We start from the raw sequence: 57,671 nt of genomic DNA, 5'->3' as shown, positions 1-57,671 counted from the left end.
CTGAACGAACAGAATACCGACTCCAGCTATGATGTCATTAATATCGGAACAGGGCGGGGCGAAACGGTATTGAATATTATCAAAACATTTGAGCAGGAAACCGGCGTTAACCTGAATTATACAATCGGACCTCGTCGGCCGGGCGATGTTGAACAGGTCTATGCCGATGTCACGAAAGCCAATCGAGATCTTAACTGGACAGCTCGCCGTTCGCTGGCCGAATCGTTGCGGGACGCGTGGCGGTGGCAACAGAAAATCAGTTTAAAATAGTTTTCAGTTTCCCGTTTTCTGTAGGCGAAACCCGCAATCGTGCACAAGCCCGCTGAAAACTAAAAACTGAAAACTGAAAACTCTATTAAAATGAAACTTCTTATTACGGGCGGTGCCGGATTTATCGGATCGCATGTTGTTCGGCTATTCGTCACAAAATATCCAGAGTATCAAATTTACAATCTCGATAAACTGACCTATGCCGGAAACCTGGCTAACCTGTCGGATATCGAACATGCGCCGAACTATACATTCATTAAGGGTGATATTACCGATGCGAAATTTCTGGAGGATATGTTCGCCGAGATTCCGTTCGACGGTGTCATTCACCTCGCGGCCGAATCGCACGTAGATCGCTCCATCACTGACCCAATGGCGTTTGTCATGACCAACGTCGTTGGAACGGTCAATTTGCTGAACACCGCTAAAAACAGCTGGAAAGCTACATCTGAAAGTTTTGAGGGAAAACGGTTCTACCATGTCTCTACGGATGAGGTTTATGGCTCGCTTCACAACCCCGAAGACTTTTTCACCGAAGAAACGGCCTATGACCCACAATCGCCCTATTCAGCATCAAAAGCTGCATCGGACCATTTCGTGCGGGCCTACGGCAACACCTATAAACTGCCCGTTGTTTTATCGAACTGTTCGAACAACTACGGCCCGAATCATTTTCCGGAAAAACTGATTCCGCTGATGATTCATAACATCCAGACCAACAAGCCCTTACCCGTTTATGGTAAAGGAGAGAATGTTCGTGACTGGTTGTTTGTCGTAGACCACGCCCGCGCTATCGACGCTGTTTTTCATACAGGCAAACTAGGTGAAACCTACAACATTGGTGGCTTCAACGAGTGGAAAAATATTGACCTCGTCCACTTGTTGTGTTCGATTATGGACCGTAAACTTGGCCGCCAAGAAGGCACATCCGCTAAGCTGATCACGTACGTGACCGACCGCGCCGGACACGATCTGCGTTACGCCATCGACGCCCACAAAATTATGAATGAACTGGGCTGGCAACCTTCTCTTCAGTTTGAAGAAGGTCTCGAAAAAACCGTCGACTGGTTCCTGGCCAATCAGGATTGGTTAGATAACGTCACCTCAGGAGCTTACCAGTCTTATTATCAGGGAATGTACGCAAATCGATAAAAGGGCGGAGCAGGGAGCGCGGAGCAGGGCCTATTTTAACCCTATATTCCCGGCTCTCTGCCCCGTGCCCCATGCTCTATTATGAAAGGAATTATTCTTGCCGGAGGATCTGGCACCCGTCTTCATCCGCTTACCCTGGCTGTCAGTAAACAGCTTATGCCAGTTTATGATAAGCCGATGATATATTATCCGCTTTCAATTCTGATGCTGGCGGGTATTCGTGATATTCTAATTATTTCAACGCCACACGACCTGCCCCATTTCGAGAAACTTCTCGGTGATGGAGCCCGTATTGGCTGCCGGTTTAGCTATGCTGTGCAACCCAGCCCCGACGGATTAGCCCAGGCGTTTATTATCGGAGAAGAGTTTATTGGCGACGACAAAGTTGCGCTGGTTTTGGGCGATAATATTTTCTATGGCTCTGGTTTGTCCAAACTACTCCAGGCCAATAATGATCCCGATGGAGGTGTGGTTTATGCCTATCAGGTACAGGACCCCGACCGTTATGGCGTTGTTGAATTCGACGATTCGTTCAATGTTCTCTCGATCGAGGAAAAGCCCGAGCAGCCAAAATCGAATTACGCCGTTCCGGGTTTGTATTTTTATGATAATGAGGTGGTAGACATTGCCCGGAATATTAAACCCTCACCGAGGGGAGAGCTGGAAATCACGGATGTGAACCGGGTTTATCTTGAACGGGGCAAACTAAAAGTTGGCGTGCTGGACCGGGGAACGGCCTGGCTCGACACAGGTACATTTGCGTCGTTGATGCAGGCTGGCCAGTTTGTGCAGGTTATTGAAGAACGGCAGGGTTTGAAAATAGGCTGTATTGAAGAAATTGCCTATCGCATGAAGTTTATTGACGCTAGTCAGTTAGCAGAAATTGCCAGGCCGTTAGTTAAAAGCGGATATGGGCAGTATCTACTAAACTTGCTAAAATAAATACAACGTTATTGTTACATCGAGATTATAAAAAACGCCGGAATACCGCTCTGGCGTTTTTTATTGCCGTAATCCAAACAAAAACTAACCGCTTAATCAACAAAAGTCAGAAAAGGCTGTTCGTATAATGACAAATTGTAGTTTTCAGCAAAATCAATACTTAAATTATTTACCTGATTATCAACTACTTTACCTAGCAACTAGCTAGTCTGCCTGAGGGTCAACTGTTACCATATAAATCAACTTTTACATAGTGATTACTTTGATACTAATTTCATTAAATCTCGTCACAAGCAGGAAGCTTAGGTTATTAAAGTGAGGTACACTGCCTAATCCATAATCTACCAGTAACTTTTAATGAACTTATAAGACAATGAAATCGCAAACTGACCAGCTCATTAATGAGCTTGAAACATTCCGATCAAAAGTAAACGCCCTCATTTCACAGTTATACCGCGATACGGTTAAGGACCACACAGGAGCGGTACTCTCTGAAGTCTTTCTGGCAGATGAATGGGAATACGAAGGGCAGGTTTTTAACGCCCTTACCGAGCATGGTATGGCGTATATAGTTGATCAGGAGATTGTTGAATTATTCAACTGGAACGATTTAGATACCGAATCCTTAATTGAGGTTGTGCAGATTTTAGAAGATAAAGATTTTGATTAACGAAAAACCGTACGCCCGTAACTTGTAAAATAAATGGATAAGTGTTGAGCGCGGTGCCAGCAAACGCTGGCACCGCGCTCGCGTTTACGCGAATTGAGACTCCTACATCAGTAGATTCAGCCAGGCGGAGTAATTATAGAGTGTTGCTTACTGAACTGGTTGCCACTTGAGCAGTATATCGACAGCCGAATGAACGGCGTAGGACAACTATAAACGCTACTTTGAACTGCTATGAATCGCCGGACATTTGCCAGAAAAACGATACAGGCCGCTTCGCTCGTTGGATTAACGTCTTCCTTACCGGGCTTCCCGTTCGAAAAACCTTCTATCCGATTGGGTGGACCCCTGTTTGACAAGTATGATCAACCCGATGAGTGGATTGCTGCGCTAAAGAAGCAAGGCTACCGGGCCGCTTATTGCCCGCTAAAGACGGATGCTCCCGCCGATCAAATCAAAGCCTATGAAGAAGCGGCTAAAAAAGCCAATATTCTCATTGCCGAAGTAGGCGCCTGGAGCAATCCACTTAGCACTGACTCAGCTACTGCCCAAACGGCATTAAAAAAATGTGTGGATTCGCTGGCTTTAGCCGAAGCTATTGGTGCCAATTGCTGCGTGAACATCAGTGGCTCCAGGAACCCGGCACAGTGGGCTGGCCCTCATAAAGACAACCTAACAGAAGCCACCTTTGAACAAATTGTAGCTATCACCCGGAAAATTATTCAGGAAGTAAAACCTACCCGAACCTATTTTGCGCTGGAGCTAATGCCCTGGAGTTACCCGGATTCCGTCGATTCTTACCTGCGCCTGATCAAAGCAATCAACCAAAAGCAATTTGGTGTTCACCTCGATCCGATGAACATCATCGACAGCCCTCGGGTCTTTTTTAATAATGGGGCCCTGATCAAAGAGTGTTTCAAAAAGCTTGGGCCACACATCCGGAGCTGTCATGGGAAAGACATTATTCTCAAAGAAGATGTTTATACGCCACAACTGGTCGAATGCAGGCCGGGCCTGGGCAATATGGACTACACTGTTTATCTGACTGAGCTTAGTAAGCTTAAAGAGATTCCTCTCATGATGGAACACCTGGCAACTTCAGAAGCTTACCAGGAAGCTGCGAAGTATATTCGGTCGGTGGGCGCTAAAGAAGGAATCGATGTTTAATAAGCAACTTTGTGAATACGTGTCAAACTGAACCGGTATTCACCTAATTCACTGACAATAAATTTGTTGCCTACCTTCGAAACGCGAGTCCAAAGGTTAATCAACGAAAGCAGATGCTGTTTTCTTGAATTTCCGGAAAAGATGACCGTACATCGTTCGCTCATCCGTAATAATGTCGGCCTTTCCCTGCATACCGATCCGCAGTAAGTTATGAAGGTTCTGCTCGTTCGTGATGCGCAGCCGAACGTTAAATAACCCTTTTTCATCGGGGGTAAGCGAAACCGTATTTACCTCACCTGAAACGGAACCCCATTCATAGACTGGGTACGCATCCACTTTTAGTATAACCGACTGGCCAGCCCGAATTTTGCCAATCTGTGACGAGTTGACCTGCGTATGGGCATAAAGCGGAGCTTCATCATACATCATTTTGAGCAACGTCGTTCCGGCTACGACTTCTTTTTCTCCTTCAAATACAAACGAAACGGTACTGCTACGAGTCGCTTTCAAGAGCAGGTGCGCATTTGATGTTATCGAGAAAGCCCCATACGTACCTTCAATACGTTTGCGAGTGGCTGTCAGAGTCGTATGCAGATGGTCGCCTTCCAGAAGCAAATCACTGGCATTTTTGGCAATTTGCTTTTCCAGTATGCTTATTTCCAATTTTTTAGAGGCAATCTGCCGATTGAGCGACGTGCGATTTTCGAGGTGATTCTGATACGCCAGATCATAGGCACTTTGCGCCTGAAACTGTTTAAGTTCCAGCGCATTCAGGTTGTTTTTACTGATGTCGCCAGCCTGGTAAAGTGTCCGATTCGTAGCCAGAAGCCGTTTTGATTCGGTAACATGATAGAGCAGACTACCCGACTCCGATTCCCATTTTCGATCGGCAATAGCGACCTGAGTTTCTTTCAGCCCGATCTCCTCCTGGGTTTTATGGATTGTTAATTTTGTGATGGCCTGTTCGTCCGTTGCAGAAGCCGTTCGGAAATTCCGAAAACTGGATAGATTAGACTCCGCCGACGAAAGTTCGCGAGCTAAAGCAGCAATGTCGGGGGCGCTGATTTCCAGAATCGTATCGCCGGGTTTTACGTGTTGTCCGTTCCGAACATACATCCGTTCGATATACACCGTTGACGGAAATCGATAGATCTCCTCTGCCCGTTCAGACTTAAAGACAAACGGGGTTGGAATCGTATCGGGCAATACAATTACGAAGCCAAGAACCAACCCTATCAGAACCAGAACAACCGCCCACCAGCCCAATCGGCGCATGGCTGCTGATTGTTGAGGATCACGGCGATTTAAGGGCATTCATCCGGAACCAGATGCAACGATATTATCGGGTTCTGGAAAGTGAGAATGGCCTTCAGGGATTGAAAGCCGCTCAGGAGAATCTGCCCGATCTGATTATCAGCGACTGGATGATGCCCGATATGGATGGTATTGAGTTTTGCCGCCAGACAAAACTCGACGAACGCACCAGCCATATTCCATTTATTCTTCTGACGGCGCTGTCAGCTCAGGATAATAAGCTCACTGGCCTCGAAACCGGTGCCGATGAGTATTTGACCAAGCCATTTGATTCACGCGAATTGATTATCCGATCGCAGAATCTGATTGAAAGTCGACAAAAGTTACGCGAGCGGTTTGCCCGCGAAATCCGGGTTCAGCCAAAAGACATTACGGTTACGTCAACTGACGAAAAATTCCTGATGCGCGTTCTGAAGATCGCAGAGGATAATTTAGGCAATGCCGATTTCACACCAGAACAGTTTGGGCGAGAGATTGGCTTAAGTCGGATGCAGTTGCACCGCAAGCTCATTGCCCTTACTAGCCAGGCTACTGGCGACTTCCTCCGTGTGATGCGCCTGAAACGGGCGGCTCAACTCCTCGAAGGGCGCACAGGCAGTGTGTCTGAAATCGCGTATGGCGTTGGCTTTAATTCGCTTTCGTACTTTGCCAAATGCTTCCGGGAACAATTCGGTGTGCTACCGAATGAATATGCGGCCAGTTTAAGTGCACAAGTCTAACTAAAACGAGCCAGTTTTCGTCGCTGTAACAGGAAATCCGTGCCAGAATCTATGCGTTCAGGCACGGATTCCTGGCTATATGGATAGCTACTTTCCGTCTCCTGCCTGTCTGAGGTGGATCGGCATGGCATTACAACTCAGTAAGCAATTCAAACTGTTAGAGACCAACAATATACGCTTCGTGCGTAAAACCCTTTTCTAATCAGGCCCACTCCGGCAACTTTGCCGTATCAATGTCAACACATGACAGCAGAACAACCCACATACGGCCAACTTAGTGAGCGTCCGTTTTCTCAAGTAATTATTTTTCTATAGGGGGAACCAGCATCTCAGTAGTCATAGCCGTACTGGAGTCCAGTAAACAACATCATGAAGGCTAGTAAACTACGCTCAATATCGGATGACAATCCCTGCCAAACCACACACGTTCAGCGCAGATCAATCCATTTTCTCTTTCTGGTCCGTCAGATTCTGTTTTGTATAATCTTGTTTGGTGGGCTATCTGCCTTTGGGCAAACACCTACTAATCAGGAGCTTATTTCCGGAATAATTACAGACCTGAGTTCGGGCCAAGGGATTGCCTTTGCTTCAATAGCCGTAAAAGGAAAACCCATCGGTACGCAGGCCGATGCCGATGGCCGTTATAAACTTCAATTACGTCAACCCGTCGATTCACTCCTGGTCACGGCACTCGGCTACCAGACCGTACACGTTGCTGTTACTGCGTCAACCGTTAATGTGGCGTTAAAACCAGCCGCATCATTGCTCAATGAAGTAGTAGTTCATGCCGGTGAAAACCCCGCCTTTCGTATCCTGAGAGAAATAAATGCTCACCGAAAACAGAACGATTTCCGGCAGTTGAGTGGCTACGACTATGAAGCCTATAGCCAGCTCGCCATTACGATCAACCAGCTATCCGAACGTTTCCGGCAACGGAAGGCGGTGCGGGCAATTCTGAGAGCGCTGGAAGAGAAACAGGGCGGAAAACCCGCCGTCCTATTACCCGTCTTTTTTTCTGAAACCGTTTCGCACATCTATGCCCGGCGTAATCCGCAGCATATGAAAGAGAAGATTCTAAAAACGAACATCAGCAGCGTTGGCATTACCGACGATAGTTTCGTAGCGATGTTTACCGGCGCAGGCTTCAATACGCTTAATTTCTACCAAAATCAGGTTAGTCTGTTCAAGAAAGAGTTCATTTCACCACTGGCCGAAGGAGGACGTTCAGCGTATACGTACTTTCTGGCCGACACAACACAAATTGGTCAGCATACTTGCTATGGCATTGATTTTGACCCTAAGAACGAACGTGATCTGGTTTTTAAAGGGCGAATGTGGATTGATAAACTCATTTATGCCCTGGTTCGGATCGAAGCCCAGGTTGGAGCCGCAGCCAACATTAATTTCATCCGTCAAATTGACATCGATCAAACCTACGAGCCAGCCAACGACTCAGGAAATGCCTGGTTACCCGAAACGACACACCTAACAGTTAGTGTCGGTGAAGTGGTTAAGAATACGTTTGGCGCTACGGTCGATTACACGACTTCGGTGCGGCAACCACTGGTTGGCCAACCTAAATCGGTTGATTTTTTTAATGTAGACATTGATTTGGCCGAAGACCGAGAGCAATCCACACCCGATTACTGGCAGGCTCAACGCCTGCAATCAAGTCAATCGCACACCTACGACCAGACTCGCGCTATGCTGGATACCGTCCGTAGCCTGCCTGTTGTGAAATCATATACAAGAGCCGCCCAGTTTGTGCTCAATGGTGGTTATCTGCCCCTCGTACGAGGGGTCGATGTTGGTTCGGCATTTTCAATGTGGGCCTATAACCGTGTTGAAGGGCATCGATTCCGGATGGGATTACAAACCAATAATACCTTTAGCCGCACGTGGCAGCTTTCGGCTTACGGGGCCTATGGCACGCGTGATCGGGTCTGGAAAACCGGCGCTGAAGTCAATTTTATTCCTAAACGGCAGCCATTAACGCTCATTACGCTACGCCATAGCTATGATCTGGAACAGCTGGGTTTTCGGATGGAAGATGTAGCCGATAACTCGTTTTTCCGGATAAACAGCCGGTTCGGTCGTTATCCACAAGCCTATTATCAACGCGAAATCTCTCTGACGGCCCAGCGTGATTTAGGAACAACTTTTACGCAAACGGTCGGTGTTCGATCCCGCTCTATGAATCTGTTATTCCCCTTCGCGATTAATCAGACCAGTGAATCAGCGTCTTCAGCAACGGCTATGACAGACCTTCGGAGCTCGGAATTGTTTCTGGAAACACGCTATGCGCCAGGTCGATTACCTGCCCGGCGCGTTACAAACCGCCGAATTCGTCGTCGTCCAACCGAAACGGCGCCCATTGTGACATTGCGCTACACCCTGGGTACTGCTTCATTTCAGGGCCGTACCTTTAGCGGTTACCACAAGCTGCAAATGCAGTTTGACCACACCCTTCGCTGGGGCCTTTTCGGACGCACGCAATATACGGTCAAAGCTGGATATAGCCCCTCAACCATTCCCTATCCGTTGCTTCAGGTACATTTAGGGAACCAAACGCCGTTTTATAATAAGAACGCCTTTAACCTGATGAACTACGCAGAGTTTGTCAGTGACCGCTATGTATCGGTTGCCGTTGAGCACAAGTTTGAAGGATTACTGACTAACCGTCTACCTATAATACGGCGTTGGGGCTGGCGCACATTTATGACAGGCAACGTGCTGTGGGGCCAATTGAGTGAGGCTAATTACAAGCTGATAGCCACGCAGGATAGTAAGGGTAAGCAGCTTCCGCCGGTTCACTCATTGCAGCAAACGCCTTATGTGGAAGTGGGGTATGGCTTCGAAAATGTCCTGAAAGCCTTACGTATCGAAGCGTTGCACCGGCTGACCTATCGGCAAAACCCGAATGTAACGCCATTTGCAATCAAAGTATCGTTTCAACTTGGTCTGTAAGCGATTTCAGGAAATGATACCCCTCTTCGTGCTGTACTGCGATGATCACGTTAACACTATACACCATGAAAAAAGTACATTCCTGGATACTCGTGACTACCCTGTTTCTGGCTGGGTACTTACCTGCAAAGGCTTTAAGCGATTCATTTCCACAACCTCATCGTTCAGCTAACCAGCTGTTTTATATTCAGCGAAGTAAAGACATTAACACCATTGTCTACGAGGCCAATCTGTCTGCCAACAAAAAGCTCGACCCGAACAAACCACTACAAGTCTACTGGATTCGCTACGCCGAAAAAGGGCAGCGGGAAGACTTGTCTCCGATTCAATGGCAGATGGCCTACGGCTATACGCATAAACCGTCAACCGCTGGACCAGATGCTTACGATATCAATCTGAATGCATTTCGGAAACACCCGCTCCAGGTTGTTCGCTACCAGGGCAAGCCCATTGCGATGACGCTAATTAACGGGGAGCGGGCGCGTTTACAAAAAGTATTTGTACAACTTGACCCGAAGTCGCGCCTGGTTCCGCATGTTCAATACATTGAGATGTATGGCGTTGATCTGGATAAGGGGAAACCGGTTTATGAACGCATCATACCCTGACAGTTTTATACAGGACGCTTCTATAAAAGCAATGGCCAGCCTCTGAGGAGAGACTGGCCATTGCTTTTATAGGCAATAATGGTTTGAAGCTTAATTGATTGCGACAAGGCGGCTGGGGGCACTAGGCTGCTGGGTCGACAATGTGACGATCTGCGTAGAGGTTTCTACTCCATTTGTCACTTCTACCCGGTAAGCGCCATCCTGCAATTCGTTCAGATTTAAGCGGATACGAGACGTTTTTTCATTCTTACCAACGCGTTGGTAGAACAAGACTTTTCCATCGGCATTCTTTAGCCGAATATCGACTGCACCGCCTGTTTCTTTATCAAGAGCAATCTGAAGTTTTCCTTCCATTGTCGAGTAAATACCCGTTTTGTAGGCTGCAACGGCCGCTGGGCGGCTACCAGGGTTTACTTCGGCCAATGAAGCAGAAAAAGTAACTAAGCTTAATGTGAAAGCAACGAGCAGAGGTTTGAAGAGCGTTTTCATGATTTATGTGTTTTTTGTTTCAGTTTAAAATCTAGTCGGGTTATTCCCGATTGGTGAAACAAAGATATAGGCAGTAGCTGGTACTATGCATTACAAACTACCAGAACGGTTTAACGGCTTGATGAATGGTGGGAAAGTAAGGATGACTGAGCGAACGGCCGTTTTTGGCACTATACAAAGGATTATCCGGAAAGCGAGGAAAGAAATCGTGCTTTCCGTCGAGCGCCAATCCTATGATACAGAAACCTGTCAGAGCAAGAAGTATACATATCTACAGGGAATTATAAAATTGCGTTTGCTAATTACTATTGCTGATCAAGCCCTGACTTGAATCAACAACGCAAACTGCACTTGCAATACTGCTAATTGGAAGAAGCTATTGGATCAACTGAAAAAATAGAGGCTACCTGCTCATTGCCATATAGAATTTCCTGTCGCTGATCAAAAGAGCTCAACGCCAGAATTAGAATAAAGCCTGGTAGCAGGATTAGCATAGTAACCAGTACCAAAGCACCAAATAAAATGGCAAGAGCAATGCGCATGCCCTGAATAAAGAGAGAAACAGAATAGGCTGCTTTCATCTGATGAAATGAAAGTTTAGTGTAAACTATTTAGTAGGGTTACATAAAAAAAGCAAAAATTAACCAGCAATAAAAAATATCAACCTTTTTCAGCAATCTCTATACAAATCTTGGACAGACCCTCAAAACACAAACTATTTCAACATTATCAGGATATATACTGGCCAGAAAATTCAATTGATAAGAAGGCTTGGTCACTAATCATTTACAATAAGCCCAATTTACAAATATCATATCTGATTTTCACAGAAAGTGGAGTATTCTGCCAATCTACTTTCCACAAAAAAAATAATTTCATGCATTTATCAACCTTTATGATCAGAACCAGTAGGGCGCACCATTGCATCCACAAAATCAGCCATGATAGCTTGTTAATCAGACAAATAACGACCCTGAACCGGGACAGAATAACCGACATATTACTGACAAAGGACGGTTCCCGCTGACATGCCATTTTTGTCGGCACCAGCTGGGGTTGAACAGTCAAAGACTGCCTGAGCTATTGACCCTCGTCCGTTCGTCGGTAAGAAACCGGTGTCTATCCGATTGATTCCCCCCTTCATCCACTTTTGTTTTCGGGCATCAAGACTGCGTTACACCTTTGTAGTGTCCAAGAACATTTCTATGAAAACGCACACTTTACTACTTCTCACAACTTTACTTGCTGCCAGTTTACTAACACCTGCCTGGGCTCAGTTTCCGACGATGGGTGCCTCCTCTCAAACGAAGGCATTGCCTGGTACTGCGGGTGACCAAAGTCCCAAAGGAAGTGCTAAACTTACTGGCTCCGTCATGGATTCAACGCAAGCGAAAGCGGTTGAATTCGCCAGTATTGCCCTCTATAATAAAACCACAGGCAAAGCCATAGATGGTACGGTAGCCGATGAAAAAGGCAAATTCACCCTCGCAAAGCTGGTAGCGGGTGACTACAGAGTGCTGGTCAGCTTTGTCGGCTTCCGCAATAAAACAATAGAGAACGTCACGTTAGCCAACGGTCAAACCCTGGATTTAGGAACGATTCAACTTAGCTCCAGCGTAAAAACGCTTGCCGAAGTAACGGTAACTGGTCAAGCCGCGATCATTGAAGAAAAAGTAGATCGACTGGTTTACAATGCCGATAAAGACATTACAGCCAAGGGTGGAGACGCTACCGATATCCTGCGAAAAGTGCCTCTGCTCACGGTAGATCTGGACGGTAACGTTTCGCTACGTGGTAGTTCTAACATTCGGGTGTTGATCAACAATAAGCCCAGCACGATCGTTGCCAGCAGTGTAGCTGATGCACTCAAGCAAATTCCGGCCGACCAGATCAAAACGGTTGAAGTCATTACCAGTCCGTCGGCCAAATATGATGCTGAAGGTTCGGGCGGTATTATCAACATCATTACGAAAAAGAATAGCCTGCAGGGTCTGAACCTTAACATTGATTCGGGCGTGGGTAACCGTGGATCTATGCTGTCGCTGAACGGCAGCTACCGCAAGGGCAAGGCAGGTTTTACGTTGGGCGGCTTTGGCCGAGCCATGTATAACACCATTACCAAAACCAACCTCGACCAGACCAGCCAGGTTAACAACGTTTCGACGCTAACCCGACAGACTGGCGATGGAACAAGTCAGGGATTGTTTGGACAATATAATCTGGGCTTCGACTACGATCTGGCTAAAAACCAAAGTCTGACGGCAGGAGTACGCTATGGTGTACGTAACATGATCAGTCAGCAGGATTTGGTGACCCAGCTTTTTACGAACGGCACACTCGGCTCGACTTCTAATCGGAACGTAGATTCAAAAAATCTCTCGGGAACAGTGGATGCCAATGTCGATTACCTGCATACATTTAAGCCTCAGCAGGAGTGGAGCATTTCGACCCTTTACAGCCGTAATGATCTAACCAATAACTTCGACGCTGATTTGCTCAATGGCTCGGGTGCTCTGACCGGGCGTCAACAGAACCTGAATAAGAATGTCAATCAGGAATTTACCTTACAAACCGATTACCAGACACCGATCAAGAAAAATCAGCTGATTGAGTTTGGGGCAAAAGGTATAATCCGGCAGGTCAACAGCGACTACCGCTACCTGTTAGCCGGTCCAACGGGTAATTTCACTACCGAAAACAATGGTACGCTGGGCGAACTGCTTTACCATCAGAACATTGCAGCCGGTTATACATCGTATACCTATACCACCAAGCAACGCTATACGTTCAAAGGAGGACTTCGTTATGAGCACACCTTTATCGACGCCAGCACCAAAGAAGGAGGAACGCTCGGCATTGGCAATTATGGTGTATTAGTACCCAGCATCAATGCGTCAAAAACCATTAAAGGTACTACGGTAAAACTAGGGTATAACCGTCGGATTCAGCGACCTGGCCTTCAGCAGTTAAACCCTAATTTTAATGCCGCCAACCCGCAGAATATTACGGTTGGTAATCCAACCTTACGGCCCGAACTGACTAACAATTTTGAGTTGGGATTGAGTAAAACGATCAAGAAAACGTTCATCAATGCTACTTTCTTCGGGCGCGTAACGAACAATGCCATCACACAGGTAAGACAGCCTTCCGACACGCTGGCAGGAGCCATTGTCACTAGTTATCAGAACATTGGCCGTCAGTATACGTATGGCACCAACACGTTTGCCAATGTAGCCGTGACATCAAAAATCAACGTTGGGGTATTTTTAAATATATTCTATAGCAGCCTGAGCGGCCAGACACTGGGTAGCGACGGAGCGTCGACGGAGTTTACCAACACTGGTTTTAACGTTGGCGGTGGTACGTTTGCTTCGGCACAGTTCAAAAATGGATGGGGAGCGCAGGCATTCGGATTTATGCAGGGATCGCAGGTGCAGTTGCAGGGACGGCAGGGCGGCTTTGGTTTCTATACCATCGGCGTCAAGAAAGATTTCAGCAATAAGAAAGGAAGCGTCGGTATTGCGGCCGAAAATTTCCTCTCGAACCGGTTCAACATTCACACTGTACTTAATTCACCCCAATTCAATCAGGTAAACGACGTGTACCTCTACAACCGAGGCATTCGCCTGACGTTTACCTACAAAATTGGTAAGATGACGATGGATGCGCCACGCAAAAAAGCCAAGTCAGTAAATAATGATGATGTAAAAAGCGATGGAAGCGGGCAGGCTCCAGCGGGTGGAACGCCCACTGGCGGTGGAACGCCCCGCCAATAGATCATCACCAGCCAGGGTAGGCACATGACTATCCTAGCTGGTCAGCATCAACCACTTACTCATCTATCTTTGGTTAATGTCCATTATCAACATACCTTACCTCATCAATTAAATAAAATTACGTTTGCCTAATGAAAACTAACAAACTTCTGGCCGTTGCCATGGCCGCCTTCGTCTCAGTCAGTGCGTATGCCCAAACGGTGGACGAAATCGTAGACAAACATATTGCTGCGCTGGGTGGCATCGATAAATTGAAAGGCGTTACTACCCTTGTTACAGAACGGTCGATTTCGGTTCAGGGAATGGAAATTCCCAGCAAAACGACGGTATCTGTAGGAAAAGCAATGCGAACAGAATCGTCGGTGATGGGCAATTCCATGATCCAGGTTGTAGAAGGCACCACGGGCTGGATGATCCGGCCGGCCATGATGCAGGGCACGGGTGAGCCCGAAGATATGCCCGCAGAGCAGGTTAAGCAACAACTAAGTCAGCTCGATCCCTTTGGCCCACTGGTCAATTATAAAGATAAAGGCAACAAAATTGAGCTGGTTGGCAAAGAAAAAGTAGACGGCAAAGATGCCTACCACCTGAAAGTAACTACTAAAGAAGGTCAGGCAATCGATGAGTTTATCGATGCCACTACCTACCTGGTCAGCAAAGTAAAATCGACGATGAACGGTCAGGATGGTGAAATTTCTTTTTCTGACTATAAAGATGTTGATGGTATTAAATTCGCCAACACCATGGAAATAAGCAACCCACAGATGGGTATGCTCACCATGGTTACCAACAAAATCTTGGTGAACAATAAGATAGACGACTCTATTTTCAAGAAACCAGCGAAGTAAGAACGAACTTCTAATTACTTTTTCTGTCCAGGCTGCTTTCTGCAAAGCAGCCTGGACTTTTTTCGTGTAGACGGTACCAGACATTTTGTGCAGCACATACTTTTCTGGCTTATAGGAGCTTAAAATCACCAAATCACGTAGTCAAAAGGCTAAGCCCATTTCTAGCAGAGACAGAATTTATGGGGTGATGATTGCCAAATACTTTTTTCGGGGTTAAGTTCAGCACTCAACGGCCTAAACTAACTTATAAGGTTGGCACACTCAACGAATTCAGTATCACCTTCTCTGCTACGTGGCATTGGCCGGTTTGATTTTATTGCGCTAATTATCAACATTACCATCGGAGCAGGCATTTTAGGCCTGCCAGCTAAACTGTATGCGCTAACTGGCACCTGGAGTCTACTGGCCTACGGGGTAAGCGCTGTAGTGGTGACGCTGATTATTCTGTGTTTTGCTGAAGTTAGCAGCCGGTTCAGTGGCACAGGTGGGCCGTATCTTTACGCCCGCGTCGCTTTTGGACCGCTGGTTGGGTTTGAAGTAGGCTGGCTATTCTGGCTTTCCCGAGTGGCAGCTTTTGCCTCTATCTGCAATTTATTTACTACCTACGCTGCTCTTTTCCGGCCCCAGCTGGCCGAAGGCTGGGAACGAATCGGCCTGATGACGGCTCTGGTCGTTTGCCTGGCCCTTCTGAATTATCTGGGCGTGAAACGGTCGGCACGGGTAAATACGGCGTTCACGATCAGCAAGTTGCTATCCATCGGTGTGTTCGCTGGAATTGGGCTATTTTTTATCGATACAACCGCCTTTAAGTTGCCGGCCTTCCCCTCCTATTCGTCGTTTTCCCAAACAGTTCTGCTGCTGATTTTTACCTTCTCAGGCTTCGATGTAGCAACCATACCTTCGGGCGAGGTCCAGCATCCTCAACGAACAATACCATTATCACTCCTATTGGCTATCGGTACGGTTGCCGTATTGTTTATTTGTGTACAGGTCGTTTGCATTGGCACATTGCCTGATTTAGCTCAGTCTGAACGCCCCTTGGCCGATGCGGCCCGGCACTTTATTGGTCCTTCAGGAGCTGGGTTTATTACGATCGTAGCGTTGTTAACGGCGTTAGGCACCCTCCATGCGTTAATGCTAACAGGACCCCGGCTCCTATTTGCAATGGCTGAGCAAGGGCAGCTGCCCCAATGGTTAGGGTCTACCCACCCGCGTTTCCGGACGCCCTATGCAGCAATTATAGTGACAGCCACCCTTCAACTCCTGCTGGCCATAACCGGAACGTTTCTTTATGCACTGACACTTAGTACACTGATTCGGTTGTCTTATTTTGCCCTTACCTGCGCGGCACTGCCGGTGTTGCGCCAACGAACCGACGTAATGCCTGCCCAGTTTCGAGTAGCCAATGGGCTACTGGTTTCCGGCCTTACTGTGTTACTTTGTGTTTGGCTACTGAGTAATAGTTCGGGGCGCGAAGCGCGGGATGTAGCGATAGCCACCGCTGCAGGATTGGCTATTTTTATCCTGATGCGCAATCGGCGGAAACGAGCATAATTGGATTGCCGATACATGTGATTAAAATTCACCTTATGCTTCATCATCCTATTCAACCTGTTCCAATTCGAACACCCCAGCGTGTTTGCGAAGTATCCTGGTTTTCTGATCTCTGTGGGGAAGACACCGAATTCCTGAGCGTTCGGGACCCTGCCCGAAGTACATTCGCTCATTGCCGCAACATCGCCCTTACTGCCGACCAGCTGGGATTCAGCAACCTGCTCCTGCCAACCTCATACATGCCTGGTCAGGAAGTAATTCCTTTTGCGGCCGGAATCGCGCCTGATCTTCAGAAAATCAGCTTATTAACGGCCATTCGCTGTGGTGAAATGCACCCGCCGATGCTAGCCCGTACGCTAGCTTCCCTCGATCACATGCTACAGGGACGGCTAACGATTAACATCATCAATTCTGATTTACCCGGTTATCGTGAAAACGCCGACTTTCGCTACCAGCGTTGCGCCGAAACCATTCAGATCCTGAAACAGGCCTGGACCAGCGATCGTATCGAACATGATGGCCCTGTGTATGGCCGTATATCGCTTTCAGTTGAACCCGTTAAACCCTATCAGCAGCATGGTGGACCACTGCTGTATTTCGGCGGAACATCAGAGGGGGCCCGAGACGTCTGTGCACGTTATTGCGACGTGTTTTTGATGTGGCCCGAAACCGAAGAAATGCTCTATGCTACGGTGCAGGACGTAGCCGAGCGGGCAGCCCGTTACGGGCGCACAATCGATTTTGGGCTACGTATTCACATTATCGTGCGCGAGACCGAGGCTGAAGCTCGTGCCTGGTCCAACCGATTAATGTCTAAATTCGACCCTTTACGTGGAGCTGCGTTAAAAAATGCCTCACAAAGCTCCTGGTCTCTGGGTGTAAAGCGACAAAATCAACTACGCGAAGAAGCCGACATGAATGGTTATATAGAACCGTTACTCTGGACCGACATCGGCAAGGCTCGCTCAGGAGCAGGCGCGGCACTCGTGGGAAGCGCCGATCAGATTCTTGAGAAAATCAACCGCTACATGGACATGGGTATACGGTCCTTTATATTCTCGGGCTATCCACTGATCGAAGAGGCCGAATGGTTTGCTCAGTTAATACTCCCTCGACTGCCAAACGTATCGATGTCGATGATTCAAGGCCGTATTCCGACCTAAACGCTGGCAATAAGCAGGACTGCCAGCTCATACAAACAGTTTAAACTCCCTGTAACAGATTATAGTAATCCGAACAGCCTGCCAGTTCCCTCCGATCCCGGCTTCAGCATCCCTGTACACCCATAGTCATCATACTCGCCAGGCCGCTGAACGACTATCGGTGTAGCAGCCCTGGTTCGGATGTATAACCATGAAACGGGTCGATATCGGCCTGGCGAGGTTTATACTTAGGACTTTCGCACAGAACCGTGCCACCGTAACGGCGGACCGTGGTTATCAGGAGCAGCATCAGTAACCACGGTCCGCCGTTACGGCGGCACGGTTCTCAGCGAATGTCCTAACACGATGAAGTCATTTATCTATTGGCCTAAAAACGAACGCATTTGGCCTGAACAGGAACGCCCGTTCTGCGGAAGTTGAGGAATATTGTCTGCTCGTCAATACTGATGGACAGACACCTCCTTTCAAACTATCCGCCATGAAATTATCCTACCAAATCTGCTGCTTAATTTTGGGGTTGGCTACCTCCGTCCTGGCCCAAACGACCCTTAACGGATCGATTCGCGATGAAGCGGGTAAGCCCTTGCCCTTCGCCACAATTGCCTTGCTTAGTGCCCGCGATTCCAGTTTAGTTAAAGGTACCATCAGCAAAGAAACCGGTGTGTATGAATTCGAGAACATTCAACCGGGTCAGTATCGACTGGCGGCTTCGGCTGTGGGTTATGCCTCAACTCGCTCCCAAACCGTGTCGGTTGGCACTACGGCGAATAAGCTGCCTGCACTGATTCTGAGTCCAGCGACCAAAACGCTCGGCGAAGTGACGGTGACAGCTCAAAAACCCTTGTTCGAACAGCAGATTGACCGCATGGTGATCAATGTGCAAAGCAGCATTACAGCAGCTGGCGGCTCCGCTCTGGACATCCTCGAACGTTCGCCGGGCGTAACCGTTAACCGCCAGAACAATAGCCTGACCATGAGCGGCAAAGGGGGCGTGATGGTGATGCTTAACGGTAAACTTACGCGCTTGCCCATAGCGACGGTGATGGAAATGCTGGCGGGAATGACTGCCAGCGATATTGAAAAAATTGAACTCATAACCACACCACCCGCCCGCTATGATGCCGAGGGTGATGCAGGGCTTATCAATATTGTTACGAAGAAAAACAGTGCCTATGGTACCAATGGCAACCTGTCAGCTACGTTTGGCTACGGCTGGTATGAACGTCCTTCGGCTACGCTCAACCTCAACCACCGGCAACAGAAACTTAACCTATATGGCGGCTACTCATTTATCCGGAATCGGAGTTGGGAAGAGTATGCCCTGAGCCGTGTAGTGTCGCAAACCGACGGCCCCCTCATGACCGACATTGTCTCAAATCGCTATCCGCTTCGTACCATCCATACGGCCAGAATTGGGTTCGATTATACACTAAATCCACATACAACGCTGAGTGGGCTGATCTCAGGATTCAGCAATAAATGGTCGGCCGACATGCCCACACTTTCTTCGGTCCGGAAAAATCAGGAACTCATCAGCCAGAATGCAATACTGGCTCACCGAACCAACCACTGGCAGCATGGACTCATAAACGTTAATCTACGGCATGTTTTCCCGAATAAGCAGGAATGGAGCCTGGATATTGACCGGCTGTATTACGTCAATCAGAATCCTGCTTACTACGTCAATACTATTCAGAATCTAAAGGCAGCTACGCAGGATGAGCAACAATTCAGGACACTGAAAGAAACACCTGTTCGAATGTGGGTACTCAAAACAGACTTTATAAAGCCGCTCAGCGCGAAAGGTCGTTTAGAAACCGGCCTGAAAGCGACTACTACCTCGCTCAATAATTCCATCACTTTAGATCGGCGAGTTGGGGATCGCTGGCAAGCGGATACGCTTTTCACCAATCGATATAGCCTCACCGAGACGATTCTGGCCGGGTATGCCAGCCTAAACCAGCCACTCGATGCTAAAACAACGCTTCAGGCCGGGGTTCGCTATGAATATACCCAAACCGACATTGAAACTCCGGAAGGAAAATTGTTGGTACACCGGCGATATGGCAACTTTTTCCCGAGTGTCTTTCTGTCCCGAAAATTCAGTAGGAAACACGCCATCAACCTGGCCTATAACCGACGGATCACTCGGCCATCCTACGACGATCTGGCACCGTTCTTTGTGTTTTATGACCCCAATACATACGTTTCTGGCAATCCAGCCTTGTTTCCTACCCTATCCGATGCCATTCAGGGCAACTATATTTTTAAGGATACTTATATTTTTTCGCTGAAATATACGCAGAGCCAGAACGTAATTGCGACACTTCAACCGCACCTCAACCCAGCAACCAATCAGCTGTACTACTACCCCGAAAATATGGCCCGGCAAAACACGCTCGCGTTAACGACAAGCCTGCCGATAGCGATTACTTCCTGGTGGCAAAGTCAAAACAATCTGACGGGCTTTTACCAGAACCTGACGACAACATACCAGAGTCAGCCTGTAAACCAGAAAGCCTATACGCTTCAACTTACCTCGTCGCATACGATTAAACTGCCTCGCCGGTTCACTGCTGAGGTGACTGGTATGTATCAGAGTCCATCGATTGTTGGCCTGTATCGTACGCGAGCTTCAGGGCAGGTTATCGTCGGTGTTCAAAAGATACTGACTGCCGATAAAGGTACATTCCGACTGGCAGTCAGTGATTTATTCTGGACCAATATTTATAGCACCCAAAGTAACATACCAGCCCTTAACCTGAACGACCGGGGTACATACCACTTCGAGCCGCGCGTGATTCGATTCACCTACTCACGCAATTTCGGTAGCCAGACGGTGAAAGCAGCCAATCGACGGGCGACTGGTTCGGAAGAAGAACGTGGACGGCTCACGCAATGAGTCGGCCAGTTTTTGCATAACCAGCGGGTGAAGCTACTCCTGCCTACAGCCTTGATATACTGATAACCAGTAGTCTAAGCTTCTCCAATTTATGCTTACCTTGTTTTTATACTGGCTCTGCCGAATGACAAAACCAAGTAGGTAGACTCCTTAAACCCTCTCTTTTAAACCGACCAATGAGCCGTTTCGTATTAGTAATAACCCTACTGACACTGCCATTGATGAGCTTTAGTCAGTCGCCACGAGCCTATTTTGAACAGATTACCACGGCTAATGGACTGCCCGAAAACTCGGTTAGCTGCATGCTACAGGATCATTTGGGGTTTATGTGGCTGGGGACTCAGAACGGATTAGTGCGGTATGATGGCAACCAGATGACCGTATATCAGTACGACCCTGACGACCCATACAGCCTGAAACACAATGCTATTTGCCATTTGTATGAAGACCGACAGGGCAATATATGGGTAGGCTGCGTGGGTGGTTTGTATTGCTTTGACCGGGCCACACAACGATTTATACCGTACTCGCCAGAAAAAGGAACGGAATATCCAGGCCGGTTTGAATTTATTTACCAGGACAGACGGGGGAGTTTTTGGGTCATTACCGACAGGAGAAATTTACGAGTCTTACATCAGTATAACCCCAAAATGGGTCGGTGGACACACTACGAGCATAATCCCGCTGAGCGGGATGGACTGGCGTTTACCGATGTATTGATCATGTCGGCAACAGGGGTTCGGCTGGCCTGTTTCCTGGAAGATGCCCAGGGCGACCTTTGGGTAGTAACCCGCCAGGGAGCCACCGTCAATTCTGACGCGCGACTGCATCGATACGACCGGGCCAGCGATCGATTCAGACCCTATCAGCCAACGGGCATTTCGGCTATACATCCGCCCCTCAATTACGTCAAATCGCCCCGTTTAGACCGCAAAGGTATGATTTGGGTGCCTACCTACGGCAATGGCCTGTATCAGATCAATCCAAGGACCAATCAACTTATCGCCCATTATCGACACAATCCACACGATGCCCATAGCCTGATTTCCGATACGACCCGAACCGTATATGAAGATCGCTCGGGATTTCTCTGGATTTCTACGTTTTATGGCCTGGATCGCCTGGACCCTAAAACCCATTTATTTACCCATTTTTCCCATGACCCCACCAACCTGAATACGCCATCCGATAAAGTACTCGATGCATTTGGTGAGACGACCAATGGCAACATCTGGTTTGGGACAGCACTGGCGGGAATAGATGAATATGACCGAAAGACAGGGCGTTTTATTCGGTACTCGCGGAACACCGGGCAACCGGGTGCTCTGGCAGTTGGAAAAGCGGGATCGTTTTTGATTGACAAAACCGACTTAATCTGGGCGGGGACCATCCATACTGGCCTCAACAAGCAGACGCGGATGACGCGTTTCTCGGTCTTCGATTACCAGTCTCGACTACTCGCTCACCTGGCTTCTTCTGCGGTAAGTACTATCTATGAAGCCCCTTCCGAACCAGGTGTGCTTTGGTTTGGTACGAATGCAGGACTCGATCGGTACGATAAAAAAACGGGAAAGTTGACCCACTATGCCCTGGATCTGAAGAATGTAGCAACCATAGGCAACGACCGGGTAAGCACCCTAACCGAAGATGCCAGTGGTCGCTTTTGGATAGGAACGACCAACGGACTTTACCTGATGGATCGAAAGCGGGGGACGTTCACCCGATATAAACAAAATCCAGGTAACGCTAACTCTCTGAACTTAAATTGGATCAAGACAATCCTGTCGGCACGGGATGGTACCTTATGGATTGGCACCGAGTTTGGGTTGAATCAGTTCAATCCGCAAACAGGTCAGTTTACCCATTATTACGGGGCCGATACACTCTACCATCCAAGCTTGTATCGGTTCGTTAATACAATTAGCACAACGGCCCGTCGGCTTGTGTCAGCCTGGCATACCAGGAGTGAGCACGATATTACGAAGGCATTTACCCTCGCCCAACCGACTACAGTCGCTATTTCGGCGATGGGTGCGGTAACCTCAGCCCAAAAGAATGACTACGGCTGGATTGAGGATGCCTCCGGACGTAAGGTCTGGGAAATAAGTTACCCGCGTACCCGCTACGCCGGGGGTGAAAACAGGCGCATGCAAATCGATACTCTGCACTTACCGGCAGGCGCCTACCGACTTCAGTATAGAGCGAATGAGGGGTCTGCACAAACGCGATTCAACATGCCCGTTCCTACACCCTATCATCCAGAACTTTGGGGTATTCAGGTCATAAAAATTACGTCTGAGGAAGGTGACACCCTAATCCGGCTGGCCAAAAAGTGGGTTTATTCCGGCTTATCATCTGTTGTTGTTAATGTACTTCACGAAGATAAAAAAGGGCGGATCTGGATTGGGACCAACGGGGGTGGCCTGAACGGCTACGATCCAGCGACAGGCAAGTTCACGTTCTATCGCGAACCAATGAATGGGTTTAGCCAAATCACGGCCATTCACGAAGAACCCAATGGAACACTTTGGGTAGGTGATTATTTTCATGGATTGTTCTCGTTTAACGCCGATAAAGGGATCACAAAACACTACACGACCGTTCAGGGCCTTTCCCATAATAGCATCATGGGTATTGTGTCGGATGACGACGGATATCTCTGGCTGAGTACATTCAATGGCCTGTCCCGGTTTGATCCGGCAACCAGCCGTTTTCGTACCTACTCGAATTCGCATGGATTGCAGGGATTGGTATTTCGCTATTCTCCGTTTAGAAGTTCGGCAGGTGACGTATTCTTCCCCGGCGATCATGGCATCAGCCTGTTAGCCAAACATCAGGTATTCGACGATCCTTACCCGCCCAAAATAACGCTGACAGATGTAGCGATATTCAACCAAAAAGCAGCTATTGGCTCCAATGCCCCCTTGCCTGCTGACGTGTCGATTGCAGATAACATTACTCTGGCCCACAACCAGAATGAATTGACGTTTTCATTTGCAGCGCTTCATTATAACCGTAATCCGGAGTGTCGATATGCATTCAAGCTTGAACCATACGACAACGAATGGGTCCAGGCGGGATCAACCCGGCAGGCCCGTTATACAGCTCTGAAACCCGGATCATATACATTCAGGGTTAAAGCTGCCAACGCCGATGGAGTATGGAACGAGAAAGGTGCCCAAATTGCAGTCGTTATTTTACCCCCCTGGTGGCAATCCTGGTGGGCCTATTTGCTATATGCACTCTTTATTGGAGGAAGCATAGGGGCGTTTATTCAATACCGTTCGAGCGCCTTACGGCGAGAAAATCGGGTACTGGAAGAAAAAGTGGCGGATCGAACGAACCAACTCCAACAATCATTGGAACAGCTCAAGTCCACCCAGACTCAACTCATCCAGCGGGAGAAAATGGCCTCCCTGGGCGAGCTCACGGCAGGCATCGCCCATGAAATCCAGAATCCCTTAAACTTCGTCAATAACTTCGCCGAACTGAGCACCGAACTGATGGAGGAACTCGATGAGGAAACCCATCAGGGAAATACCGACCAGATCAAACTCATTGCCCGTGATATCAAAGACAACTTAAGCAAAATCACCCGTCACGGCCAACGCGCCAGCAGCATCGTCAAAGGCATGCTCGAACACTCCCGTACCAGCTCGGGTCAGAAGGAGCCCACCGACCTCAACGCCTTAGCCGATGAATACCTACGACTGGCTTATCAGGGTTTGCGAGCCAAAGACCTAACCTTTAGCTGCGAGTTAGTCACCGACTTTGCCCCAAACTTGCCTCTGGCGAACCTAGTGCCCCAAGAGATCGGCCGGGTGTTGTTGAACCTGTACAACAATGCCTTCTACGCGGTTGCTGAACGGCAGAAAACAGCATCACCGGCGTATCAGCCCACCGTTTGGGTGCGTACGGCTCAGGTCGATGGCAGCGTGCAGATTCGGGTCAAAGACAATGGCACGGGCATTCCGGAATCGGTGAAGGCGAAGATTTTTCAACCCTTCTTTACGACCAAGCCTACGGGAGAGGGCACGGGTTTAGGGCTGTCGTTGAGTTATGATATTGTGATCAAGGGGCATGGGGGTGCACTCGACGTGCAGAGCGAAGCGGGACAGTTCACAGAATTCAGGCTCTTACTACCCATTGCTTAAGTCCACAGCAACTAACCAGGATCGCAACCATTATTGGCCTAAAAACGAACACATTTGGCCTAAAACAAAATGTCTGTTTGCTGGACATTGAGGAATATTGTCTGTCTATCCTAATCGACAAAGATGAACCTTCCTCACCCAAAATCCTATGCGTCAGACCCTTACCGCCATCCTACTCTGTGTATGTCTGATTTCCGCAACCAGTACCGCTTTTATCGGTTCTCGAACGAATAACGATATACAAGTCATGTTCAAACTGAAGATAACCGAATGGACAAATCCAGATTCGGTGGCTGTCTACTGGTTTCTTATGCCCTTTCAAAAAGGAGAGAATACGGCCAGTGCTACAAAAGGCCCTTATTTCATGCGCGCTCCTGGTGCCGAAGGTCTTTATCAGGTAACCATCCCATTCCCTGATTCTGTTGCAGGAAAAACACTGTTCTATCGGTATCAGTCAACCCAGAACAGGACCGATACATGGAGAAGAGTGACGTTCGATACAAAGGAATCTTTAGTGAGAACAGACCTTTGGGGCTATATTGATGGGTTAACGGGAAACGTGAAATCAGCACGACCCATGCCCGTTCGGCAAACCAATACGCCCGAAGAAGCTGCCGAATTGGCCAAACCCCTTATCGGTATTACAACGAACGGAAAACCCATCCGAAATTTATTTCCGATCAAAAAGACGGGGGTTGGTACCAAACCCATTCAGCAAGCCGTAACCATCTTTCTGAACGCTCTTACCCCTGACCAAAAAACCAAGTGCCTGTTTCCGGTTGAATCTGATGAGTGGCGAAAATGGCATAACATCGAATTCTACAAACGAACGGGTATTGGTCTGGAGGAAATGACAAAGGCCCAAAAAGACCTTGCTTTCGGCATTCTGACCACTGGGCTTAGTCCAAAAGGTCTTCAGAAGTCGACGGATATCATGGCCATGGAAACGTATCTCGCCTATCTGACACCGGCCAATCCACTTCTGGGTGGTGAAAAATATTGGTTTACGTTTATGGGCCTGCCTTCCGATACCGAACCCTGGGGCTGGCAAATCGACGGGCATCATCTGGTTATCAACTACTTCGTGCTGGGCGATCAGGTGGTGATGACCCCTACGTTTATGGGTTCGGAACCGACTAATATCGAATCGGGGCCGAACAAAGGGCTTCGGACGTATGAAGCCGAGGGGAAAAAAGGAGAAGCTTTATATGCGTCACTGAGTCCGCAGCAAAAGAAAAAAGCGAGGTTATGGCATCAAAAAGACTATGATTTCAACTGGGCAGAAGCCTTTAAGGATAACGAAATAATAGCCACCACGGGCATTTCGGCGAACGATTTATCCAAGCCTCAACAGGCAGTTTTGCTTGATTTAGTGGCAGAGTATGTGGGTAATATGAAGGAAGGCCATGCCCGAGTAAAAATGGCGGAAGTAAAAGCTCACCTATCCGAAACCCGCTTTACGTGGGTACAAAGCGAAGCGCCCGACAGCCCTTTTTATTACCGTATCCATAGCCCCGTTATTCTGATCGAATTTGATCATCAGATTCCCGTTACGATCTGGGATCGGTCGAAGGTGCGACCAGGTCCTGTAAAAACACATATTCATACCGTTGTCAGAACGCCCAACGGAAATGATTATGGCAGGGATTTGCTGAAAGAGCATTTGAACAGGCATCATGCTCATAACAAATAGCCAGTTCCTCAAACCCACACCGCTCATGGTAAAACTTGACAAATTCCTGTACCGGAATACAGGATTGTGCTTCGCTGTGTTTTTTGTGTTTGTCCTGTGGGCGTTTTGGCCCCGTTATTTCTCCGATGTGTTGGGACAAAAAGAAATGCGATTTCATACCCACGGCATCACGCTGACACTCTGGTGTATACTGCTAATCGTTCAGGCTTACCTCATTCGAACGAAACACAAACGTACTCACCGGCTGGTGGGCAGGTTTTCGTACCTTCTTGTTCCGCTCATCATTATTACGACTATTAACCTGAAGCATTTCAGAATGCAGGGAAGTAATATGCTGGCCGATAGGCCTTACTATAGTCTGGCCCTGATTCTGAACGGATTAGTACTATTTACCCTGCTTTATGGACTGGCGATCTATTACCGGCTTACACCCCTTGTTCATGCCCGTTATATGGTTTCTACGATGTTCGCCTTTTTTACACCCGTCACCGACCGAATTATATCCCGCCATTTCAAGCCATTGCTTCAGTTTGTTCCTGTGCTTGAGGGAAAACCCATTGCTCCGGTTATTGGGTTTGCAATGGCCGACAGCCTGTTGCTCATTCTGTTGCTTTGGGATTGGCGAACCAATCGTCGGCTCGATGTTTTTCCAATTGCCCTTGGTCTGTTCGTCCTGTATCAGGCCTCTGTATTGACGTTTTATCACTTTGCCTTCTGGCGGGCATTCGGGGCCTGGTTCGTTAGGTTGCCTCTGTCCTGAACGTTATCTCCGGCACTTACTAACCGATTAACTTCCTCTCCACACAATGAACCCCACCCTAAATCGCCTTCATACGTCCCTGCCAGCAAGCTCACAAAACAGCCGCATTGAGTCAATTGATGTGCTGCGTGGTCTGGTCATGGTGATAATGGCCCTGGATCACGTCCGGCACCTGTTTCATAGCACCGCCTTCACCGACAACCCACTGAATTTAGCGACTACTACGCCCGCCCTATTTTTCACCCGGTGGATCACCCATAGTTGCGCTCCGATTTTCGTATTTCTCTCGGGCACATCCATCTATTTACAAAGCCAGCGGAAGACAAAACGAGAGCTCAGTATCTTTCTGATTAAACGAGGTTTATGGTTAATTTTTACCGAAGTCACGATCGTTACACTGGGCATTACGTTCAATCCGTTTTATGGTGCCCTTATCTTGCAGGTTATATGGGCTATTGGCAGTAGCATGCTTATCCTGGGACTACTTATTCATCTGCCTTTCAGACTGATTCTATCAATAGGACTGGCTATTGTGCTGGGGCATAATCTGCTGGATACACCCGAAGCCGTTCCCGGATTTAAGCCGGGCCTCTGTTGGGCAGTGCTGCATTATCCAGGCAAGTATCGCTTTGCTGTCGATCATCAGATTAACTACGACTATCCATTTATGCCGTGGCTGGGGCTGATGCTGGTAGGCTATTGCGCAGGTGTATTCTTCGTGTCCACCGTTACACGGGCACAACGACGAATGATACTGACCCGCACGGGTCTGGGATTGATCGCTTTCTTTATCCTGCTGCGGTTCAGCAATACGTATGGCGACCCGCTTGTGTGGAGTCCGCAAAAAAATGGGCTATTCACTCTGCTTTCGTTCATCAATGTTCAGAAATACCCGCCCTCACTGCTTTATATGTGTATCACGATTGGTCCGGCACTGCTCTTCCTGGCCGTTATCGAGTCACTCAGGAATCGGCTTACAACTGTCATGCGAACCTTTGGCCGGACGGCGTTTTTCTACTACATCATCCATTGGTACTTAATTCATACACTCTGCCTGATTGCCTTCCTAATGCGGGGACATGCGTGGGCAGCTATCTGGAAAATACCGAAAGCCATCAAGTTTATTGTGCCCGGCGAGGGAGTAAGCCTGCCCGTTGTTTATCTGATTTGGGGACTGGTTATCCTGACGATGTATCCACTCTGCCGTTGGTATGATGCCTATAAAACCAGCCATCAAAAGCAGTGGTGGCTGAGCTATTTGTAAAACTAAGCCCCTCAGGCGTTGAAGTCTACCCAAACTATTTATACCGTGTATTATATCTGGAATTTCGTAATTTTTGCTCAGAATTGTCAGTATAGCGCCCCATGATAACAATTTTAGTCGTCGACGACGAGGTGGATCTGGAGCCGCTCCTGCGTGGTCGATTTCGGCGACAGATTCAACAGCAAATCTATACCTTCCTGTTTGCCCGAAATGGCCGCCAGGGTCTCGCCCTCATTCGGGAGCAGCCCGCTATCGATCTCATTCTGCTTGACATCCAAATGCCTGAAATGGATGGATTGGCGCTATTAAATGAGCTGGCGGCCTTAAATGTACTCATTGGCACGGTCATGGTATCGGCCTATGGCGACATGAACAACATCCGTACGGCCATGAACCGGGGCGCATTTGACTTTGTCACCAAACCCATCGATTTCACAGACCTTAGCCTTACCATTGAAAAAACGGCCCGATATGTCCAACAGCTGCGTGAGTCGCAGCAATTAAAGATAATTAGTGACTTAAAATCCCGTTTCTTCGATAATATTACCCATGAATTCCGTACCCCACTTACGCTGATCCTATCACCGATCGAGCAGATCCTGCAACGCCCGCCCGAACCCCAGGAACTGCGGAAAAGCCTGCTGATGGTAGAGCGAAATGCCCAGCAATTATTACGACTCATCAACCAGTTGCTGGATCTGGCTAAACTCGAATCGGGACACTTAACCCTTTCTACCAGAGCCGGTGATTTGACGGGTTTTGTCGGTCAGATTGTCCAATCCTTCAAACCCCTGGCCGACAGTCGGCAACTAACCCTGGATTTCCAAAGTGACCTGATCGGGTTCCATGTCTTCGATAGTGAAAAGCTGGAGCAAATCGTCTATAATCTGGTCATGAATGCACTCAAGTTCACAGCTTCAGGTCAGATACGGGTTCGATTAACGCAGGAGACGACCATTCAGCTCGTTGTCCTGGACACGGGCATTGGGATAGCTCCGGAAAAACTCCCCTATATTTTTAATCGCTTCTACCAGATCCTTCCACCCCAAACCGATCAACGACAATCGCTGGCAACCGAAGCCCTGCCTGGTTTTACCAATTCAGGCACGGGTATCGGCCTGGCTTTAGTTAAAGAATTAACCGAACTAATGGGAGGCACCGTATCCGTAGCCAGCATGGTCCAAAGCTCGGTTAGTGAGGAATCTGGCACTCAATTCACGATCAACTTACCCTTTCAGGCGGTGGATCTGGATGCTGATTCTGCATCATCCTTAGTAGAATGGGGACATCCTACTGTCAATCCATCTTTCGAGTCGGGACTTGTAGAGCCTATACCGCCGTCGGACATTGAAAAAGCTTTGGTATTAGTTGTCGAAGACAATCATGAACTCAGAGACTTTATTGCCAAGGAATTATCGACTGTATATCGGGTAATAACTGCCGACAATGGTGAAGCCGGATGGGAATTGGCTAAAGCCGAACTACCCGATATGGTCCTGACCGATGTGATGATGCCGGGAATCGACGGGTATGAATTAACCCATCGGCTGAAAAATGACCTCAGTACTGATCATATTGCCGTAATCATTCTTAGTGCAAAATCCGCCCATCCCAGCCGGATCGAGGGTTTAAAACAGGGAGCTGATGACTACATCAGTAAGCCCTTTCATGTTGACGAACTGCATCTGCGATTACATAACCTGCTGACTCGACAGCAAACGTTACGGGCACATTACCAACAATTGCTCACCCAGCCAGGCGATCGTTCTCCAACCGAAGCTATACCAGACAAATTTCTTCAGAAATTACAAACATTGCTCGAAAAGCATTTAGATGATAGCCAATTTGGTGTTAACGAACTGGCATATGAAGTAGGCATGAGCCGCCGAACTCTTGCCCGAAAATTGATGGCAATCACCAATTTGTCTATCAATGATTTTATGCGTCAATTCTGGCTTATGCGAGCAGCACAATTTCTACAGGAAGGCCATAACGTATCCGAAACTGCCTATTTGATAGGATACGAGAGCCCAACGCATTTTGCGGTTGTTTTTAAAGAGTTTTTCCAAAAGACTCCTTCTGAATTTATGAAAAGCTAAAGTCAAACAGCACCTGGCCGTTATTGTGACAGGGGAGATTATCCGGTATGAATTGCCCAACCTGCCTGCACTTCAGTTTGTTTGTCAGCAGGCGTTGACCGGTGGCGTCACAACCTCGCTCACAATGGATACACATGGTAAAAGTCTGAGTTATGCCCTGTTGGAAATGAAGATACCAGGCTAACCAGATCCGTACAATGGTGATAAGACGTCCCTGGCCTCTGTTGGCTTCATACGATATGATTATTTCTAATAATTTTATGGAAATTATAATTTACTTTGAGTCATTTAAATCGTTACACCTGATCAATTGAGTATCGACCGGCAATCTGACGTACTGCTCTGGAACGCCCTAATACAGGACGATCAGCATGCTTTTGCCGAGTTATACCAACGCTATCACCGTATCTTATACAGCTATGGGTACAAGGTAATCCCCAACGCAGCTTCGGTAGAAGATGCCATTCAGGATTTGTTTGTCGATATATGGCGGATGCGTCATTCCCTTTCTCTTGTCGATTCCGTCAAATTTTACCTGTTCCGTTCGCTTCGCCGAAAGATTTTCCATCTCAACGAACGCGAAAAACGTACCGATTCTGCCATTGCCTTCTCCACCGAAACTGAATTCGCCCAATCATCTGAACAGTTGATGGCCGATCGGGAGCAGGAAGCCCAACTTACCCAACGACTAGCGCAACTGGTTGCCCAATTACCCCAACGCCAGTTGGAAGTGGTAACCCTCCGCTTCTATCAAAACTTTAAAACCGACGAAATAGCCGCGATTATGGGTATTACCGAGAAGTCGGTTCGCAACACGCTTCACAAAGCACTCACTCACCTGCGCGAGCAGGCCGCCTATCTGGCTCCCTTGCTGGGATTTCTTCTGTTTTGGGTGTTGACATAGCCCTTTCCCCATTTCTTTTTCTCAAACGTAATTTTTTTTTCAAAACCGAGGGGACACTTTGGCGATTCCGCTCTCTTGTCTATAAACGTGTACTATTTCGCCATTTTGTTGCCCGATTACAATGCACAATTACCACGACTATACAGAAGAAGACCTGGCTCAGGATGATTTCTTTCGAAGATGGTTTCAGCAGCCTGATAGCGAAACGAATGCGTTCTGGACGGACTTCATGACGCAATATCCCGAAAAGCAATCGGTTGTTGTTGCGGCCAGAGCGCTGTTGAAAGCCGTAGAGCAAGTGCAGGTTTTGCCTACGCAGGCACAGGGTAGCCAGATGTGGACGAAGATTCAGCAACAGATTCAGGATGATGCAACCGAATTAGTAGATGAGCCTCAAGTCCATCGTATTGGCTACTGGCGACAATGGGCGGCCGCGGCCGCTATTCTTCTGTTAGTTGGTTTCGGCTGGTGGTTTGCAACGCGCCCCGGAACGATTGAAAAAACAATGGGTTATATACAGCCCAGGTCTCAATCAGAAGCGGAGTGGATCGACAAAGTCAACGAAACGAATCATACGCTCTCCATTAAGCTGAGTGATGGCAGTCAGGTTGTTTTACAGCCCCAAAGCCGGGTAAAGTACCCAAAAACGTTTTCGGTCGAGAAGCGCGAAATCAGGCTTGAGGGAGAAGGTTTTTTTGAGGTCATCAGGAATCCCAGACAACCGTTTATGGTTTATGCGAACGGACTGATCACGCAGGTGGTCGGCACGAGTTTTACCATTAAAGCCTTCCCAAACATGGCGAAGATAACGGTCGCGGTTCATACGGGGAAAGTCGCGGTTTTTACCGCAAAAGCCCTTCAAAAATCGCAGGAAGACCAGCAACGGATCGCCGGTATGCTCTTGTTGACGCCTAACCAGCAAGCGATATTCGATAAAGGCAGCGAACGGTTAACGGCTCGCTTAGTCGATGAGCCAATACTGGTCAAAAAGCCCGAAACCAAACAGTATTTCGTATTTGAAAATACGGCTGTCCCCGATGTATTTCACAAGTTGGAAGAGTCGTATGGCATATCCATCCAGTATGATCCAACCGTCTTCGACAAATGCAGCCTGACGGCTCCGCTGGGCAATGAACCGCTCTTTCGGAAGCTGGATATTATCTGTCAGACGATTGGGGCCACCTATGAAGTCTGGGGAACGAAGGTCATTATTTCCGGACCGGGTTGTCAGCCAAAATCGTAAATCAATCCTTTTTCAAAACCCACTAAACCCTGACTGAATGATAAAATCTGAACCTGACTGCTAAAAAAAGAACCGGATCAGCAGGCTAACCATGTTGCAACCATGATTGGCCCCAGATCCGGCCTTAGTAACGTTCCCTCTCCATTTTTCCGGCTTTGCAACAACCCTCAAAAAGGCGGGGACGGGATTGTTTTTGCCCATTGTTTCCAAAAATCTATTGACAAAAACCAGGCTAAAAGTATGAAAAAACTTGGGAAGTTATTTACCCTTACTACAATCATGAAGATTACTTGTGTACAGTTGATACTGGCTGTAGTCTTTGCGGGCTTAACGATGGCTCGAAACGGAATGGCACAGGATTTATTGAATCGGCCTATATCGGTTCAATTCGATCACAAGGACTTAAAAACCGTGCTCCGTCGCATCGAAAAAGCGGCTAATGTGAAGTTCACCTACGTTCCTCAACTGATCGAAACGGAGAACAAGGTGTCGATTCGGGCTACAAATGACCGGCTCGAAGTGGTGCTCGACCGGCTTCTGAAACCGCTGAATATCAGCTATCAGATTTCGGGAAATTATATTGTGCTACGAAGAGAAACATCGCGGGCAGACAATACATCCGTTCCAACCGAATCGCTTCGGGTCGATGATCTGATCGTTACGGGAACCATTACCGACGAAAAAGGAGTCACCTTACCGGGTGTTAGTGTGCTGCTGAAAGGCACGCAGCGCGGTACCGTCACCGATGGCAATGGCGCATTTCGATTGGCTGTGCCTACGAATTCAGCGATACTGGTGTTCAGCTTTGTTGGCTATGTACCTCAGGAAGTGGCCATTGGAAATCGCACCACCTTCGATATACAGCTCGCACTCGACAATAAGGCATTGGGCGAAGTGGTTGTCGTAGGGTACGGCACCCGCACGAAAACCTCCTTAACCGGCTCCATTGCATCGATCAAAGCCGACGAGTTGAAAGTAACGCCAGTCGCTAATTTGGCCCAGGGAATTCAGGGGCGCGTGAGTGGTCTGGACATGCGCCAAAACTCAGGTACACCAGGGGGCAATATCAGCGTACGTATCCGGGGTACCAATTCCATCAACGGGACATCCGAGCCGCTCTATGTTATTGATGGCATTCAGATATCGGCTACCTCGGCGGTCAATGCAGCCAATCCACTTTCTCAGATAAATCCCTCTGATATTGAATCGGTAGAGGTGCTCAAGGATGCGTCGGCTACGGCTATTTACGGGGCCAGAGCAGCCAATGGCGTTGTGCTGATTACCACCAAACGAGGTAAAGATGGTGTGACCAATGTGTCTTACGATGCCTATGTGGGCCAGCAGGAAACGACCCGAAAATTAGGCATTTTGAATGCTACGCAATTCGCCCAGCTGGAAAACGATACGTATAGTCCTACCGTCATCTATCCAAATCCAGGCAGTGTCGGTCAGGGGACTAATTATCTGGACTTGATTTTTCGGAAAGCGCTGATTCAAAATCATCAGCTCTCGGTCACCAGTGGTAACAACAAGACACAAATTGCGGTAGGCGCTAACTATTTCAGTCAGGATGGTATCATTAAAAATACTGATTATAAACGGTATGCCTTCCGGGCTAATATCGACCATCGCATTAGTGACCGAATCAAAGTGGGTACCAGCCTGTATTACACCGTCACGGATGAAGATCGGCTCAATGCAGGTGGTACGGGTGTGAACGTAACCAGCGCCCGCGAAGGAATTCTGGGCCGGGCGGTAGCCGCACCTCCTACCCTGCTCCCGTTCCGACCCGATGGTAGCGTGTATTCCTTTGCGGATCAGTTTAATGGTCGCTATCGGGAAACGATCAATCCAATGGGGGAACTGGCCAAGAAGAACTATACGAATAGCAACCGGCTTCTGGGCAACTTATACCTCGATATAACGCTTGCCAAAGGGCTAACCTACCGGGCCAGCTTCAACGCCGACCTGACCTCCAGTTTACAGGAGCTTTACTCGCCCCGCTCAATTGTCGATTCGATTTCGCTCGGGAATGCCAGCGCCGTTAACGGGAGTGCCAGCAACAACAGCACTTATGTAAAAACCCTCTTACACGAGAGCATTCTGACCTATAAGAACGTGTTTGGCCAGCATCATGCGATCAATGCGACGGTGGTGTATGGCACTCAGTCAGAGATACTTCAGAACAATAACCAGACAGCTTCCGGCTTTGGGAATGATTTTACCGAGAACTGGTCAACGTCAAACGCTACCGTGTATGCGCTGTCGAGTTTCCGTAACAAAAGCAGTCTGGTTTCCTATCTGGGACGGGTTGGCTATGGCTATAAAGACCGGTATTTTCTGGATTTGACCGCTCGGGTCGATGGGTCGAGCAAATTCGGAGCGAACAATAAATACGGATTTTTTCCGGCTATATCGGGTGCCTGGCGGATCATCGAAGAGGATTTTATGAAGCTCGTAACCTTTATAACCGACCTAAAACTACGGGCCAGTTATGGAATTACCGGAAACGCGGGAGCCATCGGGCCTTATCAGTCGCTGGCCACGGTAAGTGGACAAGGTTATAATTACAACTTCAATAATACCGTACTGACGGGCATCAACCCAAGTGGCATTGCCAATCCTGACCTAAAATGGGAACAGGCTACCCAACTTGATCTTGGCATAGACCTGGCTTTTTTGAATAATCGGCTGACTATTGTGGCTGATTATTACCACAAACGCACCGATAACTTGCTCTTTACCAAAGCCGTACCGATGTCATCGGGTTATACGACCATAACGGGAAACTACGGCTCTATCGAAAACAAGGGTATTGAATTGGGAGTTAGCGCCAAAATTTTAACTGGTACTGTCAAGTGGGAAGCCTCGGGAAATATTACGTTCAATAGCAACAAGGTTCTGGCGCTGGATGGTATTCAGAATGAATTGGCTTTGTCGAGCTATTCGCTGCTGAAAGTCGGTTATCCGCTGGGCATTTACCGTACCTACATTCTGGATGGCATCAACCAGACCGGCGAAACGTTTTTGCCCGGTTACGATGCCCGCACGGGTGGGTTTAAAATCAAAGATGTCAATAACGACGGTAAAATCAGTACCGACGATCAGGTCATTGTCGGCAACGCACAACCCAAGTACTTTTTTGGTTTTTCCAGCTCTGTGAAATACAAAAATTTCGAGTTGAGCGGATTTCTGCAAGGCGTACAGGGCAGTCGTTTGTTCAATGGATTCCGCTTCACGTTCGAGACGCCTTCCGGGCAAGTGAATCTGCTGGAAGGCATGGCGAACCGCTGGTCTGCGACTAATCCCAACAATGAGTATGTCAAACCGGCCCAAGGCACGAACCTGCCCGTTGGCGATCGCTGGGTGGAAGACAATTCCTATGTCCGGGTCAAGAATTTAACGCTGGCGTACAACATACCCCGCGTCAAATTCAGCAAGGGAATTCGGGCTTATGTAAGTGGTAATAACCTGTTTACCATTACCAAATACCAGGGCTGGGACCCAGAGTCCAACAACTACGGGAGTTCGAATGCGCTGTTTTACGACAACGGCACCTACCCAGCGGCCAAATCATACGTAATCGGCCTTCAGTGTACTTTCTGACCTTAAAATCCTACCCTTATGAACCGATATTTTTCAAAATCCATCCTGGTGGCGCTGGCTATGGTGTTCTGTTCCAGTGCCTGTCAAACATTAGAAGAGGATGTGTATTCCTCCGTGATCACAACGAATTTTTACAAAAGCGCCCAGGATGCCGAAGCTGCGTTGACCGCAGCCTATGGCTCCATCAATGACCTGTTCGATCAGGCTCCCTTTGTTTTTGGTTCTGACTTTGCCGGTGATCAGCTTTGGGTAAAACCCGTTGTGGGGCGGAACGTATTTGCCCTGTACAGTTACGACACCGATTATTCTGGCCCGAAAAGCTTTGGCCGCACTGCCGAGAGCCCGTACGGATTATGGCAGTTTTGCTACAAAGGCATCGAGAATGCAAACTGGGTCATTGAAAAAGTACCGTCGATTACCATGGAGGCTACTCGCCGAAATGCCATTGTAGGTGAAGCGCTGTTTCTGCGGGCGTTGTATCATTTCACGCTGACTAAGAATTTTGGGGATGTCGTCATTCGGTTATCGCCCAGTAAAAGTGAAACCGATGCGCTGGTTGCCAAAAGTCCCAGGGCCGATGTGTACAAACAGATTTATAAAGATCTGGATGAAGCGATCACCAAGTTACCATCTTATTCAGCCTCAACGATAAAAGGACGATCATCCAAAGAAGTGGCTGTTGGATTTTATGCGAAGGCCGCACTTTATGCCGAAGACTGGACCACTGCCAAAGCGAAAGCACTGGAAGTAATCAATTCCGGGAAGTACTCGCTGATGGCCAATGTTCTTGATGTATTTGATGTGGAAAAAGAAGATCTGGCTCGCCAGGAAAACATGTTTGCCTTCGAGGGCGATAACAGCACGAAGGCACGAGGCACTACCCTGATGGGTTTCTGCGGGCCAGCCAACAGTGCCAGCCGGGATTACGGCAACATGACATTCGGCTCCATCTTCGCGTTTCAGGCCTTCTTTGACTCGTTCAATCCAATTGATAAACGGAGACAGTTAATGGATACCACCTACATCAGCGTGGCGGGGAAAGTGATTCCACAAAAAGACATCACGCCTTATACGGTGAAAGGCGTATTGATTAAGAAATACATGGACAAAAACTCAGTTGGAGCGAAAGGGCGGAACAATGTACCTATGCTCCGACTGGCCGATTTATACCTGATTGTCTCCGAAGCCGAAGCTCGTTTGAACGGCCCAACTACAACGGCCTATCAGTACATCAATGCCATTCGAAACAGGGCGGGCCTGGCCAATCTTACTGCGGGATTGAGCAAAGACGGTTTCATCAATGCCGTTTTGCAGGAACGGAGTTGGGAGTTTTTTGCCGAGGGTGATCGATGGTACGACCTTACCCGTACCAATACCTTCCTGACGGTCATTCCGAAAGCCGTTAATGAGGTGTATCCGACACGAACTCCACAGGCTAAACATCGCTATTACCCCATTCCACTGGACGAAATCAGGGCGAATCCCAAACTCGAACAAAATCCGGACTGGAAATGAGACAACGCCAGCCAAAACGAGGAATTGCGCTCGCATTGCTCCTATTTCTTGGCCTTTGTTCCTTTCAGAAACTGCCAATAGCTCCCGAATGGACATCCCGTTCGGGAGACAGCGACAGCCTGAATATGGAAAAAGCACACCACGAAATCTGGCGTCGGTTCGTCGATGAGCACAACATCCTCATCGACTTTGCAGACTCTTCCGGTAAATTTGCCCGCCCAACGGCCGACGAGTTTTTGCTGAACAAACCCAATGCATTGGGTTGGTGGACACCGACGGAAAATGGCTCCATGTTCAATGGGCTCTATCTGGACGGACTTTGCCAGCGTTGGCTGTACTGGCATCGGGAAAGTGACCGAATCAAGGCGCGAAAATTAGCGCAGGGATTGCTCTTTCTGGCCTCTGTTGGCGACACGCCCGGCTTCATTGGTCGGGGGGTGGCCACAGATGGCAAAACGCCCCCGGCGATGGGTTCAAATGATCAGACTTCCCCCTGGTTTTACGGGCTATGGCGTTACCTGTATTCCGGCCTGCCTGAACCACAGGAACGTAAGCAGCTTATCGCCAAGATGGTTGAGGTGGCCAATGCGCTTCAATCGACAGGATGGCGGCTACCAACAACGGCCTATTCGCCGGCCCGTTACCGAAACACATTTGCCACCTTCAGTTGGGAAGGAGCACCCCGGTTGCTGTTCATCCTTAAGGCTATGCATCAATTAACCAACGATGCGAAGTGGGATAAGCTCTATCGGGAAGCCGCCTACGAAACGGGTGGAGAACCCAATCGCAGTCGCCTTCAGATATGCGCCGACGGTATGCTATTCGACATTCCGAAGCAGTTTCGCTGGACGGGCGTATCGAGTACGGTGGATGTGCGGGCGTTGTGGGAGATGGAAACCGATCCTGCTATGCGTGCCGCCTATGAACAGGGGCTAAACGCCAGTGCCCGTAGTGCGGTCGTTGATGTAGCTCGCTGGCATCTGTTCGATAACAACGACCGAAAGCCCTTTCTCCACGATTGGCGCAGTCTGAACCAGTGGTGGAAACCACAACATAGTGAGCAGGAAGCCCTCGATGTATCGGCAGTACAGCTTACCGAACTGGTCAAACGATCTCCACGTCGAAATTATGAACTCGGTCTTGTACGCGAACCACTATGGATGGCCTGGATTGTGACAATGGCTCCCGATCGGACACTAGTTGATCCCTATCGCACCGAAATGCTGGGGGCTATAGGCCATTTTCAGTATGACCGTCTGACTTATTCTCAGTTTTTTCCGGCCGAAACCGTCTGGTTCCGCCTTCAAAAAAAAGCGCCGAAATCACGATGAAACGTTCAAATTGTGTGCTGATTTTTGCGATCAGCTTTTTTATAATTACTTCGGTAGCGGCCCAATCAACCGCCACGCTCCATGCTGACAGTGATGTCCAGAATCAGGTTGAACGGGCTTTCCAGGAGATAAATCGACGGTTTATCAGTCCACAGCACGGCATTTTGTACGACTATGCGGGGCGGGATGGGAACAATTTTCTACCCACTCCCGACGACTGTAAAACCGATAAACCCAATGGTTTGGCCTGGTGGTCACCCATTGAAAACGGTGCCTTTTTCAATGGGATTTACCTCGATGGGCTTTGCAATCGCTGGAAGATCAGCCGAAAGGAAGCTGATGCCCGCGAAGCCCGTAAAGTGGCCGACGGATTGGTACGACTGGCAACGGTTGGGAACGTGCCTGGATTTATTGCCCGGGATGTCGCTTCTGACGGTAAAAGCCACCATGTGGCCGGTTCCGATGATCAAACGGGACCCTGGTTTTATGGCATGTGGCGCTATAGTAAAAGCGGCATTCCTAACCAGGTTGAAAAAGCCCGGCTGATTCGTTTGATGGAAACCGTGGGCGATGCGCTGGAACAGACGAACTGGCAACTCCCCTGCGACCGGGAAGGCTATGGTTTTCGCGGAAATCTGACCGATAAAGGCTGTCGAATTTCGGTTCGGCTGGTCTTTATCTATCGAGCCCTGTATGATGTTACGCAGCATAAAAAGTGGCTCGATGGCTATTATCGTCGATTGAACGAGATTCCCGAAGGAGATTCGCTATCTCGCCTGGAGCTATGTGCACAGGGAATTCCTTACGAAACGACAGAACCCGAAAAAGGAAATAAGACCGAAAACGAATTCTGGATCACCGGCATTTCACAGGCTAATCTAAAGGCGTTAGTCGAACTGGAACAAGAGCCCAACCTGCGCGAAAAATTCCGAAAAGGGTTGCTTATCAGTGCCGAAAAAGCAGCATTGCACCTCTCTAGGCATAAAAACTTCGATAATGCACATGCACTTGTCTTTAATGAAGATTGGCGACTGGTAAACAAGTTATGGAAACCGCAACCCGACATTGCCACTACCCTTGCCTTGGCTCTTCTACAGGCGAAGGAATGGTCGAACTTATCGCCTGCCAGAGGTTATGAAGACAAACACATGCGTGAACCGCTGTTTGCCGCATGGGTAGTGCTTCTATCGGGAAACAAAAACTTAATTGATAAGCACAAGTCCATCCTGCAAAGCATATTCATGCATTATGACTGGAAGCGGCTTTATACGTCCCGATTCTTTGTGGTTGTCCCGGCTTTTTATGAAGCGAGACTGAATCATCTCCTGTAGGAAGCTCTAGACTAGTCCAAAATGAGCAACATAGATCGGTGACTTGTCCTGAAATCGAATGATTATGCGTGCCACGGTTACTGATGATGTTCTTAATAACCGTGGCACGGCTCTGAGTGAAAGTCCTGGATCTCTACCCTTCTGTAATTTACTTCTAAAATCTCATTTTGATAGCTAGCTTAAATCGTCCACGAAAACCGCTGATTCTGATTTGAAACGACCCTGGTAATCATGAATAACTGTCCTACTCAAGGCATCACATACGCCTGACCGAAAACTAAAATCCACCTGAGGATGGGTTGGAAACCGCTATATTTCAGTATGATATACCAGCGTATTCTACCTTGTCAGGCACTTCAACCTTTCGTAAAGGAATACCTACTGCTGCATTTTGTCTATGACCCCACCAAACCACCGCTTGTTAAACCGTTTCCACCCTTACCCGAACATGGCCTGGAGTTTTTCCCAAAGGGGCTGGTTACGTCGGTTAATCCACTAACGGGTACAGTGAAACAAGAGCCGCGCAATACCATTTATGGGCAACCCGTATCTCGGTTCAATTTCATTATGCCTTCCGACGATTACTTAATGATTCGGGTTATTTTCCACATGGGTGGGCTATTCCGGCTGCTGCGGATACCAATGACCGAATTCACCGATAAAAAAATTGATTCTGAACTCGTAATCAATCAGGAAGTTCGGGCCGTTAATGACCGGCTGGCCAACACAGAAAGCTACCCGCTCATGATTGCCATTGTTGAGCAGTATTTACGCTCGAAAATCCGGCAGGTAACAACTGATATTCATGCCGTTGATAAAATAGGCCAGTTGCTGCTTCAGCATCCAGGCTGGCCCGGCCTTGATTGGCTGGCCAACCAGGCTTGTCTTAGCCCGCGCCAGTTAGAGCGCAAGTTTGTCGAACGATTAGGCATCGGGCCTAAATTATTCACCCGAATTTCGCGCTTTCACCGGGCGTTTCGATGGAAAGAAGCGAATCCTGAAGCCGACTGGCTAACCGTAGCGGTCAATTTTGGCTATACTGATTTTCACCATCTCTTCAAGGATTTTAAGGAGTTTGCGGGCGTGACACCCAACACCCTACTGTCAGAATCTGCGCTTTCGCCCGAAAAAATTCTGCGGCTAGATTAAAAACGTCGGTTTTCTACCCAGAATCAAGCTGATTAAGCTTCTACCTTTCAGGCTGTTAACCAATCCGTTTTGGCCTCATGGAGAAAGCCTACCGACACATTAGCTACCTGTTCATCGCCGTACTTCTGCTAATTTTTTGCGCATTTTTCAAAACTTACTTTGGGCTTTTTCCAGGCTTTACCGGAACGGCTACCCTTGTTCATGTCCATGCGGTTACGGTTTTACTCTGGTTTGCCATGCTAATTGGCCAGCCGATACTGATTCGAACTAAACAAATTGCCCTGCATCGTTTGGTCGGCAAAGTCTCCTATCTCTTGGTGCCACTCATGGTAATTTCGTTTTTGCTCATCTCCCGGCGCCATCAACTGCGCGGCAAAGACCTGATGATGTTTGCTGCTAATTTTTCCGATATCAGCCTATTTATTGTGCTCTACGGGTTGGCCATTATTTATCGACATCCAGTCACGTATCATGCCCGCTTTATGATTATGACCGTATTGCCGTTTCTGGGTGCATCGGTAGGCCGATTGCCCAACTTCCCAATTTCGTCGGCTCTACTTGGCCTGTTCATCATTCTTGGGTTGTTATTATTCGAGCGGTTCACCCGACGGATCTACAGACCTTACCTCATCTCCTTAGCCGTATTTATGGGGTTGCTTATCGTGCCTTATAGTTTTCTACTGTTTGCGCCATCGCTGCTGGATAAGCTATGGTACGTATGCTTTGGTTAAAAGATGTCGGGTTTATACTGGTTGCACTAACGCCTTTTTTGCGAATCAACGGACGCAAATTAACTGCATACGTATTGACAGCTCTCTATTATATACTACAGGTCTTGGCCTACCCGCCAAGAAGCTATATATTATTCCCCTATTTATCAAATCGAAACCAACTGACAATCTGCGAGTTTAGTTCTTAAAGTTTTCCTATCTTGTTAGCCCAAATTGCCTTAAACCATACCATAAACCATGAAAAGACATTTCCTGCTTTCGCTCCTTTTTTTGTCCTCGATACCGTTCGTAACCATTGCCCAATCTACTGATGAACAAGCGATCCGATCCGGAAAGTGAGCGCTTGGGAAGTCAATGCGTTTTTAACGAATGATACCGTCAGTTTAGCCAAACTTTGGTCGCCGGATTATGTAGTCATGAATCCGTTCAATAAAATCGTGACGTTCAACGAGATAAAGACCCTGATGCGGACGGCAAAAATCAATCAGGTTCGATTTGAGCGGATTAGTGAAAAAATCACGCTGATTCAGAGCCTGGCTATTGAAATGGGGCAGGAAATCCCTGATCAAAACAGCGCCGTTGCGGGTGTTCCAAAAATGTAACAAGCCCTCGGCGATTTACCAATGTTTGGCAGAAGCCCAACGAGAGCTGGCGATTAATCGCCCTTCAGGCGACCAATGTAGGCCCTTAAGAACGACATTTCGTAGCTGCGATGAAACACGAAATTCATTACCAATCCACCGACCTCGACCTCCGGGCACCCCTCGATCTGGCTCTGCTTGCTGATGCGCTGACCAGCCGAGGACTCTTTTTGTATCATGCCGGGCAATGGCATGATGGCTCGTGGTCTGCCCGATTTACGGTTTCGTCTGGGTTCCGCGAGCCAGACAAGGATACCGCTGCCATACTCACCGCCATTGAATCTCTGGACGAGCCATCTCAGCGTTTATGGGCAGCCTGCAAGAGTCGCAACTTTAACATCGGCTATCAGTGCGGTGAGGGCCCATGGGGGTTTAATCAGCAACTCTCAGCGGCAACCCTCACCCGGATTGCCGCTGCCGGTACAGGTCTTGTAATTACGATCTATCCGGTTCTGGACACAGAAGCTGTTGACGCAGCCGTCGATATCCTGAAAAAAGATAAACGGATCAAACGAACTATTGGCAAGTACCAAAGCCTTGGCATTCATCGCCCTGATTCATTTTCAATAAAGAAAAACCAGGCAGAAGTGAAGGTAACGTTGACAGGTACTAAAGGAGCGATGTATGTGCACTGTCTGATGCAATTGACCCTGGAAGGCGAATGGGCCATAAAAGAGATACTCAAAGAAGAAGAACGATTTCCGCCCACGACCACGTAGTTTGACCAGTCAGGGCTGCCAACCCCACTCTTGGCTTAGTCTAAATTGGTATCGGTTTAGCCTGTTGGAACAGCGCTGTCCTGGTAAAAGCAGGTTGACCCATGCAAAGTAAATCACTATCTTACAGCATGATACATCAGCGCATTCTACCTCATCCGGCTCTGCAGCCTTTTGTGAAGGAGTACATGCTGTTTCATTTTGTTTTCAGTCCGGCCATGCCCACTTTTGTCCAGGCCCTGCCTCCTTTACCGGAGCATGGGCTGGAGTTTTTACCCAAAGGGCTGGCCACCGCAATCAATCAACAGACGGGAGCGAGCAGTCAGGAGACACCCTGCGTTATTTTCGGGCAACCCATTTCCCGCATTAATTTCGTCATGCCCTCCGAGGACTATTTAGTTATCCGGGTAATTTTTCAGCCAGGGGGCTTATTTCGCTTACTGGGCAGATTATCTCTGGTAGAGTTTACCGATAAAATTGCGGATGCTGAACAGGTTTTCGATCCATCCATGCGTTTGGTGAATGAGCAATTACTCCATGCGAAAAGTTACCCTGAAATGATACAGATCATTGACGCGTTTTTGCTGGTAAAAGTCCGGCGGGTAAAAGCGGAGCTTCATTCGGTTGATAAAATCGGTCAGTTTTTACAGCACAATCCCACCCGATTCTCGCTGGACTGGCTGGCCAGTCAGGCATGTCTTAGCCCACGGCAAGTAGAGCGCAAGTTTGTCGAACGGATGGGCATTGGCCCTAAACTGTATTGCCGGATTGCGCGCTTTCACCAGGCATTTACCTACAAATCCATGCATGCTAATCTCGACTGGCTTACGGTTGCCGTCAAATTTGGCTACACGGATTTTCAGCACCTATCCAAAGACATAAAAGAGTTTGCCGGTGTGTCTCCCAACACCCTGCTGTCAGAATCTGCGCTTTCACCCGCAACAATGTTGGGGTTAGCTTAAAAACGTCGGTTTTCTACTGGTAAACACGACCTGATTGTTTCCACATTTGCCCATGAGCTAACACACCAAAGCTATGGAAAAAGCGTACAGAAATATAAGCTACCTGTTTATCAGTTTGCTGCTAATCAGCTTCACTGGCTTTTTTCAAACCTATATTAAACAGTTCCCGACATTTACCCAATCGGTTACGGCTCATCATTTTCACGCAACTCTATTAGTGCTCTGGATTGCGCTGCTCATCGCCCAACCGTTGCTCATTCGGGCCAGGAAAGTAGAATTACATAGGCTAATCGGTAAAGCGTCGTATGGGCTGGTGCCACTCATTGTCCTGTCGATTCTGATGGTAACGCAGGTTCAATACCGACGGGGCATCGATCAGCAAAGTCCTGTCACGCTAATCGACTACGGTTTATACATGACCTTTGTTGATTTGGTACCTTTTCTTACCCTGTATGGGCTGGCGATGTGGTATCGGCGTTTACCAGCCATACACATGCGTTACATCATTGCGTGTTCGGTCATCTTTTTCAATCCCGCTTTTGGGCGTATTAACATCATCTACCTCGGGATGGCTCCCGAGCAGGGCGTTTTGCTGTCCTATGTGTATTGTGATAGCATCCTGCTTGGCTTTCTGATCTACGACATCGTAAAACACAAACCCTACCGGCCATATTTGTATTCGCTGCTATTTTTGCTGGTTTGCCACAGCTCTTTACTGTATGCACCTTTTTGGCCGGTGTGGCACAGGGTGGCTAATAGCTTTGCCCAAACGTTTTTCTGACAAGCTGTCAATAAAGACCTGCCTTGCATATGCGCTATATGATTGCTTCAGCCGTGGCGTTGTCTGGATCTGGAATTGGGCGAATCCGTTTTGGCATTCGTGGCTTCAATTTGCTGTCATGCTCGCCTTTGCCCTATGCGATGTATTTCTGGTGGGTTTACTCATCATCGTCTGTTCCTCATTAAGTTGGGCCGGGATCAAAACGAATCGATCCTGACGCTACTTCTCTCCTACTTAAATCGTTCATTGAAACTTCTACTATATTTCTAATTCTTGACGGGAAAATTGTGTATAAAAAGATAAATGGCTAGCGTGCCTACTAGTGGTCTTCCAATTTATCTTTTTATACGGAATAGTTATGGGGTTGATTACAAACCTATAAGGTTTTTGAAACCGCATCGGCGGCCCGGCGCATCGGCGGCCCGGCTTATAGGTTTAAATGGGCTGAGCACTAAAGGCGATATCAATTCTACAACCAGATACAGTTGAGCTGAACATTTAACCATATTTGCGAGTCTATTTTAGGTGTCAAATATCTGGTAACGATAGGTTGTCTACCCTAACGGATCGAGTGCGAATAGTAAAGACAAATTAACTTCGTGCTTTAAGAGACGACTCAGCCCCTTTTTCTGTGGAAACAGCTGCACCTGATCATAACTACCCTTTCTGGCAGGGAGGGGGAGAAATGGGTGAACTCACCCGAAACCACGACTGGTCGAAAACCGCCCTGGGCACAGCCGATCGGTGGCCGCAGAGCCTTAAAACCATTCTGGGTATTATTTTACATTCCGCATTTCCCATGCTCCTGTTCTGGGGTGAGGACTTGATTTGTTTTTACAACGATGCCTTTCGTCCCAGCCTGGGAGAGAACGGCAAACATCCAGGCCAAGGCAGGAAAGGGCATGAAATGTGGGCGGAAATCTGGGACTTTATCGGTCCACTCATCAACCAGGTCATGAATACCGGAGAGCCGGTTTTCTTCCAGAACCAGTTGGTTCCTTTCTATCGCAATGGTCAGATTGAAGACATCTACTGGACCTTTAGTTATAGTCCGGCTTATGGCGATAGCGGCCACATTAATGGGGTCTTTGTCACCTGTACCGAAACCACCAGTGCCGTCCTTAACCAACAAAAACTGCAAGTCAGTGAAGCCCGGTATCGGCTCATCTTTGAACAGGCGCCAGTGGCAATTGGAACCATGCGGGGTGAAGACCTGATCATCGAAACGGCCAATGCCAAAGTGCTGGAGATCCTGGACAAACCACCTTCAATCATTGGACAGCCCTGGTTTCAGGTGCTACCCGAATTAGTGGGTGAACCGGCCGAAACCATTATCAAAAACGTATATCGGACTGGCGTTTCCTTTACCGTTTCGGAATTTGGCGCACTACTCCGCAAAAACGGCAAACTAGTGCAGGGTTACTATACGTTTAGTTACCTGCCGCTGACGGAGAATGAGGTGACCACGGGCATTCTACAAGTAGCGGTAGAGGTCACCGATCAAGTCGTAGCCCGCCAGAAAGTAGCCGAGAGTGAAGCCAAACTGAACGCCTTGATTGAGCAGGCCCCGGTCGCCATGGCCTTGTTTGTTGGTTCGGACTTAGTGATTGAGTTAGCCAACGAATTGATGATCAACTACTTTGGAAAAGGCCGATCAATTCTGGGCAAACCAGTCCGGCAAGTGCTCACCAATCCGGGCGATCAGTTTGCGTTACAGCTACTCGATCAGGTTTTCACCACGGGTGTAGCCTATGAAGCCAAAGGGGCCGCTGCCGACTTGACCATTGATGGCGTGTTTGGCAGGTACTATTTTGATTTTAGCTTAAAACCCCTTGTCAACACAGCCGGTGAGGTATATGCGATCCTGGAGACAGCTGTGGAAGTAACGGCGCAGGTACTGGCTCGTCAACAGCTGGAAGAAACCGAGGCTGGCCTGCGCGGGGCGGTCGAGATGGCCCAGCTAGGCACCTGGAGTATCGATGTGGCCACCAACGGACTCACCTATTCGGATCGGATGATCGAATGGTTTGGCAACGATCCGGGGGCACATGACTATAACCAGGTGATTCCCATCCTATTGGCAGAGGATCAGGACCGGCTTGCTGCTGCAGTGGCCCAAGCCCTTTTACCCGAATCGGACGGTATTTACGAACAAACCTATACCGTCATTCATCCCAAAACGGGTCAGAAACGGGTTCTGCATGCGCATGGCAAGACGGTATTTGATGCCAGCGGGAAGGCTATTCGTCTCAATGGTACCGCTCGGGATATTACCCTCCAGCGAGAACTGCAAACGGCTCTTGAGCATGAAGTTCAGCAGCGCACCGAAGAACTGGCGACTGCTAATAAAGAGCTGGAGGCCAACAATGAAGAACTCGAAGAAGCCAATCGGCTGCTCTTGCGTTCAAATGACAATCTGCAAACATTTGCCTATGTGGCTTCGCACGATCTTCAGGAACCCCTGCGTAAAATTCAACAGTTTGGGAATTTACTCACCGCCCGGCAAACGTCCTTATCGGCCGACGAATTAATTTATATTGAGCGGATGCAGTCAGCGGCTAGCCGCATGGCTACCCTCATTCGGGATTTGCTCAACTTTTCGCACTTGTCCACGCAACGTGATGCGACCAGGCTTGTGCCGCTCAATGAGGTGGTTGATGACGTGCTGAACACCTTGGAGCTTGTCATGGATGAAACGAAGGCCGAGGTGAAGGTCGATCCGTTGCCAACCATTCAGGGTGATGCCTCCCAACTAGCCCAGCTTTTCCAGAATCTACTCGGAAATGCCCTCAAGTTTCGCCGGTCCGATCGGACCGGCGTTCCGGTTGACCCTATAATACGTATTACCACGGAAATGGTTGAAGGCAATGAGCTACCGTCTGGGGTAAAACCCACGCGAACGGCTAAAGCCTATTACCGGATAAATGTAATCGACAATGGGGTCGGCTTTGATGAAAAGTACCTAGACCGCATTTTTCAAGTCTTTCAGCGGCTGCACGGCAAGCATGAATTTTCTGGCACGGGCATTGGATTAGCGATTTGTGAGCGGGTTGTGGTTAATCATGGCGGGGCGATTACGGCCAGCAGTCAGCCGGGGCAGGGAGCAACGTTCAGCATCTATCTGCCTGTCTAGCACGCGCTTTTACACTGGCATGATCCCTCCCATGCGTCAACAGTATAGACGTAATTTTTAACTGGGCTGTCTGCTGAAAGGCACTCTCTTTTAGCACGGCTACCAATCTGATTTTGTATAGGACTGCTCTCAACTTACTAAGTTATAAGATCATACCCGTGCCACCTCGCTTTAGTTATTGCCTTCGCCCGCTTTCTTGTCGTCGTTGCTGATCCGCTTTTTCTGGCGTTGGCTGCTGTTCATTTTACCGAATTCATATTTCAGATTCAGACGCCAGCCCCGCCGATACATAGCGACATCCTGCGTTTGTACGAAATTGGGCCCGACGAAATCATTACGCCAGCTGATCGTTTCGCTGAACGGGTTGTCGTAGCCAAATCCGATCGTAGCTTTTTTCTTGAGGATTTCTTTTTGTAGCACTACGTTGTAGAAACCGAAGCCGCCGTAGGTGCCCTGCAGGTTAACCCGGGCTGAGTTATAAAAGCCAAAGAGCTGGGCCTTATAGCCCTTCCCAAAATCAATGCTCGAATTCAGGTTGATCCGGTACATCCAGTCTGCATTACGTGTGTTTAGTTCGGTGCTTTCCAGTATGTTGTAAAAAACGTTCAGCGAACCGTTGATTGACCATTGCTTCGTCAGTTTGGTATTGGCGCTCAGGTTTACGCCATAGGCCGAATTCTGCGCTACGTTCTGGAATATCTGTTTCAAAACGCCTTCATTATCGACCGTATTGATGCCTTCGATGGCGTTGTTTGTCTGGCGCAGAAAGAGCGAAGCATTCAGGCTCGTCTGCTTGATTGAAACGCTGTAGTTGGCTTCGATCGAGTGCGTCAATTCGGGTTTCAGATAGGGATTTCCACCGTATAGGTTTTTCGAATCTGACTGGTTAACGTATGGATTGAGGTAATAAAACTGCGGGCGTTGAATCCGCTGTGAATAGTTAATCCGAACTTTCTGCTCCTTTGGTAAACTCCGGGATAAGCTAATACTCGGAATAAAGTTGCCGTAGTTATTCGAAAAAGAGGCTGTACCATTCAGGAAGTTTGCCTGAATAAAGGTGTGCTCATACCGCATACCCAGATTTAGCCCCCATTTCTTCTTTGATGTCCGATTATAAACGGCATAGGCTGACGTTACCTGTTGCGCATAATCGAAAACGTTAGCCAGCGACGGGATATCTTTGAAATCCGTTGACCCGTCAAGGGCACTGGCAATACGGTAATCACTTAATATTTGCCGGAAAATGGTTTTGCTACCCATTTCTAGCGTGCTTATGCTATCCAGCGGATTGGTAAAGTCGAGTTGTAGGGTGCCCTCTTTGTTGTTACTGATGTTAAAGCTTTTTTCCCGATAATAAACCGAATTGCTCCGGTTCAATAAATTAGACCAGTAATCGCTGTCTTCGCCTTCAAAGGAATAAAGCATCAGGAAGGTGAGTTCTTTTTTGGGCTTTTTAAACAACCGGGTATAGTCCAGATTAACGGTTGCTCCGGCCCAATCGTAGGTGCGACTCATATCCCGACGAAAATACTGGCTGACTACGCTCTGACTAATTTCCTGAAAATTGATATCGAAGCCGTTGGTGTTCGCGCCATTATAATAGTTCAATCCAGCGCCAAGCCGATTCAGGGAGTCGATATCCCAATCGATATTCAGCGTACCGTAGAAGTTTTTCCCATTGCCGGTTACCCATTGGGTCTGGTTCTGATTGGTGACCGTATCTCCATTCGTAAATGACCGTAGTAGCTGGATATACCGTTTGTTTTTCCAGTCGCTATAACCGCCATTGGCCGAGATCGATATGCTTTTCATCCGATGGTTGATCGTGGCATTCTGCCAGTTATTCCATTGGCCGAAATTAGGACTGATCGACCCACTGGTGCCCTGTATTGAATTTTTCTTGGTGATGATGTTGATAATGCCGGCCGTACCTTCTGCGTCGTATTTTGCCGACGGTGATGTGATGACTTCTACCTGCTTGATAATATCGGCCGGAATTTGTTTGAGCGCATCCGAAATACTGCGGGCGACAATACTGGACGGTTTGTTATTGATCAGCACCTTGATATTGGAGCTGCCCCGAAGCTGCACATTGCCCTCAATATCAACGGCTATCGACGGAATTTTTTTCAGCACGTCAGTCGCATCGCCACCTTTGATACTGATGTCTTTTTCCGCGTTGTACACCATTCGGTCCGATTTTTCCTCAAACAGGGCCTTTTGTTCAGTTATAGTTACCTCGGCTAATTTTTGCGCCGTCTGGGCCATTTTAATGACGCCAACTTCTATATCCTGCCCACTCATAACTGTGACTTTCTCCACTGTTTTTGGCGCATAGCCTACAAACGAAGCCTGAATGGAATAATCGCCCGTGGGAGCCTTGTTAAAGACAAAAGCTCCTTTGGAATCGGTAGTAACGCCCTGAATAGGTTTTCCCTCTTTCAGAAGAGCTACCGTAGCAAATTCAACGGGTTTGTTGGCCGTTGAGTCAAGGAGTAAACCGGAAATTTTAGCATGTTGCGCCAATACAAAGCCGATACTCGACGCAAACGCGAGCAGAACGAGTAAAAAAGATTTCATAGGGATTACCGATTAGCGTTACCGGATTCGAGGGGTTTTATGTAGTGGTTTTATAGTACGCTAATGACGTGGGTAGGTGAGAAACGTTGCACGTTTCTTTCTAAAAGATTAAAATTGACTTAAAACAAGATGGGGAATCCAACAGGAAAGACAACGGAATCTATCGACAAAAAGGTACGGCTCAGGCTGCCCTGCGCAATAGCGGGCCGTAAAAATCGGCACGATTATACGTACTTCTAAGAGAAAGATCTGCCGCCTGGCAATCTCATAAAGCACTCACTTTTATAACCCGACCTAGTTTGCGCCGAATTATTTCTGGATGGATAGCTTTAGGCTTTCCGTCTCAACATAGCCCAGGCTCGCTTTGGCCTTTGGGTAAAGCCCATCGGAAAAGTAGGCCTTATCGTAAACACTTGGCTTACACATAGCTTTATCTAAAAAAACTCAACGTACTATGACTACGGCAAAAAAAGGGGACAACGTTAAATGGAAGTATGGCAAGAGTGAGGGCGTTGGAAAGGTATCGGAGGTCCACCAAAACGATGTAAAAAAAACGATTAAAGGCAAGTCTATCAAACGGAAAGGTTCACAAGAAGAGCCTGCCCTGGTGATCAGGCAGGCGGATGGTCAGGAAGTGATCAAGTCAGCCAGTGAAGTCGATAAAAAATAAACTACACTCGTATGGCAACCCTGACATCGCACTCGCAGGAGCAGACCTTACAGCAGGAGTTTAGCCAACTCGTCAATATGTCGGCTCCTGACTTGAAGCACTGGCTGACGAGTTAAATAACGTTCATCTATACGCTTAGATGGACGGGCATTACTCAAGACTAGTATAGCAACCGGTAGTCACCATCTGCTTTTATTTCTGTTGATTCAACTTTTCCTGCAGTAAGGCGTTGAACTTTTGCGGCTCCTCCCAACAGGGAAGGTGAGCAGACTCCTCGAACCAGATGAGTTCTTTAAAAGGTGCCTGCAAGGAGTTATAGTAATTGGCTACCAAGGTAGACGGACAGTTATAATCATAGCGCCCTAAACAAAAATAGACAGGAACTTTGATGACTGGAATTTGAGCTTTCAAATCCATTAGTGGCCATATGGTTTGCACCATCGGGTAAGATAAACGTTGTATTTTATTGGTCTTTAACAGATCAAGCAGGCTGTATTCTCTGGATCGTAAGAAGAGTTGGCTACCGGGCATTCTAAGGTTCTGATGAAGGGCTCCTCCATACTTTTGCACTAAATTCCGTTGTTGTTTAAGGGCTCCCAATCCCTCTTTGTACAATCCGTTTTCTGGTGGACCAATTCTTTTCAGCGTTGCTACAGCTGCTGTATCCTGTTTTTGCTGAGCGCTATTGAGCGTAAACTCGTACGACAATTGTTCACTTTGGGGGCCATTAGACACAGGCGAAACTGCCACGAAAGCCCGGTAATCGTCAGGATGTTTTGCAATTACGTGCATGCCTAGTAATCCGCCCCAGGAATGCCCAACAAGGAATAGTTTGTCCTGACCAAAGTGTTTCTTGAGCCAGATTGTCAATTCGTATGCATCGGCAATAAACTGATCCATCCTCATACTGGCAGGTGCAATCCTGGCTGAATACGACTTTCCCGATCCGCGCTGATCCCAATAAACGACGGTGAACTGCTGCTCCAAAGGAGCATTATAATACATATAAAACGGCATCGATATACTACCCGGTCCTCCGTGTAGCCACAACAGAATGGGGTTACGTCGATCTGTTCCGCGTATTGTTACAAATTGTTTAATTCCATTGATTTTGATTCGCCGGATTTCAGCAACGCTATTTAGTAAACGCTTTCCATTACTGTCTCTAAAGGGTCGGGTTGTACTGCAAGCTGCGCAGTAAACGAGCAGCAGCAGGTAGAAATAGGTCTTACTCATAGGCCATTTTGAGCCCAAATACCCCTGAAATAACTTATTGATCTACTCAAATCGGGATTTGAGCGTTCTTTTTGACGGTAGGCTATTAAGTTGATAGTGTGATCAGGCAGGCAGGAAAAGCCATGCAAGGCGCTGGATAACCATCTTGTGATTGAGTATTCTATGAGCGATTTTGGAATGCCTACAAAATCGCCCGACGTAAAATTACGCTTAATTCATCCTTCTAAACTCGATGGGCGTTTTCCCAGTTTTCTGCTTAAAAAGTTTATTAAAATATTGTGGGTAGTCAAACCCTAAGGTGTAGGCGATTTCACCAACCGATTTATTGGTATCTAACAATCTGTTTTTCGCTTCCTCAATTAAATAGAAATGAATATGATCCTGAGCATTTTTACCTGTTTCTTTTTTGAGCAAGTCGCTCAAATAACTCGGCGATAAATGAACCTGTTCGGCCAGCTGTTTTACCGTAGGTAAGCCCTTTTCCTGAATAGTGTTTTTTTCGAAGTAGTGAGCCAAAACGTTTTCAATTTGCACGACCACAGCATGATTGGAATTTTTTCGGGTGATAAACTGCCTTCCATAAAAACGGGAACAATAGTTTAACAACAATTCAAGTGTGGATACGATGATCGCCTGGCTATATACATCTATATTTTCCAGCAACTCAACGTCAAGCTTCCGGACGCAATCATATAAACTTTGTTTTTCTTTATCAGACAGGTGAAGCGCTTCTGACATTTCATACGAAAAAAAGCTGTACTCCTTCATTTTATCATTCAATGAAGTGGCCCTGATCAGATCAGGTTGAAAAAACACCCCCCAACCCATCATACTGGCTGATTCTTCAATATCGTTGTCCATTGCCAGGACCTGATTGGGAGCCATGCAGATCAAGCTCCCATCCGTAAAGTCGACAAGTTTACGGCCATACTTGACATTGTTCCGGTTATAGTTTTTGAAGATTAACGAGTAGAAATCTGTTGAAATCTTTGTCTCATCACTGATTTGTTCGTTTACCTGGCTAAAATCGACAACAGCAATCAGAGGGTGCCGGACAGGCTGATCTAACCTGAAAAATTTAAACAGATCCGGGATCGTTTGCAGATGGATGAATACACTCATAACGTATAACTATAATGCATGGAGCCATTCCTGGTGCAATGGCTCCATACGTACAATCATAGCCCAAACTGAGTTTTCATGCTTCCAATAAATACCTCATCATTCCATTGAAAGCGGTTTGTCAGGATCATTTTAGCATCTTCTCCCGCGGCATATCTTAGTTGATGAGCGCCATCGGTAGCTGCCTTATAAATGACGTTGGCCACTACACTTGGGTCTGAAGCGTTTTCAAATAAAGCGGGTAATGCAGACATCGTTTTTGCCACCATTGGCTGATATTCGGCTAGGGTATCATCATTACTAAAATCAAAGGAACGGCCGGCAAAATCGGTGGCAATGGCACCCGGCTCAATGATTTTTACGCTTCCACCAAATTGCTCAACTTCATAGCTCAATGATTCGGAGATGCCTTCAACGGCAAACTTGGTACCGTGATACAAAGCACCTAGCGGAAAGGTCATTTTACCACCAATGGAAGAAATGTTAATGATCATACCACGTTTGTTCGCTCGAAAATGGGGAAGCAATGCTTTGGTAACATCTAAAAGTCCAATCACATTGGTATTAAACTGGCGAATGATTTTCTCTCTTGAAAACGATTCCAAAAGCCCATAGGCACCATAACCGGCATTGTTTAGCAACACATCAATTTCCCCAAATTTCTGGATACCCGCCTTTACTGCGTTTTCGATAGAATCTACATCCAATACATCGAGTTGGGTAACCAAAACATTGTCTAATTCGGTTAATTCGGTTTCGCTTTCAGGCTTGCGCATCGTTGCGATTACGTTCCAGCCTTTTGATTGAAATAGTTTAGCGGTTTGCCTGCCTATACCGCTGCTTGCCCCAGTAATTAAAATTGTCTGATTCATTTTTATTGACAGTTAAAATTCTGGGACAAAGCTCTGACCAATCGAACACGGGTAAATAATACAAATTCGGGAAAGTTGTATTCTTATTACGGATATGGGTAGTAGGATAGTACGAAATCACCAGTTCTTACTTAAAAAATCGAGGCTGAGCCAATAAATAGTTATCCAGCCGATTGGTCGGAGAGTGGCCGTCAGTCCACAATACTAACATGGACAACATGCTCATGAATATATTTTTTTTCCAGTATAGTGCCAGTGGTTATGTTTTTAAGAGTTACGTTTTCGATCGGAAGTGCTTTCTGACCCAGAATCCGGGATACAAACTTGACATTGGATGCGTCAATATGGTCCAGAAATATATCTTTGATCGGTGTTAATCTTCGTTCGTATGTAGGCACCAGCGTTCGCCACTGGTATAAGACATCGGTTTCAATACCCAGTACACCCAGATCAATTTTCCCTGCCTGAACATGGCTCATGTGGATATTTCGTACAAATCCTCCCATGCGTTCATTGGTCTTAATGAATAGCAGATGATTTAATTTGGCTCCGTCTACCACCCGGCAGCTATCGACAAACACATTCTCAATTCCGCCCGAAAGCTCACTGCCAATCGCCACCAGTTGATGGCCGTTTTTCACCAGACATTTGCGAATGACAATATTTTTGGATGGTGTTTTTAGACGCCATCCTTCCGGATTACGGCCTGATTTGATGGCAATGGCATCATCCCCCTGATCGAACTGACAATCTTCGATCAGGACATTCTGGCTCATCTCCGGATCAACGCCATCATTATTATGGCCATGCGCATAGACCTTTACCTTTCGAATGACTACATTTTTGCACAGGTAGGGATGAATTGTCCAGAATGGACTATTGGTAATGGTGATCCCTTCCAGGAGAATGTTTTCACTCCGATTAAACTGAATAAACTGGGGCCGCAAATGGGCTGTGTCATTGACCATTTGTCGCTTTTCAACGGGTGCCCGTTCCCAGGCTAGGTTGTACAATCGCTTGATGCTCTCCATATGGGGTTTAGGACGGGCATACCATTGCTGCCACACATCTAGTCTGGCTTTCAGTTCACCTTCCCCAGTAATGGCCACGTTTTTACACTGATAACCATAGATGAGTGGCGAATAATTGTAACATTCCAACCCTTCCCAGGTGGTATGGACAGCAGGCAGGTAATCGGTGGGGTTCTCTGAAAAAAGTAGTATTGCCTCTTTAGCTAAGTGCAGAGCCACGTTACTTTTCAGATGCACCTGTCCGGTTAGCCATTCGCCTTTGGGGATGACAACCACTCCTCCACCCTGTTTATTGGCTTGATCAATGGCCTTCGCAATAGCCTGGGTTGTTTTTTCTTTGTTACCCGGAACGGCACCAAAATCAGTGATGGGTAATCGGAGGCATTTGCTGAAGTCGGGCACCCTGATTGCTGGCATTTTAAACGGTGCCCTGACGTTAACTTCCTGGATCATTACGCCCGAATCCGTTTGATCAAACGAATACAAAAAGATCGAAAAAACAACCAGAACACAGGCTATTGTACTTTTCATAATGTATACATTAATTGGTTCGCAAGTATGGGCCGGAACCCTTAAGAGTCCTTATTTCAGTGAGCCATGAGCTGATTCTGGCACAGGACCATAATAAGCCTGCTCAACACCCAGATTAATGAAAATACGGTCAAGGATAACACCTGGGTCAATCCTATAAATGGTCAGCGTATGTTTTCCACCGGGTAAGGAGGCTTGTTTCAGGGTTCTGAAAGCTGAGTTGCTGAGTACGTTTTGTTTCCATTCCTCCGTGCGCCCGACTGTTTTAAACGTAAGGACTGTCAGATTTCCGCCATCGATACTAACCGCATACCGCATGTCCTGGTTGTTATTCAATGGAAATGTCGGTAACGTATAAATCGTAAAGTCAGCCGGAGACGCGTGAAACGTATAAAAATTGTAGGTAACAGCGGGATATGTCCGGATGAGGGCTGTATCGGCCAGCGGTGTCGTCGCTTCAACAGACAAAGGCATTGCTTCCAGCGCTTTACCAGCTGCTCCTACCCCTTCGACAACCTCCCATTTATCGGCCTTATTATTCGTAAAAGTTGTCCCACTAGTAGCGTCGATGGCGATAAAACCCGCAGCCTCGACAAAGCCAGTATATCCATTTAAGTCGGGAGTGGGTGCATTGTTGGCTTCGATGGCAATAGTCATTTCATGGCTACCGCCAACTATTTTGACAAATCCGGATAGTACTTGATTAGGTGCCTTGTCCCAATCAATGTCTACCCAAAGCCGACAATCGCTTTGGCCTTCTTTCGAGCTAAGCGTACCTTGCCTTTGGCTCACCTTGATCCAGTTAGCCGACTGGGTGACCGAAAACGGTAGTTGGGCATCCCGGCATAGGAATACATCGATAAAATAACGTTGCTTATTCCAGCGATCAAATCGGGGAAGCATCAACGGAGCATTATTTCCAGAATCTGCTTTTGAATACCCTTCCGGAATAACCTGCCAGTCTTGTCGCGCACTCTTTTGGTTAAAATTATAAGAAGGTAATGCATAAACCGGCAAATCTCTGGGATGCATCGACATCATTTCCCGCCATTTTCCCTTTACAAGCTGCTGGTTAAAA

Annotated in this window: 41 protein-coding genes and 1 pseudogene (2 of these 42 cut by a window edge); 33 read left to right on the top strand and 9 right to left on the bottom strand. The window is 47.7% G+C overall.

Annotated elements, in window-relative coordinates; translation table 11 throughout:
- The 5 genes from galE to GJR95_RS04625 all read left to right on the top strand — a co-directional run.
- Positions 1 to 270, top strand: partial view of a UDP-glucose 4-epimerase GalE gene (gene galE, locus GJR95_RS04645; RefSeq protein WP_162384772.1) — the end only. 768 nt of this gene lie to the left of the window's left edge; the window shows 270 of its 1,038 coding nt (coding positions 769-1,038); the start codon falls outside the window, past its left edge; its stop codon occupies positions 268 to 270.
- Between the two features lie 90 nt (positions 271 to 360).
- Positions 361 to 1,422, top strand: coding sequence for a dTDP-glucose 4,6-dehydratase (gene rfbB / locus GJR95_RS04640; RefSeq protein ID WP_162384771.1), 1,062 nt, complete (start codon positions 361 to 363; stop codon positions 1,420 to 1,422).
- Between the two features lie 81 nt (positions 1,423 to 1,503).
- Complete coding sequence (gene rfbA, locus GJR95_RS04635; RefSeq protein WP_162384770.1) at positions 1,504 to 2,364, top strand: glucose-1-phosphate thymidylyltransferase RfbA; 861 nt, start codon at positions 1,504 to 1,506, stop codon at positions 2,362 to 2,364.
- Positions 2,365 to 2,737: 373 nt separating this feature from the next.
- Positions 2,738 to 3,034: a hypothetical protein gene (locus GJR95_RS04630; protein WP_162384769.1), complete on the top strand. Its 297-nt coding sequence runs from the start codon at positions 2,738 to 2,740 to the stop codon at positions 3,032 to 3,034.
- Positions 3,035 to 3,265: 231 nt separating this feature from the next.
- Positions 3,266 to 4,198: a sugar phosphate isomerase/epimerase family protein gene (locus GJR95_RS04625; protein ID WP_174260186.1), complete on the top strand. Its 933-nt coding sequence runs from the start codon at positions 3,266 to 3,268 to the stop codon at positions 4,196 to 4,198.
- Between the two features lie 96 nt (positions 4,199 to 4,294).
- Here GJR95_RS04625 and GJR95_RS04620 read toward each other — a convergent pair whose 3' ends face one another.
- Positions 4,295 to 5,512 (bottom strand): HlyD family secretion protein, encoded by a 1,218-nt coding sequence (locus tag GJR95_RS04620; protein WP_232541082.1) that lies wholly within the window; start codon positions 5,510 to 5,512, stop codon positions 4,295 to 4,297.
- 14 nt (positions 5,513 to 5,526) lie between these two features.
- On the opposite strand from GJR95_RS04620, the gene GJR95_RS04615 reads away from it, so the two are divergent.
- From GJR95_RS04615 to GJR95_RS04605, 3 genes are all read left to right on the top strand, one after another.
- Complete coding sequence (locus GJR95_RS04615) at positions 5,527 to 6,231, top strand: response regulator transcription factor (RefSeq protein ID WP_232541081.1); 705 nt, start codon at positions 5,527 to 5,529, stop codon at positions 6,229 to 6,231.
- Positions 6,232 to 6,600: 369 nt separating this feature from the next.
- On the top strand, positions 6,601 to 9,198 hold the full coding sequence (locus tag GJR95_RS04610) for a DUF5686 and carboxypeptidase-like regulatory domain-containing protein (protein ID WP_162384766.1): 2,598 nt from the start codon (positions 6,601 to 6,603) through the stop codon (positions 9,196 to 9,198).
- A gap of 65 nt (positions 9,199 to 9,263) precedes the next feature.
- Entirely contained in the window at positions 9,264 to 9,806 is a 543-nt protein-coding gene (locus GJR95_RS04605) for a DUF4833 domain-containing protein (RefSeq protein ID WP_162384765.1), read from the top strand.
- 90 nt (positions 9,807 to 9,896) lie between these two features.
- Here the strand turns inward: GJR95_RS04605 and GJR95_RS04600 are convergent, their stop codons facing one another.
- Together GJR95_RS04600 and GJR95_RS04595 are read right to left on the bottom strand one after the other, a co-directional pair.
- The gene (locus GJR95_RS04600; protein WP_162384764.1) at positions 9,897 to 10,295 is read right to left on the bottom strand and encodes a T9SS type A sorting domain-containing protein; all 399 of its coding nucleotides are present in this window, start codon (positions 10,293 to 10,295) and stop codon (positions 9,897 to 9,899) included.
- A gap of 362 nt (positions 10,296 to 10,657) precedes the next feature.
- On the bottom strand, positions 10,658 to 10,876 hold the full coding sequence (locus GJR95_RS04595; protein ID WP_162384763.1) for a hypothetical protein: 219 nt from the start codon (positions 10,874 to 10,876) through the stop codon (positions 10,658 to 10,660).
- A 624-nt stretch (positions 10,877 to 11,500) separates the two neighbouring features.
- Between GJR95_RS04595 and GJR95_RS04590 the strand changes: the two genes are divergently transcribed.
- From GJR95_RS04590 to GJR95_RS04475, 24 genes and pseudogenes are all read left to right on the top strand, one after another.
- Complete coding sequence (locus GJR95_RS04590; protein WP_162384762.1) at positions 11,501 to 14,071, top strand: TonB-dependent receptor domain-containing protein; 2,571 nt, start codon at positions 11,501 to 11,503, stop codon at positions 14,069 to 14,071.
- Positions 14,072 to 14,202: 131 nt separating this feature from the next.
- Positions 14,203 to 14,919, top strand: coding sequence for an outer membrane lipoprotein-sorting protein (locus GJR95_RS04585; RefSeq protein WP_162384761.1), 717 nt, complete (start codon positions 14,203 to 14,205; stop codon positions 14,917 to 14,919).
- Between the two features lie 252 nt (positions 14,920 to 15,171).
- A complete protein-coding gene (locus GJR95_RS04580) occupies positions 15,172 to 16,473 on the top strand; it encodes an APC family permease (protein ID WP_162384760.1) in 1,302 nt (433 codons plus the stop codon).
- Between the two features lie 35 nt (positions 16,474 to 16,508).
- Positions 16,509 to 17,636, top strand: coding sequence for an LLM class flavin-dependent oxidoreductase (locus tag GJR95_RS04575; RefSeq protein WP_162384759.1), 1,128 nt, complete (start codon positions 16,509 to 16,511; stop codon positions 17,634 to 17,636).
- A 478-nt stretch (positions 17,637 to 18,114) separates the two neighbouring features.
- On the top strand, positions 18,115 to 20,538 hold the full coding sequence (locus tag GJR95_RS04570; protein ID WP_162384758.1) for an outer membrane beta-barrel protein: 2,424 nt from the start codon (positions 18,115 to 18,117) through the stop codon (positions 20,536 to 20,538).
- 176 nt (positions 20,539 to 20,714) lie between these two features.
- Positions 20,715 to 24,692 (top strand): two-component regulator propeller domain-containing protein, encoded by a 3,978-nt coding sequence (locus GJR95_RS04565; protein WP_162384757.1) that lies wholly within the window; start codon positions 20,715 to 20,717, stop codon positions 24,690 to 24,692.
- Between the two features lie 148 nt (positions 24,693 to 24,840).
- Entirely contained in the window at positions 24,841 to 26,385 is a 1,545-nt protein-coding gene (locus GJR95_RS04560; RefSeq protein WP_162384756.1) for a DUF3500 domain-containing protein, read from the top strand.
- Between the two features lie 25 nt (positions 26,386 to 26,410).
- On the top strand, positions 26,411 to 27,145 hold the full coding sequence (locus GJR95_RS04555) for a hypothetical protein (protein WP_162384755.1): 735 nt from the start codon (positions 26,411 to 26,413) through the stop codon (positions 27,143 to 27,145).
- A 46-nt stretch (positions 27,146 to 27,191) separates the two neighbouring features.
- Positions 27,192 to 28,409, top strand: coding sequence for a DUF1624 domain-containing protein (locus GJR95_RS04550; RefSeq protein ID WP_162384754.1), 1,218 nt, complete (start codon positions 27,192 to 27,194; stop codon positions 28,407 to 28,409).
- 101 nt (positions 28,410 to 28,510) lie between these two features.
- A complete protein-coding gene (locus GJR95_RS04545; protein WP_162384753.1) occupies positions 28,511 to 30,508 on the top strand; it encodes a hybrid sensor histidine kinase/response regulator transcription factor in 1,998 nt (665 codons plus the stop codon).
- Between the two features lies 1 nt (position 30,509).
- A pseudogene (locus tag GJR95_RS04540) lies at positions 30,510 to 30,692 on the top strand (AtuA-related protein); the annotation flags it as partial.
- A 126-nt stretch (positions 30,693 to 30,818) separates the two neighbouring features.
- The gene (locus GJR95_RS04535; RefSeq protein ID WP_162384752.1) at positions 30,819 to 31,412 is read left to right on the top strand and encodes an RNA polymerase sigma factor; all 594 of its coding nucleotides are present in this window, start codon (positions 30,819 to 30,821) and stop codon (positions 31,410 to 31,412) included.
- Positions 31,413 to 31,533: 121 nt separating this feature from the next.
- Entirely contained in the window at positions 31,534 to 32,655 is a 1,122-nt protein-coding gene (locus GJR95_RS04530) for a FecR family protein (RefSeq protein WP_162384751.1), read from the top strand.
- Positions 32,656 to 32,934: 279 nt separating this feature from the next.
- Entirely contained in the window at positions 32,935 to 36,261 is a 3,327-nt protein-coding gene (locus GJR95_RS04525; protein ID WP_232541080.1) for a TonB-dependent receptor, read from the top strand.
- A gap of 18 nt (positions 36,262 to 36,279) precedes the next feature.
- Positions 36,280 to 37,776, top strand: coding sequence for a RagB/SusD family nutrient uptake outer membrane protein (locus GJR95_RS04520; RefSeq protein ID WP_162384749.1), 1,497 nt, complete (start codon positions 36,280 to 36,282; stop codon positions 37,774 to 37,776).
- Positions 37,773 to 39,107, top strand: a complete 1,335-nt coding sequence (locus GJR95_RS04515; protein WP_162384748.1) for a hypothetical protein — start codon at positions 37,773 to 37,775, stop codon at positions 39,105 to 39,107. The genes GJR95_RS04520 and GJR95_RS04515 overlap by 4 nt, the downstream gene beginning before the upstream one ends.
- Entirely contained in the window at positions 39,104 to 40,438 is a 1,335-nt protein-coding gene (locus tag GJR95_RS04510; protein ID WP_162384747.1) for a hypothetical protein, read from the top strand. Before GJR95_RS04515 ends, GJR95_RS04510 begins: the two co-directional genes overlap by 4 nt.
- Before the next feature lie 321 nt (positions 40,439 to 40,759).
- On the top strand, positions 40,760 to 41,587 hold the full coding sequence (locus tag GJR95_RS04505) for a helix-turn-helix domain-containing protein (protein WP_162384746.1): 828 nt from the start codon (positions 40,760 to 40,762) through the stop codon (positions 41,585 to 41,587).
- Between the two features lie 77 nt (positions 41,588 to 41,664).
- Complete coding sequence (locus GJR95_RS04500) at positions 41,665 to 42,318, top strand: hypothetical protein (protein ID WP_162384745.1); 654 nt, start codon at positions 41,665 to 41,667, stop codon at positions 42,316 to 42,318.
- A 335-nt stretch (positions 42,319 to 42,653) separates the two neighbouring features.
- Positions 42,654 to 42,920 (top strand): nuclear transport factor 2 family protein, encoded by a 267-nt coding sequence (locus GJR95_RS04495; protein WP_162384744.1) that lies wholly within the window; start codon positions 42,654 to 42,656, stop codon positions 42,918 to 42,920.
- A gap of 110 nt (positions 42,921 to 43,030) precedes the next feature.
- Positions 43,031 to 43,678 carry a hypothetical protein gene (locus GJR95_RS04490; protein WP_162384743.1) on the top strand — a complete coding sequence of 216 codons (648 nt, stop codon included), beginning with the start codon at positions 43,031 to 43,033 and terminating at the stop codon, positions 43,676 to 43,678.
- 128 nt (positions 43,679 to 43,806) lie between these two features.
- Positions 43,807 to 44,637, top strand: coding sequence for a helix-turn-helix domain-containing protein (locus GJR95_RS04485; protein ID WP_162384742.1), 831 nt, complete (start codon positions 43,807 to 43,809; stop codon positions 44,635 to 44,637).
- A gap of 73 nt (positions 44,638 to 44,710) precedes the next feature.
- Positions 44,711 to 45,418 (top strand): hypothetical protein, encoded by a 708-nt coding sequence (locus GJR95_RS04480; protein ID WP_162384741.1) that lies wholly within the window; start codon positions 44,711 to 44,713, stop codon positions 45,416 to 45,418.
- 631 nt (positions 45,419 to 46,049) lie between these two features.
- Positions 46,050 to 48,551: a PAS domain-containing sensor histidine kinase gene (locus GJR95_RS04475; RefSeq protein ID WP_232541079.1), complete on the top strand. Its 2,502-nt coding sequence runs from the start codon at positions 46,050 to 46,052 to the stop codon at positions 48,549 to 48,551.
- A gap of 171 nt (positions 48,552 to 48,722) precedes the next feature.
- On the opposite strand, the gene GJR95_RS04470 is transcribed toward GJR95_RS04475, so the two are convergent.
- Positions 48,723 to 51,131, bottom strand: a complete 2,409-nt coding sequence (locus tag GJR95_RS04470) for a TonB-dependent receptor domain-containing protein (protein WP_162384740.1) — start codon at positions 51,129 to 51,131, stop codon at positions 48,723 to 48,725.
- A gap of 454 nt (positions 51,132 to 51,585) precedes the next feature.
- On the opposite strand from GJR95_RS04470, the gene GJR95_RS04465 reads away from it, so the two are divergent.
- Entirely contained in the window at positions 51,586 to 51,801 is a 216-nt protein-coding gene (locus GJR95_RS04465; protein ID WP_162384739.1) for a hypervirulence associated TUDOR domain-containing protein, read from the top strand.
- A 192-nt stretch (positions 51,802 to 51,993) separates the two neighbouring features.
- Here the strand turns inward: GJR95_RS04465 and GJR95_RS04460 are convergent, their stop codons facing one another.
- The 5 genes from GJR95_RS04460 to GJR95_RS04440 all read right to left on the bottom strand — a co-directional run.
- Positions 51,994 to 53,037: an alpha/beta fold hydrolase gene (locus GJR95_RS04460; protein ID WP_162384738.1), complete on the bottom strand. Its 1,044-nt coding sequence runs from the start codon at positions 53,035 to 53,037 to the stop codon at positions 51,994 to 51,996.
- 210 nt (positions 53,038 to 53,247) lie between these two features.
- A complete protein-coding gene (locus tag GJR95_RS04455; protein WP_232541078.1) occupies positions 53,248 to 53,898 on the bottom strand; it encodes a helix-turn-helix domain-containing protein in 651 nt (216 codons plus the stop codon).
- Positions 53,899 to 54,215: 317 nt separating this feature from the next.
- Positions 54,216 to 55,031 (bottom strand): SDR family oxidoreductase, encoded by an 816-nt coding sequence (locus GJR95_RS04450; protein WP_162384736.1) that lies wholly within the window; start codon positions 55,029 to 55,031, stop codon positions 54,216 to 54,218.
- A 191-nt stretch (positions 55,032 to 55,222) separates the two neighbouring features.
- Positions 55,223 to 56,593 carry a glycoside hydrolase family 28 protein gene (locus tag GJR95_RS04445; protein WP_162384735.1) on the bottom strand — a complete coding sequence of 457 codons (1,371 nt, stop codon included), beginning with the start codon at positions 56,591 to 56,593 and terminating at the stop codon, positions 55,223 to 55,225.
- 51 nt (positions 56,594 to 56,644) lie between these two features.
- A protein-coding gene (locus tag GJR95_RS04440) for a glycosyl hydrolase 115 family protein (protein ID WP_162384734.1) crosses the window boundary here: on the bottom strand, positions 56,645 to 57,671 show its 3' portion. Its footprint extends 1,919 nt past the window's final position; the window shows 1,027 of its 2,946 coding nt (coding positions 1,920-2,946); its start codon lies beyond the right edge, outside the window; the stop codon is at positions 56,645 to 56,647.

The sequence above is a fragment of the Spirosoma endbachense genome (assembly GCF_010233585.1).
GTDB lineage: Bacteria > Bacteroidota > Bacteroidia > Cytophagales > Spirosomataceae > Spirosoma > Spirosoma endbachense.
Note: the sequence above shows the minus strand (reverse complement) of the source record. Positions and strands in the feature narration are given on the sequence as shown.

What these genes read in the sequence shown, in the direction of transcription:
- rfbB (WP_162384771.1), top strand. Translation starts at nt 361, where the DNA reads ATGAAACTTCTTATTACGGGCGGTGCCGGATTTATCGGATCGCATGTT.
- rfbA (WP_162384770.1), top strand. Translation starts at nt 1,504, where the DNA reads ATGAAAGGAATTATTCTTGCCGGAGGATCTGGCACCCGTCTTCATCCG.
- GJR95_RS04630 (WP_162384769.1), top strand. Translation starts at nt 2,738, where the DNA reads ATGAAATCGCAAACTGACCAGCTCATTAATGAGCTTGAAACATTCCGA.
- GJR95_RS04625 (WP_174260186.1), top strand. Translation starts at nt 3,266, where the DNA reads ATGAATCGCCGGACATTTGCCAGAAAAACGATACAGGCCGCTTCGCTC.
- GJR95_RS04620 (WP_232541082.1), bottom strand. Translation starts at nt 5,512, where the DNA reads ATGCCCTTAAATCGCCGTGATCCTCAACAATCAGCAGCCATGCGCCGA.
- GJR95_RS04615 (WP_232541081.1), top strand. Translation starts at nt 5,527, where the DNA reads ATGCAACGATATTATCGGGTTCTGGAAAGTGAGAATGGCCTTCAGGGA.
- GJR95_RS04610 (WP_162384766.1), top strand. Translation starts at nt 6,601, where the DNA reads ATGAAGGCTAGTAAACTACGCTCAATATCGGATGACAATCCCTGCCAA.
- GJR95_RS04605 (WP_162384765.1), top strand. Translation starts at nt 9,264, where the DNA reads ATGAAAAAAGTACATTCCTGGATACTCGTGACTACCCTGTTTCTGGCT.
- GJR95_RS04600 (WP_162384764.1), bottom strand. Translation starts at nt 10,295, where the DNA reads ATGAAAACGCTCTTCAAACCTCTGCTCGTTGCTTTCACATTAAGCTTA.
- GJR95_RS04595 (WP_162384763.1), bottom strand. Translation starts at nt 10,876, where the DNA reads ATGAAAGCAGCCTATTCTGTTTCTCTCTTTATTCAGGGCATGCGCATT.
- GJR95_RS04590 (WP_162384762.1), top strand. Translation starts at nt 11,501, where the DNA reads ATGAAAACGCACACTTTACTACTTCTCACAACTTTACTTGCTGCCAGT.
- GJR95_RS04585 (WP_162384761.1), top strand. Translation starts at nt 14,203, where the DNA reads ATGAAAACTAACAAACTTCTGGCCGTTGCCATGGCCGCCTTCGTCTCA.
- GJR95_RS04575 (WP_162384759.1), top strand. Translation starts at nt 16,509, where the DNA reads ATGCTTCATCATCCTATTCAACCTGTTCCAATTCGAACACCCCAGCGT.
- GJR95_RS04570 (WP_162384758.1), top strand. Translation starts at nt 18,115, where the DNA reads ATGAAATTATCCTACCAAATCTGCTGCTTAATTTTGGGGTTGGCTACC.
- GJR95_RS04565 (WP_162384757.1), top strand. Translation starts at nt 20,715, where the DNA reads ATGAGCCGTTTCGTATTAGTAATAACCCTACTGACACTGCCATTGATG.
- GJR95_RS04560 (WP_162384756.1), top strand. Translation starts at nt 24,841, where the DNA reads ATGCGTCAGACCCTTACCGCCATCCTACTCTGTGTATGTCTGATTTCC.
- GJR95_RS04555 (WP_162384755.1), top strand. Translation starts at nt 26,411, where the DNA reads ATGGTAAAACTTGACAAATTCCTGTACCGGAATACAGGATTGTGCTTC.
- GJR95_RS04550 (WP_162384754.1), top strand. Translation starts at nt 27,192, where the DNA reads ATGAACCCCACCCTAAATCGCCTTCATACGTCCCTGCCAGCAAGCTCA.
- GJR95_RS04545 (WP_162384753.1), top strand. Translation starts at nt 28,511, where the DNA reads ATGATAACAATTTTAGTCGTCGACGACGAGGTGGATCTGGAGCCGCTC.
- GJR95_RS04530 (WP_162384751.1), top strand. Translation starts at nt 31,534, where the DNA reads ATGCACAATTACCACGACTATACAGAAGAAGACCTGGCTCAGGATGAT.
- GJR95_RS04525 (WP_232541080.1), top strand. Translation starts at nt 32,935, where the DNA reads ATGAAGATTACTTGTGTACAGTTGATACTGGCTGTAGTCTTTGCGGGC.
- GJR95_RS04520 (WP_162384749.1), top strand. Translation starts at nt 36,280, where the DNA reads ATGAACCGATATTTTTCAAAATCCATCCTGGTGGCGCTGGCTATGGTG.
- GJR95_RS04515 (WP_162384748.1), top strand. Translation starts at nt 37,773, where the DNA reads ATGAGACAACGCCAGCCAAAACGAGGAATTGCGCTCGCATTGCTCCTA.
- GJR95_RS04510 (WP_162384747.1), top strand. Translation starts at nt 39,104, where the DNA reads ATGAAACGTTCAAATTGTGTGCTGATTTTTGCGATCAGCTTTTTTATA.
- GJR95_RS04505 (WP_162384746.1), top strand. Translation starts at nt 40,760, where the DNA reads ATGATATACCAGCGTATTCTACCTTGTCAGGCACTTCAACCTTTCGTA.
- GJR95_RS04500 (WP_162384745.1), top strand. Translation starts at nt 41,665, where the DNA reads ATGGAGAAAGCCTACCGACACATTAGCTACCTGTTCATCGCCGTACTT.
- GJR95_RS04490 (WP_162384743.1), top strand. Translation starts at nt 43,031, where the DNA reads ATGAAACACGAAATTCATTACCAATCCACCGACCTCGACCTCCGGGCA.
- GJR95_RS04485 (WP_162384742.1), top strand. Translation starts at nt 43,807, where the DNA reads ATGATACATCAGCGCATTCTACCTCATCCGGCTCTGCAGCCTTTTGTG.
- GJR95_RS04480 (WP_162384741.1), top strand. Translation starts at nt 44,711, where the DNA reads ATGGAAAAAGCGTACAGAAATATAAGCTACCTGTTTATCAGTTTGCTG.
- GJR95_RS04470 (WP_162384740.1), bottom strand. Translation starts at nt 51,131, where the DNA reads ATGAAATCTTTTTTACTCGTTCTGCTCGCGTTTGCGTCGAGTATCGGC.
- GJR95_RS04465 (WP_162384739.1), top strand. Translation starts at nt 51,586, where the DNA reads ATGACTACGGCAAAAAAAGGGGACAACGTTAAATGGAAGTATGGCAAG.
- GJR95_RS04460 (WP_162384738.1), bottom strand. Translation starts at nt 53,037, where the DNA reads ATGAGTAAGACCTATTTCTACCTGCTGCTGCTCGTTTACTGCGCAGCT.
- GJR95_RS04455 (WP_232541078.1), bottom strand. Translation starts at nt 53,898, where the DNA reads ATGGACAACGATATTGAAGAATCAGCCAGTATGATGGGTTGGGGGGTG.
- GJR95_RS04450 (WP_162384736.1), bottom strand. Translation starts at nt 55,031, where the DNA reads ATGAATCAGACAATTTTAATTACTGGGGCAAGCAGCGGTATAGGCAGG.
- GJR95_RS04445 (WP_162384735.1), bottom strand. Translation starts at nt 56,593, where the DNA reads ATGAAAAGTACAATAGCCTGTGTTCTGGTTGTTTTTTCGATCTTTTTG.